At 62.5% G+C, this 57,671-nt stretch carries 50 protein-coding genes and 2 pseudogenes (1 of these 52 running past the window's edge); 18 read left to right on the top strand and 34 right to left on the bottom strand.

All coding sequences use genetic code 11. The features are described 5' to 3' along the window. Positions 1 to 3,440: the 5' portion of a PAS domain-containing hybrid sensor histidine kinase/response regulator gene (locus LB532_RS15210; RefSeq protein WP_140639900.1), read on the bottom strand. 67 nt of this gene lie to the left of the window's left edge; the window shows 3,440 of its 3,507 coding nt (coding positions 1-3,440); it begins with the start codon at positions 3,438 to 3,440; its stop codon lies off the left edge, out of view. Positions 3,441 to 3,680: 240 nt separating this feature from the next. Here LB532_RS15210 and mscL point away from each other — a divergent pair, with 240 nt between their 5' ends. Then, the gene (gene mscL / locus LB532_RS15205) at positions 3,681 to 4,103 is read left to right on the top strand and encodes a large conductance mechanosensitive channel protein MscL (RefSeq protein WP_140639899.1); all 423 of its coding nucleotides are present in this window, start codon (positions 3,681 to 3,683) and stop codon (positions 4,101 to 4,103) included. 110 nt (positions 4,104 to 4,213) lie between these two features. After that, positions 4,214 to 5,380 (top strand): pyridoxal phosphate-dependent aminotransferase, encoded by a 1,167-nt coding sequence (locus tag LB532_RS15200; protein WP_140639898.1) that lies wholly within the window; start codon positions 4,214 to 4,216, stop codon positions 5,378 to 5,380. 71 nt (positions 5,381 to 5,451) lie between these two features. On the opposite strand, the gene hemA is transcribed toward LB532_RS15200, so the two are convergent. Further along, positions 5,452 to 6,729: a 5-aminolevulinate synthase gene (gene hemA, locus LB532_RS15195; RefSeq protein WP_140639897.1), complete on the bottom strand. Its 1,278-nt coding sequence runs from the start codon at positions 6,727 to 6,729 to the stop codon at positions 5,452 to 5,454. Between the two features lie 274 nt (positions 6,730 to 7,003). Between hemA and galE the strand changes: the two genes are divergently transcribed. Together galE and LB532_RS15185 are read left to right on the top strand one after the other, a co-directional pair. Further along, positions 7,004 to 7,999 (top strand): UDP-glucose 4-epimerase GalE, encoded by a 996-nt coding sequence (galE, locus tag LB532_RS15190; RefSeq protein WP_140639896.1) that lies wholly within the window; start codon positions 7,004 to 7,006, stop codon positions 7,997 to 7,999. A 106-nt stretch (positions 8,000 to 8,105) separates the two neighbouring features. Further along, positions 8,106 to 9,356, top strand: coding sequence for a D-amino acid dehydrogenase (locus LB532_RS15185; RefSeq protein WP_140639895.1), 1,251 nt, complete (start codon positions 8,106 to 8,108; stop codon positions 9,354 to 9,356). A 16-nt stretch (positions 9,357 to 9,372) separates the two neighbouring features. Here LB532_RS15185 and LB532_RS15180 read toward each other — a convergent pair whose 3' ends face one another. The 7 genes from LB532_RS15180 to LB532_RS15150 form a co-directional block, all read right to left on the bottom strand. Further along, positions 9,373 to 10,749 carry an FGGY-family carbohydrate kinase gene (locus LB532_RS15180; RefSeq protein ID WP_140639894.1) on the bottom strand — a complete coding sequence of 459 codons (1,377 nt, stop codon included), beginning with the start codon at positions 10,747 to 10,749 and terminating at the stop codon, positions 9,373 to 9,375. After that, positions 10,746 to 11,063 carry an L-rhamnose mutarotase gene (gene rhaM, locus LB532_RS15175; RefSeq protein WP_140639893.1) on the bottom strand — a complete coding sequence of 106 codons (318 nt, stop codon included), beginning with the start codon at positions 11,061 to 11,063 and terminating at the stop codon, positions 10,746 to 10,748. Before rhaM ends, LB532_RS15180 begins: the two co-directional genes overlap by 4 nt. Continuing rightward, a complete protein-coding gene (locus LB532_RS15170; protein ID WP_140639892.1) occupies positions 11,063 to 12,058 on the bottom strand; it encodes an ABC transporter permease in 996 nt (331 codons plus the stop codon). The genes rhaM and LB532_RS15170 overlap by 1 nt, the downstream gene beginning before the upstream one ends. After that, positions 12,055 to 13,032, bottom strand: coding sequence for an ABC transporter permease (locus tag LB532_RS15165; RefSeq protein ID WP_140639891.1), 978 nt, complete (start codon positions 13,030 to 13,032; stop codon positions 12,055 to 12,057). The genes LB532_RS15170 and LB532_RS15165 overlap by 4 nt, the downstream gene beginning before the upstream one ends. After that, positions 13,029 to 14,570 (bottom strand): sugar ABC transporter ATP-binding protein, encoded by a 1,542-nt coding sequence (locus LB532_RS15160; protein ID WP_140639890.1) that lies wholly within the window; start codon positions 14,568 to 14,570, stop codon positions 13,029 to 13,031. The genes LB532_RS15165 and LB532_RS15160 overlap by 4 nt, the downstream gene beginning before the upstream one ends. An 81-nt stretch (positions 14,571 to 14,651) precedes the next feature. Then, positions 14,652 to 15,647 carry a rhamnose ABC transporter substrate-binding protein gene (gene rhaS, locus LB532_RS15155; RefSeq protein ID WP_095775218.1) on the bottom strand — a complete coding sequence of 332 codons (996 nt, stop codon included), beginning with the start codon at positions 15,645 to 15,647 and terminating at the stop codon, positions 14,652 to 14,654. Between the two features lie 57 nt (positions 15,648 to 15,704). Continuing rightward, on the bottom strand, positions 15,705 to 16,508 hold the full coding sequence (locus LB532_RS15150) for a DeoR/GlpR family DNA-binding transcription regulator (protein ID WP_140496559.1): 804 nt from the start codon (positions 16,506 to 16,508) through the stop codon (positions 15,705 to 15,707). A gap of 188 nt (positions 16,509 to 16,696) precedes the next feature. Between LB532_RS15150 and LB532_RS15145 the strand changes: the two genes are divergently transcribed. The 3 genes from LB532_RS15145 to ggt all read left to right on the top strand — a co-directional run bounded on the left by LB532_RS15145 (position 16,697) and on the right by ggt (position 22,093). After that, the gene (locus LB532_RS15145) at positions 16,697 to 18,799 is read left to right on the top strand and encodes a bifunctional rhamnulose-1-phosphate aldolase/short-chain dehydrogenase (protein ID WP_140639889.1); all 2,103 of its coding nucleotides are present in this window, start codon (positions 16,697 to 16,699) and stop codon (positions 18,797 to 18,799) included. 171 nt (positions 18,800 to 18,970) lie between these two features. Then, entirely contained in the window at positions 18,971 to 20,263 is a 1,293-nt protein-coding gene (gene rhaI / locus LB532_RS15140; RefSeq protein WP_140639888.1) for an L-rhamnose catabolism isomerase, read from the top strand. A gap of 90 nt (positions 20,264 to 20,353) precedes the next feature. Then, positions 20,354 to 22,093 (top strand): gamma-glutamyltransferase, encoded by a 1,740-nt coding sequence (ggt, locus tag LB532_RS15135; protein ID WP_140639887.1) that lies wholly within the window; start codon positions 20,354 to 20,356, stop codon positions 22,091 to 22,093. A 115-nt stretch (positions 22,094 to 22,208) separates the two neighbouring features. Here the strand turns inward: ggt and LB532_RS15130 are convergent, their stop codons facing one another. The 8 genes from LB532_RS15130 to LB532_RS15095 form a co-directional block, all read right to left on the bottom strand. After that, complete coding sequence (locus tag LB532_RS15130) at positions 22,209 to 22,553, bottom strand: hypothetical protein (protein WP_140639886.1); 345 nt, start codon at positions 22,551 to 22,553, stop codon at positions 22,209 to 22,211. A 70-nt stretch (positions 22,554 to 22,623) separates the two neighbouring features. Further along, positions 22,624 to 22,917: a hypothetical protein gene (locus LB532_RS15125; RefSeq protein ID WP_140639885.1), complete on the bottom strand. Its 294-nt coding sequence runs from the start codon at positions 22,915 to 22,917 to the stop codon at positions 22,624 to 22,626. 787 nt (positions 22,918 to 23,704) lie between these two features. After that, a complete protein-coding gene (locus tag LB532_RS15120) occupies positions 23,705 to 24,445 on the bottom strand; it encodes a ribonuclease activity regulator RraA (RefSeq protein WP_140496549.1) in 741 nt (246 codons plus the stop codon). A 24-nt stretch (positions 24,446 to 24,469) separates the two neighbouring features. Continuing rightward, positions 24,470 to 25,633, bottom strand: coding sequence for a mandelate racemase/muconate lactonizing enzyme family protein (locus LB532_RS15115; protein WP_140639884.1), 1,164 nt, complete (start codon positions 25,631 to 25,633; stop codon positions 24,470 to 24,472). A gap of 21 nt (positions 25,634 to 25,654) precedes the next feature. Beyond that, positions 25,655 to 26,752, bottom strand: coding sequence for an ABC transporter ATP-binding protein (locus LB532_RS15110; RefSeq protein ID WP_140639883.1), 1,098 nt, complete (start codon positions 26,750 to 26,752; stop codon positions 25,655 to 25,657). 124 nt (positions 26,753 to 26,876) lie between these two features. Further along, positions 26,877 to 27,767: a carbohydrate ABC transporter permease gene (locus LB532_RS15105; protein WP_140639882.1), complete on the bottom strand. Its 891-nt coding sequence runs from the start codon at positions 27,765 to 27,767 to the stop codon at positions 26,877 to 26,879. Next, positions 27,764 to 28,723: a carbohydrate ABC transporter permease gene (locus LB532_RS15100; protein ID WP_140639881.1), complete on the bottom strand. Its 960-nt coding sequence runs from the start codon at positions 28,721 to 28,723 to the stop codon at positions 27,764 to 27,766. Before LB532_RS15100 ends, LB532_RS15105 begins: the two co-directional genes overlap by 4 nt. 77 nt (positions 28,724 to 28,800) lie before the next feature. Then, a complete protein-coding gene (locus tag LB532_RS15095) occupies positions 28,801 to 30,279 on the bottom strand; it encodes an ABC transporter substrate-binding protein (RefSeq protein WP_140639880.1) in 1,479 nt (492 codons plus the stop codon). Positions 30,280 to 30,495: 216 nt separating this feature from the next. Here LB532_RS15095 and LB532_RS15090 point away from each other — a divergent pair, with 216 nt between their 5' ends. From LB532_RS15090 to LB532_RS15065, 6 genes are all read left to right on the top strand, one after another. Continuing rightward, on the top strand, positions 30,496 to 31,206 hold the full coding sequence (locus LB532_RS15090) for a GntR family transcriptional regulator (protein ID WP_140496537.1): 711 nt from the start codon (positions 30,496 to 30,498) through the stop codon (positions 31,204 to 31,206). Positions 31,207 to 31,258: 52 nt separating this feature from the next. Continuing rightward, positions 31,259 to 32,425 (top strand): mandelate racemase/muconate lactonizing enzyme family protein, encoded by a 1,167-nt coding sequence (locus tag LB532_RS15085; protein ID WP_140639879.1) that lies wholly within the window; start codon positions 31,259 to 31,261, stop codon positions 32,423 to 32,425. A gap of 59 nt (positions 32,426 to 32,484) precedes the next feature. Then, on the top strand, positions 32,485 to 33,843 hold the full coding sequence (locus LB532_RS15080) for a mandelate racemase/muconate lactonizing enzyme family protein (protein ID WP_140639878.1): 1,359 nt from the start codon (positions 32,485 to 32,487) through the stop codon (positions 33,841 to 33,843). 100 nt (positions 33,844 to 33,943) lie between these two features. Beyond that, complete coding sequence (locus tag LB532_RS15075) at positions 33,944 to 34,270, top strand: NIPSNAP family protein (RefSeq protein WP_140639877.1); 327 nt, start codon at positions 33,944 to 33,946, stop codon at positions 34,268 to 34,270. 9 nt (positions 34,271 to 34,279) lie between these two features. Then, positions 34,280 to 35,479 carry a mandelate racemase/muconate lactonizing enzyme family protein gene (locus tag LB532_RS15070; RefSeq protein ID WP_140639876.1) on the top strand — a complete coding sequence of 400 codons (1,200 nt, stop codon included), beginning with the start codon at positions 34,280 to 34,282 and terminating at the stop codon, positions 35,477 to 35,479. Positions 35,480 to 35,615: 136 nt separating this feature from the next. Next, positions 35,616 to 36,839 carry a T6SS phospholipase effector Tle1-like catalytic domain-containing protein gene (locus LB532_RS15065; protein ID WP_224556954.1) on the top strand — a complete coding sequence of 408 codons (1,224 nt, stop codon included), beginning with the start codon at positions 35,616 to 35,618 and terminating at the stop codon, positions 36,837 to 36,839. A 116-nt stretch (positions 36,840 to 36,955) separates the two neighbouring features. Here LB532_RS15065 and LB532_RS15060 read toward each other — a convergent pair whose 3' ends face one another. From LB532_RS15060 to LB532_RS15030, 7 genes are all read right to left on the bottom strand, one after another. Beyond that, positions 36,956 to 37,903: an ABC transporter permease gene (locus tag LB532_RS15060; RefSeq protein WP_181169380.1), complete on the bottom strand. Its 948-nt coding sequence runs from the start codon at positions 37,901 to 37,903 to the stop codon at positions 36,956 to 36,958. After that, positions 37,900 to 39,483, bottom strand: a complete 1,584-nt coding sequence (locus tag LB532_RS15055) for a sugar ABC transporter ATP-binding protein (protein ID WP_140639874.1) — start codon at positions 39,481 to 39,483, stop codon at positions 37,900 to 37,902. The genes LB532_RS15060 and LB532_RS15055 overlap by 4 nt, the downstream gene beginning before the upstream one ends. Positions 39,484 to 39,548: 65 nt before the next feature. Beyond that, entirely contained in the window at positions 39,549 to 40,691 is a 1,143-nt protein-coding gene (locus LB532_RS15050; protein ID WP_140639873.1) for a substrate-binding domain-containing protein, read from the bottom strand. 75 nt (positions 40,692 to 40,766) lie between these two features. Continuing rightward, complete coding sequence (gene aldA / locus LB532_RS15045) at positions 40,767 to 42,251, bottom strand: aldehyde dehydrogenase (protein WP_140639872.1); 1,485 nt, start codon at positions 42,249 to 42,251, stop codon at positions 40,767 to 40,769. 41 nt (positions 42,252 to 42,292) lie between these two features. Beyond that, positions 42,293 to 43,324 (bottom strand): 4-hydroxythreonine-4-phosphate dehydrogenase PdxA, encoded by a 1,032-nt coding sequence (gene pdxA, locus LB532_RS15040; RefSeq protein ID WP_181169379.1) that lies wholly within the window; start codon positions 43,322 to 43,324, stop codon positions 42,293 to 42,295. A gap of 223 nt (positions 43,325 to 43,547) precedes the next feature. Beyond that, entirely contained in the window at positions 43,548 to 44,648 is a 1,101-nt protein-coding gene (locus tag LB532_RS15035) for a four-carbon acid sugar kinase family protein (RefSeq protein WP_140639870.1), read from the bottom strand. Then, entirely contained in the window at positions 44,635 to 45,534 is a 900-nt protein-coding gene (locus LB532_RS15030; RefSeq protein WP_318011223.1) for a DeoR/GlpR family DNA-binding transcription regulator, read from the bottom strand. Before LB532_RS15030 ends, LB532_RS15035 begins: the two co-directional genes overlap by 14 nt. A 148-nt stretch (positions 45,535 to 45,682) precedes the next feature. On the opposite strand from LB532_RS15030, the gene LB532_RS15025 reads away from it, so the two are divergent. The 3 genes and pseudogenes from LB532_RS15025 to LB532_RS15015 form a co-directional block, all read left to right on the top strand. Beyond that, entirely contained in the window at positions 45,683 to 46,054 is a 372-nt protein-coding gene (locus LB532_RS15025; protein WP_318011222.1) for a DUF1403 family protein, read from the top strand. 192 nt (positions 46,055 to 46,246) lie between these two features. After that, complete coding sequence (locus LB532_RS15020) at positions 46,247 to 47,173, top strand: LysR family transcriptional regulator (RefSeq protein WP_140639869.1); 927 nt, start codon at positions 46,247 to 46,249, stop codon at positions 47,171 to 47,173. A gap of 134 nt (positions 47,174 to 47,307) precedes the next feature. Next, positions 47,308 to 47,481 (top strand): annotated as a pseudogene (locus tag LB532_RS15015) (iron-containing alcohol dehydrogenase); the annotation flags it as partial. 168 nt (positions 47,482 to 47,649) lie between these two features. Here LB532_RS15015 and LB532_RS15010 read toward each other — a convergent pair. Beyond that, positions 47,650 to 49,386: an FAD-dependent oxidoreductase gene (locus tag LB532_RS15010; protein WP_140640173.1), complete on the bottom strand. Its 1,737-nt coding sequence runs from the start codon at positions 49,384 to 49,386 to the stop codon at positions 47,650 to 47,652. Between the two features lie 178 nt (positions 49,387 to 49,564). On the opposite strand from LB532_RS15010, the gene LB532_RS15005 reads away from it, so the two are divergent. After that, complete coding sequence (locus tag LB532_RS15005) at positions 49,565 to 49,705, top strand: hypothetical protein (RefSeq protein WP_210239884.1); 141 nt, start codon at positions 49,565 to 49,567, stop codon at positions 49,703 to 49,705. Between the two features lie 228 nt (positions 49,706 to 49,933). Here the strand turns inward: LB532_RS15005 and LB532_RS15000 are convergent, their stop codons facing one another. The 9 genes from LB532_RS15000 to LB532_RS14960 form a co-directional block, all read right to left on the bottom strand. Beyond that, positions 49,934 to 50,578, bottom strand: coding sequence for a type II secretion system protein J (locus LB532_RS15000; protein ID WP_140639868.1), 645 nt, complete (start codon positions 50,576 to 50,578; stop codon positions 49,934 to 49,936). Then, a complete protein-coding gene (locus tag LB532_RS14995; protein WP_140639867.1) occupies positions 50,575 to 50,943 on the bottom strand; it encodes a prepilin-type N-terminal cleavage/methylation domain-containing protein in 369 nt (122 codons plus the stop codon). Before LB532_RS14995 ends, LB532_RS15000 begins: the two co-directional genes overlap by 4 nt. Continuing rightward, entirely contained in the window at positions 50,940 to 51,410 is a 471-nt protein-coding gene (locus LB532_RS14990; protein ID WP_140639866.1) for a hypothetical protein, read from the bottom strand. The genes LB532_RS14995 and LB532_RS14990 overlap by 4 nt, the downstream gene beginning before the upstream one ends. Continuing rightward, a complete protein-coding gene (gene gspG, locus LB532_RS14985; RefSeq protein ID WP_140639865.1) occupies positions 51,391 to 51,831 on the bottom strand; it encodes a type II secretion system major pseudopilin GspG in 441 nt (146 codons plus the stop codon). The genes LB532_RS14990 and gspG overlap by 20 nt, the downstream gene beginning before the upstream one ends. 12 nt (positions 51,832 to 51,843) lie before the next feature. Beyond that, entirely contained in the window at positions 51,844 to 53,052 is a 1,209-nt protein-coding gene (locus tag LB532_RS14980) for a type II secretion system F family protein (RefSeq protein ID WP_140639864.1), read from the bottom strand. Between the two features lie 3 nt (positions 53,053 to 53,055). After that, positions 53,056 to 53,547: a hypothetical protein gene (locus LB532_RS14975; RefSeq protein WP_140639863.1), complete on the bottom strand. Its 492-nt coding sequence runs from the start codon at positions 53,545 to 53,547 to the stop codon at positions 53,056 to 53,058. Next, complete coding sequence (gene gspM / locus LB532_RS14970; RefSeq protein ID WP_140639862.1) at positions 53,547 to 54,149, bottom strand: type II secretion system protein GspM; 603 nt, start codon at positions 54,147 to 54,149, stop codon at positions 53,547 to 53,549. The genes LB532_RS14975 and gspM overlap by 1 nt, the downstream gene beginning before the upstream one ends. Next, on the bottom strand, positions 54,146 to 55,213 hold the full coding sequence (locus LB532_RS14965; protein WP_140639861.1) for a PilN domain-containing protein: 1,068 nt from the start codon (positions 55,211 to 55,213) through the stop codon (positions 54,146 to 54,148). Before LB532_RS14965 ends, gspM begins: the two co-directional genes overlap by 4 nt. Before the next feature lie 307 nt (positions 55,214 to 55,520). Next, complete coding sequence (locus tag LB532_RS14960) at positions 55,521 to 57,323, bottom strand: IlvD/Edd family dehydratase (protein ID WP_140639860.1); 1,803 nt, start codon at positions 57,321 to 57,323, stop codon at positions 55,521 to 55,523. A 165-nt stretch (positions 57,324 to 57,488) separates the two neighbouring features. On the opposite strand from LB532_RS14960, the pseudogene LB532_RS14955 reads away from it, so the two are divergent. Then, positions 57,489 to 57,671 (top strand): annotated as a pseudogene (locus LB532_RS14955) (NAD(P)(+) transhydrogenase (Re/Si-specific) subunit alpha); the annotation flags it as partial.

Here is a 57,671-nt window from a genome sequence, read left to right as displayed (position 1 = left end):
GGCTTGTTGATCACCGGGATGTCGAGTCCGGCTGCTGCCGTGCGTACCTCGTTGGAGCGGTCGGCGGTGACCAGCACGGCGGGCAGGTCGTCGCCGTGGATCGCTCGCAGCCTGACGATGGCATCGAGGCCGGTTTCGCCATCGAGGTGATAGTCGGCAAGGACAACGTCCGGGCGGCGGAGCGCGATATCCAGGTTCTTTGTGCCGGACACGGTCTCGACGGCGCAGCCCCAGCCTTCGAGCAGCAGCCGCATGCCCTCAAGGATGCGGGCGTCGTTGTCGATACAGAGCACGCTCAGCCCGGACAGCGACGCCGCCACGCGGGCCGGCGCCCTGGTTTCGACCTCGCGTTTCGGTTCGTCCACGGCTGCCACCGGCAGGATGACGGAAAAGCGCGTGCCCTTGCCCGGATTGGAGAAAATACGGATCTCAAGCCTCAGCACCCGTGCGATGCGGTCGACGATCGAAAGGCCGAGACCGAGACCCTCGGCCTCGCGCGCGCCTTCGTCCAGCCGGGTGAATTCGCGAAACACCGTGTTCAGCTTGTCGCCGGCAATGCCGATGCCAGTGTCGATTACCTGGATTTCCGCCAGTTCGCCACGCCGTCGCACGCCAACCAGGATGCGGCCGCGACGCGTGTATTTGATGGCGTTGGAAACGAGGTTCTGGATCAGGCGGCGCAACAGGTTGCGATCCGTCACCACCGTCAGCGACGAGGGCATGATCGTCAGCTTGAGTTGCTTTTCCGCGGCAAGCGGCCGGAAATCGTTGCCGATCTGGCGCAGCAGCCCGTCGAGGTTGAAGGCCGTGTCGTCCGGTTTCATGGCGCCGGCATCGAGGCGGGAAATGTCGAGCACGGCGCCCAGAATGGTCTCGACCGATTCCAGCGAGGAGTCGATGTTGACCGCGGCCTTGCCGGCCGGGCCCTTGCCGGCCTTTTCGATCAGCGACGAGCAGTAGAGCCTGGCAGCGTTGAGCGGTTGCAGGATGTCGTGGCCGGCCGCGGCGAGGAAGCGCGTCTTGCCCAGATTGGCTTCCTCGGCCAGCATCTGCGCCTGTGCCAGTTCCTCATTGACCCGGGTCAACTCCTCGTTGACCCTGGTCAGTTCGATGGTGCGGGTCTTCACCCGCTGTTCCAGCGACTCGTTCGCCCGCTTCAGCGCCAGGTCCTGCTCGACGCGGCCGGAAATGTCGGCATAGGTGGCGACGATGCCGCCGTCCGGCATCGGGTTGGAGCGCAGCTCCAGGATCCGGCCGCTGGTCTTCAGTTCCATCTGCCAGGGGCTGACGAAGCTGGTCAGCCGGTTGAGCATCGTCACCCGCTGGTCGGTCGGGATATCGCCGCGCTCCGCCAGATGGCGCAGGATCTGGTCGAGCGAGACGCCGACCTGGCCCATGTCGTCGGGCAGGTCGAACAGCTCGCGGTACTGGCGATTCCAGCAGATCAGCCGGAAATCCCGGTCGAAGACGGTGATGCCCTGTTCCATCTGGTCGAGAGCGATCTGCAACAGGTCGCGATTGTGTTGCAACGCTTCCGTGGCGTCGTCGAGCAGCCGGAAGGCATCCCTGGATTCGCGGTCGTGGCGGCGAAACAGCAGCGACAGGATCAGCCGGGCCGACGAAGAGCCGACGGCACTGGCCAGAAGCTGCTCGGAAAAGCGGATGACGTCCATGCTGGCCTGCTCATTGCCATGCAGGATGACGTTGGTGGTCTTTTCGAAGGACTGGAACGACCGCTCGGTCCGCTGCACGCCGAGATAGCGCGCAATCGTGTCCTTCAGGTCGTTGACGGTGACGGCGGTGCGGAAGCGGCGCAGGCTGGGCATCGGCCCGGCCTCGCGCGGCACGAAGATCGACGCCTGGATGCGCTCCAGCGGCACCGCGGCGCGCGACAGCGAGCCCAGCACGAAAAACAGTGCGTTGATCGACAGGCTCCACAGCACGCCGTGGTTCAACGGCTCCGCGACGGTGCCGAACAGCGCCTGCGGCCGCAGCGCCTCGAAGCCGAACAGGCCGTGCACCAATATGCCGGTCTCGGGCGCGACGAGCGATGGCAACAGCAGCGTGTAGCCCCAGATCAGGATGCCGGCGACCATGCCGAGGGCCGCACCCCTGCCATTGGCGCCGCGCCAGATCAGCCCGCCGATCAGCGCCGGCGCGAATTGCGCGATCGCCGCGAACGACATCAGGCCGATCGACGACAGCCGCGCGCTGTCGGTACTCTCGCGGTAGTAGAGGAACGCGATGAAAAGCATGATGAAGATCGATGCCCGCCGCACGTTGAGGATGAGCGTCGACCAGTCCTCGTTTTCGGAAGACGTCGTCCTTAGCAGCCGCCGCACGAACAGCGGGATGATGAGGTCGTTGGAGATCATGATCGACAGCGCCACGCTCTCGACGATGACCATGGCGGTTGCCGCGGACAGGCCGCCGATGAAGGCAGCCATGGCCAGGAAATCGTGACCGCTGAACAAGGGCAGCGACAGCACATATAGGTCGCTGCTCGTCTTCGTGCCGACCAGCGACAGGCCGGCGAAGGCGATCGGCAGCACGAACAGGTTAATCGCCACCAGATAGAGCGGAAACACCCATGTCGCGGTGCGCAGTTCCGCCTCGCTGCGGTTCTCGACGATGGTGACGTAGAATTGCCGGGGCAGAAGGATGATGGCGAAGCCGCTCAGGCAGGTCAGCACCAGCCAGGTGGCGAGCGACGTCGAATAGCCCATCGCCTGCCGCACCTGGCCATTTTCGGCCAGCTTGCCGAACATGTCGCCGGGCCCGCCGAAGACCAGGAAAGTGACCATCAGGCCGATCGCCAGAAAGGCGGCAAGCTTGACCACGGTTTCGACCGCCACCGCAAGCACCAGCCCGTCCTGGTGCTCGGTGGCGTCGGCATGGCGTGTGCCAAACAGCACCGCGAACAGCGCCAGGAGCATGGCGACCACCAGCGAGATGTCGCTGACGAAGGGGTCGAACGAGGGCGGCGAGCCGGTGTAGTGCTCGACCATCAGGCTGACGGAACCGGAGATCGCCTTCAGCTGCAGCGCGATATAGGGCACCGCGCCAATGGTCGCGATCAGCGTGGCGATCGCGGCCACGGTGAAGCTCTTGCCATAGCGCGCGCCGAGGAAGTCGGCGATCGAGGTGATCTTCTCTGTCTTGGCCAGCCGCACGAGGCGGTTGAGCAAGGGAAAGCCGAACACGAACACCAGCACCGGGCCGGTGTAGATGCCGAGGAATTCCAGGCCGCGCTCCGAAGACAGGCCGACAGAACCGAAGAAGGTCCAGGAGGTGCAATAGATGGCCAGGCTGAGCGCGTAGATGAACGGGCGCGCCCGTCCAGGCCCGGAGCTGGCCGAGCGGCGGTCGCCAAGGCTGGCGATGGCGAACAGAAGCGTCACATAAGCGATCGCGATGACAACGATGAACAAGCCCTGCACGGCTCGCGCTTCCTCCCTGGCCGGCTCGACGTCCGCTCACCGCGCACGCAACCACAGCTTGGAAGCTGAGTCCATCGCGGCGTTCGGCGCATGGACGTCTGATGATGCGGGTAAAAACAAACCGGTGCCTTGGCCCTTTTTCCGGTTTTGCAACCGGAGGTTTTTGCTATTGTGGGCTTGGCCGGCGCTGGAGAACGGTGGTGAGGCGGCAGCGCGGCCGGTCATGACAAGGAGGGTCGAATGCTGAAGGAATTCCAGGAATTTATTTCCAAGGGCAATGTGATGGATTTGGCCGTCGGCGTCATCATCGGCGCGGCTTTCGGCAAGATCGTCGATTCCCTTGTCAACGACATCATCATGCCGATCGTGGGCGCGATTTTCGGCGGGCTGGACTTCAACAACTATTTCTTTGGGTTGTCCTCGACCGTCCATTCGGCCGCTCTGGCCGACGCGAAGAAAGAGGGCGCCGTTTTCGCCTATGGCAGCTTCATCACTGTCGTGCTGAACTTCGTCATCCTCGCATTCATAGTATTCCTGATGGTCAAGGCCGTGAACAATCTGCGCAGGCGCCTGGAACGCGAAAAGCCCGCGCCTGCCGCCGCGCCGCCGCCTGCCGATGTGCAGCTTCTGACCGAAATCCGCGATCTGCTCGCCAGGAGATAGAGGCATCAGGTTCTTCTGGACCAAAACCCCGGTCGTTCTCGGCCGGGGTTTTTTGCTTTCGCCCGTAGTAGAACAGCCGGCACGCTATCCCTATTGGAACGGACCTGCCCATGACCCTGATCCAGAACCTGCGCCCCGAGGCCCTGGCTGCGCCTGAAAGCGGCATCGTCGCCGTCGTCAACTATGGTAGGCTGCGCGACGGTTTGATCCCGCTCTGGGCCGGCGAGGGCGATCTGCCGACACCCGCCTTCATCACCGATGCCGCGTCGAAAGCGCTGGCCGGTGGCGAGACGTTCTACACCTGGCAGAGGGGCATCCCCGATCTGAGGCAGGCGCTCGCCCGCTATTACCAGAGGCATTTCGGCAAACACTTCGCCGAGGACGAATTCATCGTCACCGGCTCGGGCATGCATGCGATCCAGCTTGCGCTCGACGCGCTCGCCGGTGCCGGCGACGAGGTGATCTATCTGTCGCCCGCCTGGCCGAATTTCGACGCCGCCGCCGCCATCGCCGGGGCCGTGCCGGTGCCGGTCACGCTCGATCAATCCGGCAATGGCTGGTCGTGCGATGTCGAGAAGATCGCGGCCGCCATCACGCCCAGGACCAGGGCGCTGTTCATCAACACGCCGTCCAACCCGACCGGCTGGACCGCCGACCACGAGACTTTGCGCGCCATTCTCGATCTCGCCCGGGCAAATGGCCTTTGGATCATCGCCGACGAGATCTATTCGCTGTTCCACTATGGCCAAGGCCGCGCGCCGTCCTTCCTCGACATCGCGACCGGAGAGGACCGCATCCTGTTCGTCAACAGCTTCTCCAAGAACTGGGCGATGACCGGCTGGCGCGTCGGATGGATCAAAACCCATCCGAGTTTGCAGCAGGTGTTCGAGAACCTGATCCAGTATTCGAATTCAGGTGTCGCCCAGTTCATGCAGCGCGGCGCGGTCGCGGCGCTCGATGAAGGCGATGTCTTCGTCGCCGAACAGGTGGAGAGGGCTAGGAAGGCGCGCGATCTGGTCTGCGGCATTCTCGGCGCCACCGACCGCGCTCGGTTCACCGTGCCGCAAGGTGCTTTCTACCTGTTCTTCAGGGTCGACGGCATTACCGATTCGCGCAGCGCCGCCTTCGAGATCGTCGACAAGGCCAATGTCGGCCTGGCGCCGGGCACGGCCTTCGGCCCGGGCGGCGAAGCCTTCCTCAGGCTGTGCTTCCACCGCCGCCTCGACCAGCTCGAGGAGGCGGCGCACAGGCTTGCGAAGTGGATGACGGCTGTTTGAGAGTTGACGAAGCCCGAATTGAAAGTCGCTCCGGCGCCCCAGATGGCCGCCGGAGTGGAGTTCAAACGGCTTCAGCCGCCTGACTTGGGCACCAGCAAGGGAATGATCCGGTCGGTCTTGGCCACGGAAGGTCGTCCTGCTGAACCATAGGAAATGCCGAGCGCGTCCCAGGTCTCGACCAGGGCGTCCTGCAGCTCGGCGATCAGCGCATCCGAATGGAACGGCGTCGGCGTGATGCGCAGCCGCTCCGTGCCGCGCGGCACGGTCGGATAGTTGATCGGCTGGATGTAGATGCCGTGCACGCCAAGTAGCCGGTCGCTCGCCATCTTGCAAAGCTCGGGGTCGCCAACCAGCACTGGCACGATGTGGGTCGCCGATTCCATCACCGGCAGGCCGGCGGCGGAGAGGATCTGCTTGGTCCGCGTCGCCTGCTGCTGCTGGGCGTTACGCTCGGCCTGCGAGCGCTTGAGATGACGGATCGAGGTGGTGGCAGCGGCGGCGATGGCCGGCGGCAGCGCGGTGGTGAAGATGAAGCCCGGCGCATAGGAGCGCACGGCGTCGATGACAGCGCTGGTGCCGGTGATGTAGCCGCCCAGCGTGCCGAAAGCCTTGGCCAGCGTGCCCTCGATGATGTCGATGCGGTCGGCGAGGCCTTCCCGCTCGGTGATGCCGCCGCCGCGCGGACCATACATGCCCACGGCGTGGACCTCGTCGATATAGGTCATGGCGTTATAGCGCTCGGCGAGGTCGACGATCTCTCTGATCGGCGCGATATCGCCATCCATCGAATAGACGCTCTCGAACACGATCAGCTTGGCGCGTTCGCGGCCCGCTGCCTGCAGCAGGCTTTCCAGATGCGCGACATCGTTGTGGCGAAAAATCTTCTTTTCCGCGCCCGAGCGCCGCACGCCTTCGATCATCGAGGCATGGTTGAGCTCGTCCGAAATGATCAGGCAGTTGGGCAAAAGCCGCGCGATGGTCGAGATCGAGGCCTCGTTGGAGACAAAACCGGAGGTGAAGACCAGCGCGGATTCCTTGTCGTGCAGGTCGGCGAGCTCATGCTCGAGTTCGACCAGCGGATTGCTGGTACCGGAGATGTTGCGGGTGCCGCCGGCGCCCGAACCCATCCGGCCCGCCGCGTTCTGGAACGCTGCGATGACATCCGGGTGCTGGCCCATGCCGAGATAGTCGTTGGAGCACCAGACGGTGATTTCCTCAGCGCGGCCGTTGGCGCGCCAGATGGCACGCGGAAATTTGCCCGCTATGCGCTCAAGGTCGGCAAAGACGCGATAGCGTCGTTCCGCATGGAGCTGGTCGATCGCGTCCTCGAAGAACCGCTGATAATTCATGTCGGCTTCCCAGTTTTGCGCTGGATCATAATCATTGCCCGATTGGCCGTCCACCGGCCCGTTTTGGTCAAAATGCCACGCCCCGCACCTTCCTAACGAGGGCGGATCATGGCCTATTTCCTGGCAACACCGGGCTGTAGGGCGCTTTTGTTTCGACATGATGCCATATGCCGGCCAAGTCGGTTACGCAGGGTTTTATTGGTCATAGGGCGGGCTTTCCAGTAGAGCGGTTGTTGAGACAGTTTCCGATAGATCTTGAATGCGAGGACGCGGAATGACGGTTTTGGTGACGGGCGGCGCCGGCTATATCGGCAGCCATATGGTCTGGGAATTGCTGGATGCGGGCGAAAGCGTGGTCGTTCTCGACCGGCTTTCGACCGGTTTCGAATGGGCGGTGGCACCGGAGGCAAAGCTGGTCGTCGGCGACGTCGCCGACAAGGAATTGGTCGGCTCCATCATCCGCGACAACAATGTCGATGCGATCATCCATTTCGCCGGCTCGATCGTCGTTCCCGAGTCCGTCGCCGATCCGCTCGGCTACTACGAGAACAACACCTGCAAGACGCGCACGCTGATCGAAACGGCGGTGCGCCAGGGCGTGCCGAACTTCATCTTCTCCTCGACCGCCGCCGTCTATGGCGGCGCTGGGCTGGAACCGGTGCGCGAGGATGCCCGCCTGGCGCCGGAATCGCCCTACGGCCTCTCCAAGCTGATGAGCGAATGGATGCTGCGCGATGCGGCCATCGCGCATGGCCTGCGCTATACGGCGCTGCGCTATTTCAACGTCGCGGGCGCCGATCCCAAGGGGCGCACCGGCCAGTCGACGCCTGGCGCCACGCATCTGATCAAGGTCGCCTGCGAGACGGCGCTCGGCAAGCGGCCGTTCATGCAGGTGTACGGCACCGATTACCCGACGCCGGACGGCACCTGCATGCGCGATTATATCCATGTCAGCGACCTGGCCGCGGCGCATCGCCTGGCCCTTGAGCGGCTGCGCGCCGGGGGCACAAGCCTGGTCGCCAATTGCGGCTACAGCCACGGTTATTCGGTGCTGGAGGTGATCGAGAGCGTGCGCCGCGCCTTCGGCCATGATTTCGAGGTCAGGACGGGCGAGCGCCGCCCCGGTGACGCCGCCGCGGTGGTTGCCAATTCCGATCTCGCGCGGACGGAACTCGGCTGGACACCGCAGCGCGACGACCTCGACCAGATCGTTGCAGACGCGCTCGCCTGGGAGCGTATCCTGACGGGGAAGAATTCCGCACGCGGCTGAGCGGGTTTTCCCAAGGGCTCGCAAGCCATTCCGGGAAGCGTTATGGAAGGCGTTCGCGGAGGCGCGAAAGCGCGCTGCCCGGTTCGACCTTTTTTGGGGGGACGACATGAAGATAACGGTGCTCGGGGCCGGCGTCGTCGGCACGGCGGCGGCCTACTATCTGGCCGGCGACGGCCATGAGGTCACCGTCATCGAGCGTCATCCGGCGCCGGCGCGAGGCACCAGCCAGTCGAATGCCGGGCTGGTGTCGCCGGGCGATGCCACCGCCTGGGCTTCCCCGGCGGCGCTGAAGACTTTCCTGCGCGGGCTCTACAACCACGATCTCGGCATCAAGGTGCGGCTGCGCTTCGATCCCTATTTTCTCGCCTGGAGCCTGCGCTTCCTGCGCCAGTGCACGGTGGCGCGCTTGCGCGCCAACACCGACATCAAGTTGCGGCTCGCGCTCTATTCGCGCGACTGCATCAATGGGCTGTCGGAGGCGATCGGCATCCACTATGACGAGCGCAAGAAGGGCATCCTCTACTTCTTCCGCTCGCAGAAGAGTCTCGACACCGGGACCGACAATTATCGCTATCTTGCCGAGCATGGCTTGCCGATCGAGATCGTCGGACGCGACCGGCTGGTCGAACTGGAGCCGGGACTTGCCGGGGTGAAGGACAAGATAGCCGGCGGGGTTTATTCGCCCACTGACCAGACCGGCGATTCCAAACTGTTTGTCGACAGGCTCGCCGCCTACGCGGCCGAGAAGCTTGGTGTCGAGTTCCGGTTCGGCACCACGGTCGAAGGCTTCGATATCGAAGGCGACAGGGTACGGGCCGTCATCACCTCGTCAGGTCCGGTGGCCGGCGATGCGGTTGTTATCGCAATGGGCCCGGAAAGCGGCCTGCTCGCTCGCCGCTACGGCATCGACCTGCCGGTCTATCCGGTGAAAGGCTATACCGCGACGATTCCCCTGGAGGATGAAAGCAAGGGGCCGACCATGGGCGGCGCCGACGAGGACCGGCTGATTGGCTATTCCAGGCTGGGCAACCGCTTGCGGATGTCCTCGACGGCCGAGTTCACCGGCTTTGACCGAAGCTTCAAGCCCGCTGACTTCAACACCATCATCAGCACCGGCAAGGATCTTTTCCCGGGCGCGTTCGACGAGAAGAAGGCTGTGTTCTGGGCGGGCCTGCGGCCGATGATGCCTAATTCCGTGCCGGTCATCGGCCGGGCCCGCTACAAAAATCTCTATCTCGACACCGGCCACGGCCATGTCGGCTGGACCATGGCCTGCGGTTCGGGCAAATTCCTCGCCGACCTCGTCGCCGGCCGCAAGCCCGAAATCGATCCGCAAGGGCTGGTCTATGAAAATTAGGCGAGCGGATCCGTAGTCAGTCCCGCCTTTCGACTGCCGCGCGCCAGGTGCTTGCATAATCCGTCCAGGCGGGGTCGGCGGGCGGTTCTTGTCTCGAGCCCTTGCCATGCGCCTTTGCCTGGTCCGATGCCAGCAATGCGGCGCCGATGCTGGTGCCGGTCGCGGCTTCGGAGGCGACGACGCTTCTGTCGGTCGCCGCCGCCAGCATGCCGACAAACAGCCGGTTGCGGGCGAAAGGGCCTTCGACAATGGTCGGGCCGCCGGCGCTGATCAGATCGAGGCAGGTCGCCGTCATCAGCGCCAGATAAAAAGAAATGGCGGCAAAGCGCTGGCCGCTGTTCATGCCGTCGGCGTTGAGCCACGCCGCCGCATGATGCGGGAACGGTCCCGACCCCTGCTGCATCGACGGCAGCAGCAGCGTCCTTTTTGCCAGCACGGCACCGACATCGTCTTCGGTCCAGTTCTCCGGCTGATCTTCCGTCAGTATGGAAAATTCCCTGCCCCCCATGAAGCGCGCCGATGGCACGGGATCGCCCAGCGCGTTGACGTTGACCAGCGTATCGCGCGCCGGGTCGAGCGCCACCGATCTACCGCTGACCGCCATCGACACCACCCAGGTGCCGGTCGAGACGACGCTGAAAGGCGGCGCGTCCGCGAGAAGATGTGGCAACAGCGAGGCGTTGGAATCGTGTAGGCCGCAGAACACAGGCGTCCGCGGATCGAGCCCCGTTCGCTCGGCAAGCGCCGGCAGGAGCGGGCCGAGCCGGTCCCTTGCCGGCCGCACCGGCGCCATCAACGCGCGCCAACCGAGGCGGTCGATCATTGCCGAAAAATCCGCTTTCCACGGGTTCCACAGATCGGTGTGGCAGCCGAGCGAGGTCACCTCGTTGGCGGCGATGCCGGTCAGCCGCAGCGCCCAATATTGCGGATACATCAACATCGTCGTTGCCCTGGCGAATTCCGTCGGAAAGCGCTTCTGCTGCCAGAAGAATTGCGCGCCGAGATTGAGGCCGAGCGGCAGCCGCGGCGTGCCGGTTTCAGCGAAGGGCGGGCGGATCGCGTCATACTCGGTCGCGAGTTCCTCGGGGCCGTCGAATTCGTAGTCGAGCACTGGCAACACCAGTTCGCCGGCGGCCTCTACCAGAGCGCCCGTCGCGCCATGCGTGGTGATCGAAACGGCGTCGATGGTCTGTTCGCGGTTGAGATCGGCAAGACTGCCGAGGATGAAGGCCCACAGCGCCTCGACGTCGTGATGCGGGTAGGGAGCTTGCCGCAGCGGCGCGTTCGCCATTCGGCGCAGCGCGACCTCGCGCAGCGTGGCTAGGTCGACCAGCGCCACCTTGGCGTTGGTCTTGCCGATGTCGATGACGGCGATGTGGCGCGGGGCACTCATGCCATGTGGAACATGGTTTCCAGGGGCACGGCCACCGGCTCATTGTCAGGCTTGGTCTCCATGAGGCCGGCCATGTCTGCCCACCAGCGCTGCATCACCGTATGCTTCGGCAGGTCGGCCATGCCATGGTCGTCCTGCCGCCACAGCACGCCGAACAGGATGTTGGTCTCCTCGTCGAGATGGATGGAATAGTCGCAAACCCCGGCCTGCTTCAGCAGCGCCACCAGCGATGGCCATATCTCGTCGTGACGCTTCTTGTATTCCGCCTTCATGCCGGGCTTGAGCATCATCTTGAACGCGTATTTTTCGGCCATCAGCGTCCCCCGCGCAGCCGCCGCCAGACGATCGGCAGCGCGATGACGATGATCAGGAGCAGGCCGATGAAGATCGACATCACGATGCCGGGCACATTGAGCAGGCCGAGCCCGAAGGTCACCAGCCCCATGATGAAGGCGGCGAGCACGACGCCGACAATGCTGCCGGCGCCGCCAAGGATGCTGACGCCGCCAAGCACCACCATGGTGATGACTTCCAGCTCATAGCCCTGTGCGATCGACGGCCGGGTCGAACCGAGCCGGGAGGTGATCAGCACAGAGGCGATGCCGGACATCAGCCCGGTCAGGCAGAACAGGATGAATTTGATGCGGCCGGCACGTACGCCGGAAAACTGTGCCGCGAGCGGATTGTTGCCGATGGCGAAGACGCGCCGGCCGAAACTCGTGCGGTGCAGCGCGAACCAGTAGGCGACGGCGGCGATGAGGAAGAGCACCAGCTCGAACGACACTACCCACCAGACATAACCCTGGCCGAAGAAGGCGAAGCTCTCGGGATAACCCTTGTAGGCCTGGTCGCCGAGGATGATGAAGGCGATGCCGCGAAACAGGCTCATCGTGCCGATGGTGACGACGATCGAAGGCAGGCCAAGCCTCGTGACCAGCAGGCCGTTGAAGGCGCCGCAGCCGAGCCCGACGACGATGCCGATCGCCACCAGCACCGGCGTACCGGCGCCGGCCTGCACCGCCATGCCCATCATGGTCGAGGCCAGCGCGATGATGGCGGCGACCGACAGGTCGATCTCGCCCGAAATGATCAGCAGCGCCATCGCAAAGGCGATCAAACCCTTCTCGGTGAAGTTGAAAGTCAGGTCCGACAGCGAATAGGGGTCGAGGAAATAGGGCGAGGCGAAGCTGTTGATGGCAAAGATGGCGAGTGCCACCACGACCAGCAGCGCTTCCCAGGAAAAGATCGCCGAATGAAACGGCTTGTCGAGCCGGTCCGGAATATGGCGCGGGACTGGGACATCGGTCATGCCGCTTCCGCCTTTCTCAGGATGACGCGGCCCTGCTGGCGTTCGCCGCGCGCGTTGAGCACGACGGCGAGGATTATGGCGCTGCCCGAAATAGCCATCTGCCAGAAGGGCGAGATGTTGATGACCGGCAGCGCGTTGGAGATGATGCCGAGAAACAGCGCCCCCAACACCGCGCCCCCGACCGAACCGATGCCGCCGGCAATCGAGATGCCGCCGATGACGCAGGCGGCGATGATGTTGAGCTCATAGCCATTGGCGACCTCGACCGAGGCGATCACGTAACGTGAGATCCAGAGATAACCGGCAAGGCCGCCGATCATGCCGGAGATGCAGAAGACGATGAATTTCGTCCGCCCGACATCGATACCGGCATAGACCGACGCCGTCGGATTGACGCCGATGGCATAGATCGAGCGGCCGAGCGCGGTGCGTGTCATCAGGATGAAGAACAGCGCGATGACCAGAATGGCGATCCAGGACAGCACCGGAATGCCGAGCAAGGACGCGCGTTGGAAGCCGATGAACTCGGGGCTCATCTTGTCGGCATTGACCCAGGCGCCGCCGGACAGGACGAAGGTGGCGCCGCGATAAATGGTCAGCGTACCCAATGTCACCACGATCGAGGGGATGTTCAGCCGCCACACCAGGAGACCGTTGATGGCGCCGAGCACGAGGCCGACGACCAGCGCGATGACGATCAGCAGCGGGATCGGGATCGCCGGGTGGGCGGCGTTCAGCATCGCCACCACCATGCCGGTGAAACAGAGGTTCGACGCCATCGACAGATCGATCGAACGGGTCAGGATGACCACCATCTGCCCGAGCGCCAGGATCATCAGGATCGAGGTGTCGTTAAACACCTGGCGCAAATTGCCGGGGTCGGCGAAGGCGGGAAAACGCGTCGAGATCAGCCCGATCAGCACGAGAATGGCCGCCAGCAACCAGATTTCGCGATATTTCAGCAAAGCCTTCATGCCGCAATCCCCGCCGCCGTCCGGACCAGCGTCTCGGCGTCCAGTCCCTTGTTGTCGTAGACGGCCACGACGAGGCCCTCGCGCATGACGACGACGCGGTCGGACATGCCGAGGATTTCGGGCAGCTCCGAAGACACCATGATCACCGACAGGCCTTGCGCCACCAGCTCGGCCATGAAGCCATGCACGGCGGCCTTGGAGCCGATGTCGATGCCCTTGGTCGGCTCGTCCAGGATGATGACCTTGGGCGTGGTCGCCAGCCATTTGGCGATGACCACCTTCTGCTGGTTGCCGCCCGACAGCGTGCCGACATCCTGGCTGAGCGAGGAGGCCCTGAGGTCGAGCCGCTCGGTGTAGGAGCGGGCGAGCGAAAACTCCTCCGCCAGCCGCAGCACGCCGGATTTGGACGTGCGTGCCAGCGACGGGAGAGAAACATTCTGGAAGATGGGCAGGCCGATCACCACGCCTTGCTTGCCGCGTTCCTCCGGCACATAGACGATGCCGGCCTCGATCGAATCCGCCGCTGATCTGGGAATGATCGACTTGCCGTCCAGCGTGATCGTGCCGCCCGAAGTGCGGGTGATGCCTGAAATCGCCTGCATCACCTCGCTGCGGCCGGCGCCGACAAGACCGTAGAAGCCGAGAATCTCGCCCTTGTGCAGCTCGAAACCGATGTCGTTGAATTCGGTGGGGTGCGACAGGCCGGAGATCGACAGCACCGGCGCGCCGATCTCGGCCTTGCGCTGCGGAAAGATGTGGTCGACCGCACGGCCCACCATCATGCGCACGATCTGGCTCTGGGCGGCATCCTTGATCAGCCCTTCGCCGACCATCTCGCCGTCGCGGAACACGGTGTAGCGGTCGGCGATGCGGTAAATCTCGTCGAACTTGTGGCTGATGAACAGGATCGCCTTGCCTTCGCTCTTGAGGAACTCGATCAGCAAAAAGAGCTCTTCGATCTCCTTCATCGAAAGGGCGGCCGTCGGTTCGTCCATGATGACGATCCGCGCGTCGATCGACATGGCCCGCGCCACGGCGACAAGATGCTTGTTGGCGATGCCGAGGTCCTTCAGCCTTGCGTCGGCGTCGATATGGCCGGCATGCATCGTGTCGAGCACTTCGCGCGCATTTCTGCGCATGGTGCGCCAGTCGATGGTGCCAAAGCGGGTGCGCGGCGCGTGGCCGAGAAAGATGTTTTCGGCGACCGTCAGATCGTCGAACAGCACGGTTTCCTGATGGATGGCGGTAACGCCATGGCCGAAGGCGGCGTGCGCGCTGGGCAGGGTGACGTCCTGCCCGTCTATGCTGATCGTGCCCGCATCGGGCTGGTAGATGCCGGTCATGATCTTGACCAGCGTCGACTTGCCGGCGCCGTTCTCGCCGATCAGCGCCGTCACCTGGCCCGGATAAAGCGACAGGCTGACATTGTGCAGCGCGCGCACGCCGGGAAAGCTCTTCGAGATGCCGGACAGCGTCAGGCGTGGCGTGGAGGCCAGGGGCCCGTCCTTCACCGTGCCGTGTTGGGCTGTCGTGTCCATGATCGTATCAAGCCCTGAAACAAGGTGCGTTTGAAGTTGCGGCGGGGCGTGAACCCCGCCGCGTCAGCCTGAAGCTCCGGATCAGTAGATCTTGGAGAACTTCTCGATGTTGGTCTTGTCGAACTGGAAGGGCGGAGCCATCGCAGCCGAATTGGTGTCGTCGAGCGTGACCTTGCCGACGCGGCCGATCGACAGCGTCGCGCCGGGCTTGGCCTCTTCCTTCTTCACCGCCAGATCGTGGGCGAGGTAGACGGCGGAGTAACCAAGGTCGATCGGGTTCCAAAGAGCCACGGCCTGTGAAGCGCCGTTGTCGATGAACTTCTTGAACTCCGACGGCAGAGCGAGACCGGTGACGTTGACCTTGCCGATCAGCTTCTCATCGGTGACGACCTGGGCGGCGGCAACGACGCCGACGGTGGTCGGCGCGATGATCGCCTTGAGGTTCGGATAGGACTTCAGCAGGCCCTTGGCTTCGTCGGTGCTCTTGGCCGAGTCGTCATCGCCATAGACGGTGGCGACGAGCTTGATCTTGGGGAATTTCTCCGGCAGCACCTTCTTGGCCGCGTCGATCCAGGCGTTCTGGTTGGTCGCGGTCGAGGAGGCCGACAGGATGGCGACGTCGCCGCCCTCAGGCAAATAGTCGGCGGCGAGCTTGATGATGGTCTCGCCGATCAGGCCGGTGTCGGACGGATTGAGGTGAAGCTGGCGGCCTTCCTTGGCGACGCCCGAATCCCAGGAGATGACGGTGATGCCGCGCTCCATGGCCTTCTTCAGCACCGGCACCAGCGCGTCGGCGTCATTGGCCGAGATGGCGATGGCGTTGACCTTTTGCGCAATCAGCGAATTGACCACTTCGATCTGCGCTTCGGCGGTCGCCTTGGTCGGGCCGGTGTAGATGATGTCGACGTCGCCGAGTTCCTTGGCCGCCTCTTCGGCGCCCTTGTTGGCGGCGTCGAAGAAGCCGTTGCCGAGCGACTTCACCACCAGCGCGATCTTGACGTTCTCGGCATAGGCGGCATTCACGAACATGGCGGCGGAAAAGGCCGCCGTTACCATCAGTTTCTTCAGAAAGCTCATCGAATATTCCTCCCTTGAGCGGTTGCATTCCATCGCCGCTGCGGGCGTGAGGGTATCTCAGGCTTGCAGCGAAGATTCTTCCTTTGCCGACTTGCGGGCGACGATCAGCGTTACCCCTGCTGTCTCCAGCATCTTTGCCTCGCGGTCCTCTATGCCGTCATCGGTGATGACCGTGGCGATGCGCGAGAGGCCGCACAGGATCAGGCTGGAGCGTTTGCGGAATTTCGAGGAATCGACCAGCACCACCAGCTCGTCGGCCTGGTCGATCAGCTTCTGTTCCGCCTGGATCAACAGCGGGTCGCCTTCCATCAGGCCGAGCGGCCCGAGCCCCTGGGCGCCCATGAACATGCGGCGCGCATAGAAATTGCGCGTCACGTCATTGTCGAACGGCGACAGGATGATGTTCTGCTCGCGATAGATGGTGCCGCCGGACAGCATCACCGTGTTCTTGGAGTGCTTGAGCAAGCTTTCGGCGATCGGGAAGGAATTGGTGAAGATCGGCATGCGGCGGCCGGTCAGGAAATGCACCATCTGGAAGGTGGTGGTGCCGCCGTTGATGATGATCGGCTCGCCGTCCTTGCAGAGCTCCACCGCTTCCCGCGCTATCGCCCGCTTCTGCGCCGCATTGAGCGTCTCGTTGACGGAAAAAGGCCGGCCGGCAAGGCCGATGAACTGTGGCGGCGTGATCGCCTCGGCGCCGCCGCGCACCCGGCGCAGTCGCTTTTGCACGTGCAGGGCCGCGATATCGCGCCGGATCGTCGCCTCGGACGACTCCGTCAGGTCGACCATTTCCTGCACCGTCACCACAGGCTTTTCCTGGACGGCGGACAGAATGATCCTGTGGCGCTCTTTTTCGTGCATGGTTCCTCCCTGCATGGCCATCTGGCATTAGAAATCGCGCAGTGTCAATCATTTCCGATCATATAATTTCATTGTGCAGTGCAATATGATTGATGTTGATCGTTTGTGATTGACAAAGCCGGCGTCTTGCGTAGACATTCCCGACGAAAAGAGGAGCGCACCGTCCGCGCTTCAAGGGAGGATTACCCATGCTCGACAAGCGCTCCGGCTCGCGCCTCGCCAATCTTTGGGATGATGCGAAGGCAAGGGGGATGAGTGATCCCGAGCTTCTGGTCTATCGTTCGAACACGCTCGGCTCCGACAAGCGTGTCACCAATTACGGCGGCGGCAACACATCGTCGAAAATCCGGCAAAAGGATCCGCTCACCGGCCAGGACGTGGAAGTGCTGTGGGTGAAGGGTTCGGGCGGCGACAGCGCTTCGATCAAGCTTGATGGTTTTGCCACGCTCTACATGGACAAATTGCAGGCCCTCAAAGGCCTTTATCGCGGCGTCGAGCATGAAGACGAGATGGTGGGTTACCTGCCCCACTGCACCTTCAATCTCAATCCGCGCGCAGCCTCCATCGACACGCCGCTGCATGCCTACGTGCCGAAGCCCTATGTCGATCACATGCATCCCGACGCCATCATCGCCATCGCGGCCGCCAAAGATTCCAAGGCCCTGACGAAAGAGATCTTCGGCGACGCCATCGGCTGGCTGCCGTGGAAGCGGCCGGGTTTCGAACTCGGCCTGTGGCTGGAGAAATTCTGCCTCGAGCATCCCGCCGCCAAGGGCGTCATCCTGGAAAGCCACGGCCTGTTCACCTGGGGCGACAGCCCGAAGGAATGCTACGAAACGACGATCTCGGTGATCAACCAGGCGATCGAGTGGTTCGAGCGGCGTTCGGAGGGCGTCGCCATTTTCGGTGGCGAAGCGGTCAAGTCGCTCGAAGCCGCCGAACGCCGCGCCATCGCCGCGAAGCTGATGCCTAGGATCCGCGGCCTGATCTCGGAAAAGAGCCATAAGCTCGGCCATTTCGACGATTCCGCCGCCGTGCTCGAATTCGTCAATTCCAGGGATCTGCGCCCGCTGGCGGCACTCGGCACCTCATGCCCGGACCATTTCCTGCGCACCAAGATCCGACCACTGGTCATCGAATTCGATCCGGCCAAGCCCGATGTCGATGCCGTCATCGCGCGGCTGGCCAGCGACATTGCCGAATACCGCGTAGGCTACCAGGCCTATTATGACAGCTGCAAGCATGCGGACTCGCCCGCCATCCGCGATCCCAATGCCGTGGTCTATCTGATGCCCGGCGTCGGCATGTTCACCTTCGCCGGCGACAAGGCGACTGCTCGCATTTCGGGGGAGTTCTATGTCAACGCCATCAACGTCATGCGCGGCGCCTCGACCGTCTCCTCCTATGTCGGCCTGCCTGCGCAGGAAGCCTTCGACATCGAATACTGGCTGCTTGAGGATCTGAAGCTGCAGCGCATGCCGAAGCCCAAGGCTCTAGCCGGCCAGATCGCGCTCGTCACTGGCGGCGCGGGCGGCATCGGCCGCGCGACGGCGAGCCGACTGCTGCGCGAAGGCGCCTGCGTGGTGCTCGCCGACATCGACGAGACAGCACTTGCCAGCGCCAACGACGAACTGGCCAAGGCCTATGGCAAGGATTTTGTCCGCCCCGTGGTCATCAACGTCACGTCGGAGGATCAGGTCGTCGCCGGCTTTGCCGAAACCTCGGTCGAGTTCGGTGGCATCGATATTCTGGTCTCCAACGCCGGCCTTGCCTCCTCGGCGCCGATCGAGGACACGACGCTGGCGCTGTGGAACAAGAACATGGACATCCTGTCGACGGGATATTTCCTGGTGTCGCGGGAAGCGTTCCGGCTGTTTAGGGTGCAGAAGATCGGCGGCAACGTCGTTTTCGTCGCTTCCAAGAACGGCCTTGCCGCCTCGCCGAACGCCGCCGCCTATTGCACCGCCAAGGCCGCCGAGATCCATCTCGCCCGCTGCCTGGCGCTGGAGGGCGCGGAGGCGCAGATCAGGGTCAACGTCGTCAATCCGGACGCCGTACTGCGCGGCTCCAAGATCTGGTCCGGCGAGTGGAAGGAACAGCGCGCCGCCGCCTACAAGATGTCGACCGACGACCTCGAGGAACATTACCGCTCGCGCTCGATGCTTAAGCGCTCGGTGTTTCCCGAGGATATCGCCGAAGCGATCTATTTCTTCGCCTCCGACATGTCGGCCAAGTCGACCGGCAACATCGTCAATGTCGACGCCGGCAACGCGCAGAGCTTTACGCGCTAGAGTGTTGAAGGCGGCGCTGCCCCTCGCCAATCCGCTCTCCGGGTGAAGAACGGGGAGAGGGGATTGCCGCCGCCGGAGTGCTTCCCTTCTCCCCGTCATTATATGGGGAGAAGGTGCCGGCAGGCGGATGAGGGGCAGCGCCAGCCGAACGCTTTCTTGGGAGGAACAGCAGTGTCCGAAACCATCATCTCCGCCGACCTCGTCGCCAGCCATAATACCGCGCGCAAGGCCGACCTCGAGCGTGACTACGCCTCGCTCGGCGAACGGCTCGACCGTCGCGGCATCGCCATCGACCCGATCCGAGACAAGGTCGAGAAATTCGCGGTGGCGATCCCCTCCTGGGGGGTCGGCACCGGCGGGACGCGCTTTGCCCGCTTCCCCGGCGCCGGAGAACCGCGCGACATCTTCGACAAGATCGAGGATTGCGCCGTCATCAAGCAATTGACGCAGGCGACACCGACGGTGTCGCTGCACATTCCCTGGGACAAGGCCGACCCGAACCGGCTGAAGCAGGCGGCCTCGCGTTTCGGCCTCGGCTTCGACGCCATGAATTCCAATACCTTCTCGGACGCGAAAGACCAGAAGCTCTCCTACAAATTCGGCTCGCTGTCGCATGCCGACGCCGGAACGCGCCGACAAGCGGTCGAGCACAATCTCGAATGCATCGAGATCGGCAAGACGCTTGGGTCGAAGGCGCTGACGGTGTGGATCGGCGACGGCTCGAACTTCCCCGGCCAGGTCAATTTCGCCAAGGCGTTCGAGCGCTACCTCGACGCCATGAAGGAGGTCTATGCCGGACTGCCCGCCGACTGGAAGCTGTTCACCGAGCACAAGATGTACGAGCCGGCCTTCTATTCCACTGTCGTGCAGGACTGGGGCACAAACTACATCATTGCCAAGGAATTGGGCGACAAGGCCTTCTGCCTGGTCGATCTCGGCCATCACGCGCCCAACGTCAACATCGAGATGATCGTGTCGCGGCTGATCCAGTTCAGGAAACTCGGCGGTTTCCACTTCAACGATTCGAAATATGGCGACGACGACCTCGATGCCGGTTCGATCGACCCCTACCGGCTGTTCCTGGTTTTCAACGAACTGGTCGACGCCGAACTGTCCGGCGCCGACGGCTTCGATCCGGCGCATATGCTCGACCAGAGCCACAACGTCACCGATCCCATCGAAAGCCTGATGCTGTCGGCGGTGGAGGTGCAGCGCGCCTATGCGCAGGCGCTGCTGGTCGACCGCAAGGCGCTTGAAGGTTTTCAGGAGGCCAATGATGCGCTTATGGCGACGCAGACGCTGAAGGCGGCCTACCGCACCGATGTCGAGCCGATCCTGGCCATGGCGCGGCTGAACACCGGCGGCGCCATCGATCCGGTCGCCGCTTACCGGGCGGCAGGCTACCGCGCCAAGGTCGCGGCGGAACGCCCGGCCGTTGCCGGCGGCAGCGGTGGCATTATCTGAGGCCGAGCTCTTTCTCGTGCTCCCTCAATTGTTAGTGGACTCGATCACCCCAACACGGTTTCCTAGGCGTCCCCCGCCAGGAGCCTCGCCATGCATATTACTCGCCGCACGCTGATCGCCGTCAGCCTCTCCTTCACGATCGCTTTCGCGCCATGGGCGGCCGCCATCGCCGCCTCGCCAGCGCCTGCCAAGGGCGAGAACGGCATGGTTGTCACCGCGCAGCATCTGGCGTCGGAGGTGGGCGTCGAAGTCCTGAAGAAGGGCGGCAACGCCGTCGATGCGGCGGTCGCTGTCGGCTATGCGCTCGCCGTCGTCTATCCCAATGCCGGCAATATCGGCGGCGGCGGCTTCATGACCGTCCGCTTCAAGGACGGCAAGTCGACCTTCCTCGATTTCCGCGAACGTGCGCCGCTGGCCGCGACCAAGACCATGTATCTCGACAAGGACGGCAATCCGGTGAAAGGCGCCAGCCTCGACGGCTACCTCGCCGTCGGCGTGCCGGGCTCCGTCGCCGGTTTCGAGATGGCGCGCGAAAAATACGGCACCTTGTCCCGGCAGGACCTCATGGCGCCGGCCATTCGCTATGCCAAGGACGGGTTCATCCTCAATCAGGGTGACGCCGCCTCGTTTGCCGGAGGTGCCGACAGGCTGGCGAAGGACCCCGCTGCGGCGGCCATATTCCTGAAGCCGGATGGCAAGCCCTACGGCATCGGCGAGCGGCTGGTCCAGCCCGACCTCGCCGCGTCGCTCTCGGCGATATCCGAAAAAGGCCCCGACGCCTTCTACAAGGGCGCCATCGCCGACGCCATCGTCAAGGCTAGCGGCGCCAAGGGCGGTATCCTGGCCAAGGACGATTTCGAACAATATGCGGTGCGCGAGCTCAAGCCGGTGACCTGTTCCTATCGCGGCTACGAGATCATTTCCTCGCCGCCGCCGAGCTCCGGCGGCGTCATCATCTGCGAAATCCTCAACGTGCTGGAAGGCTACCCGCTGTCCTATCTCGGCGCCGGTTCGGCAGAGACCGTGCATGTCATGGTCGAAGCCATGCGCCACGCCTATGTCGATCGCAACTCGGCGCTCGGAGATCCCGATTTCGTCGACAATCCGGTCTCGAAACTGCTGGACAAGGCCTACGCCAAGGACATCCGCGACAAGATCGATCCGTTCCGGGCCGGCGTCTCTCAGGACCTGATGCCGAAGGGGTTCGGCGAGAGCAAGGAGACGACGCATTATTCGATCATCGACAAGGATGGCAACGCGGTCGCTGTGACCTACACGCTGAACGGCTCGTTCGGCGCCGGCGTCGTCGCCGACGGCACCGGCATCCTGCTCAACAACGAGATGGACGATTTCACCCAGAAACCGGGCGTGCCCAACCTCTATGGCCTGGTCCAGGGCGAAGCCAACGCCATTCAGCCGAAGAAGACGCCGCTGTCGTCGATGAGCCCGACCGTGGTGGCCAAGGACGGCAAGCCGTTCATGGTCATCGGCAGCCCCGGCGGTTCGCGCATCATCACCATTACGCTGGAAGCCATCGTCAACGTCATCGACCACGGCATGAACATCCAGGAGGCGATCGACGCACCGCGCATCCATCATCAATGGCTGCCCGACACGGTCTATATCGAGCCGTTCGGACTGTCGCCGGACACCGAAAGGCTGCTGGCCGGCATGGGTTATCATCTCGATCTCAGCGACAAGCCCTGGGGCCAGGCGGCGGGCATCCTGGTCGGCGGCAGGAGCCTGGCGGAAATCGGGAAGGGTGGCGGCGCGCGCTACAATGGCGCCATCGACAGCCGCGCCGCTTCCGGCGAGGCGCTCGGCTACTGATCGGACTGGCGCACTCCGCAAGCGCGTGAACCCGCGTCCGCAATCGCGTCGAAAACGAAAAGACAGGGCGGCCTGAGTTTCCGTGAAACGACCGCTCTAATTGACGATCAAGCCGTCACGAAATCAGCGTGACGGTGGATGCAATCAGCATCAGGGCGGCGATGCCGACGAACAGCGCGTAGATGCGCGGCCGGTCGAGCAGCAGCGCATTGCCGGATATCCAGGCCGATGTGGCGCCGCCGAGCGCGAAGAGGAAACCGTTGCGATGACCGAAGGTCATCGACGCGGCCATCAGCCCGCCAATGATCAGGGCGCCGAACACGATGATCACGGCGACAGCGTATCTCTCGAAGTCGTTGCCGCCGCCCATGGCTGGCCCGATCGCATTCAAATTCGGCAGGTCGTCCGGATCGAAGGGGCTGGTCGACCCGTATTCGTCTTGACCGATGGATTCTCGCATCACTCGTTCTCCGCTGACCGGCAACAAACCATCAACACATGCCGAGCGCAACCCGATCGCGTGTTTCTCCCTACGTGTTGACCGCGATATCAAACCCTTCCGGCAGGGCGCGCCAACCGTTTGGCGGGTTCGGATCACCGCCGCAACTCCAGCGATGTCTGCCCGAATGGCAACGGTTCGCCAACCTGTTTTTAATATGGGCGTTTCTTCTGGAGAAAACATGATGGCGGAGTTGATTCGGCTTCGGCAGAAGCATTTTTACGCGGCCGGAGCCGCGGCGCCAGGCGCGGCCGCGTAAATTTTCGGCTCCGGGCGTCCGCTTGATGTTGAGCCAGATGTGTTCCGCACTTGGGGCGGGCGTCATGCTGGCGCTCGCGGGCTCATGATGAACCGAGCTCGACGAAAGCGGTCCGGGCTGATCGCATGGACAAAGCCCGGCCTGGGATCGAATTTCGGGGACGGCCTGCGATACCCTAAGTTGGTATCAGGGCGGCGATACGATGGATGCTGATCTTCTTGCGTGCCTTGGACGCCTCGTTGGTCAGCCCCATGTCGAACCTCTGTACTGGACAGCCTCAATCCAGAGTGCGAGCGCGGTGGCCGGCGACCGTCCCTTTACTTTCAAATCGCGGCCTCGATAGCCGCCGGCCGCGATCCATACCGTTTTTGAACGCTGATAGATTGTTACGCCTCGTGCATTCGCCCAAGCGCATGATTCCGCGAACTTTGGAGCCATTGCCGAGCTCGCTCCCGAGGATGCTGTCTCTATGTGACAAAGCTGCGTGGCCATATCAGGTCCCCTAATTTTGACGGTCCCGGCCGACGATCCCGGCCCTCGCCCAAAATCACCGAATGAATGATAGGACCGCTTCCGTTACGGTAATGTGTCGCCACCAGCCCGGCCAGGTATCTCCCGATGCAAAAGCCGCCAGCTTTCGGCAGGGACAGGTCTGGAGTGGCTAGGGACTAAATCCAGCTTAGGTCAACGAGCGGGCCGAGAGCCGGGATCGGCCGCCACTCAAACCTGATCAGGAGATCGGGCTGGCGGATGATGGTGCGCAAGGCGCACCTGTTCGACGCACAACGCGGCGCCAGGATAAATTAGGGGGAATGGCTGACGCGCGCTGGCGACTGTCAGCTCATCCTGTCTATCAAGGTTTGGCGTTGGCTTTCCGCCAAGCCTCGTACTCGTCGTTCGCGCTTGGGTGCAGTGGATAGTAGCGTTGCAACGGCGCGCCCCCCATGAGCTTCATTCGTGAGAATTCCTCCCAATCGTGATGTTTCTGGGATTCTTCGATGACCTTCGGGGCCATCGCGACGGGAAGCACCACCACCCCGTCGTCATCGGCGACGATGATGTCGCCGGGGATCACCGTGACACCGCCGCAGGCAATCGGAACGTTGACCGCATTGGGATAGATGCTGGTCTGCACATGATAATTTGGCGTCCAGCCGCGCAGCCAGAGAGGCAGGTCGAGCTTTTCGACATTGGGCCGGTCGCGCATGCACCCGTCGATGACGATGCCCGCGCCGCCTCTGCCCTTGAAATAGGTCGACATCATATCGCCGAAGACACCGGAGCTCATGTCGCCGCGCGCGTCGACGACGACCACGTCGCCCTCCTGCGCATGGTAGAGCACATGCCTGTGAAGCTGCGTCTCCGGATCGGCATATTCTCCCTCGGTGAAGAGGTCCGGTCGCTGCGGCATGAACTGCAATGTCAGGGCCGGCCCGACGATCGACTTCCCATGGTTCTGCGGCACCGGGCCGACCATGTGCGGATTGCGAAAACCCATATGGCCAAGTGTGCCCGCGACCGTAGCGGCGCCGATCTCCCTTAGCGCGTCGATCAGGTCCTTGGGCGGCCGCGTGATATCGGGAGTATGCGTCATCTTCGGACTCCGGTTGAAATTGAATTACCAGTTGGTGACAGAACCGTCGCGGCGCTGGAGATGTGGCGCTTCCCAGAAACGGAAACTCTGCGCCTGGACCGCCGCTTCATTGACCTCGACGCCGAGCCCCGGCAGGTCGCTGACCGGATAATCGGTCCCGTCGAGTCTTGGCTGTACGGGGAAAAAGTCGGAATTGTCGAAACCCAGCTTCCTTTCGGGGATCCTGGTCTCTAGCCACGCGAAGTTGGGCACCGCGGCGGCGAGATGCACGGTTGCGGCCGTGCACACCGGGCCAAGGGGATTGTGCGGCATCAGGTCCACATAGTGCGCCTCGCTCCAGCCAGCGACTTTCATCGCCTCGGTGAGCCCGCCGACATTGCAGACATCGAGCCGGTTGAACTGGTGGATGCCGCGCTCGATGTAAGGCAGGAACTGCCACTTGCTGGCAAATTCCTCGCCGATGGCAAAGGGGATGTCGGTCATCGTACGAAGGGACTCGTACGCCTCTGGTGTCTCGGCCCGTATCGGCTCCTCGAGGAAATCAAGCACGCCGCGGCCGAGCTTGTTGCAGAAGCTCGCCGCCTCGGCCACCGACAACCGGTGATGATAATCGACGCCGAGCACCACCTCATCGCCCAGCGCCTCGCGCGCTTTGTTCAGCATGCTCGCCGTAGGGCCGATCGATTCACGCGGCTCGAAGACGTCCTTGCTGCTTTGTCCGGTGGGGAAGAAGCGGATCGCCTGCCAGCCCTGCGCGCGCAGTTCGCGGGCGCGTTCGATCGCAACATCGCCCTCGGCCTCGTCTCCGGTCGAGGCGAAGGTGGGCACGCGGTCGCGCTGCTTGCCGCCAAGCAGCTCGTAGACCGGCACCCCCAGCGCCTTGCCTTTGATGTCATGAAGGGCGATGTCGATGGCGGAAATCGCCGCCTGCAGGACCCGACCCCCTTCGAAGTACTGGCTGCGATAAACCTCCTGCCAGATACGCCCGATCTGCATCGGGTCGCGGCCGATGAGAAACTCGCGATAGTGCTCGACCGCGCCCGCCACGGCTTTCTCGCGACCGCTCAAGCCGCTCTCGCCCCAGCCGAAGATACCCTGGTCGGTCTCGACCTTGACGAGCATCTGGTTGCGCGTTCCCACCCACACCGGGTAGGGCTTGATCGCGGTGATCTTCAGGTTCTTAGTCATCCACGCCTGCGTTCCACTGTCTCAGTCGGCCTTGAGGGCCATTTCAGTTTCGCCGTCGAACAGATGCATCCGCTCCTGGTCGAACTCGAGCCAGATCCGCTCATCAGGTTTGACGGCGACGTTGGGCGACACGCTGATGTTGACGATGGCGCCCGACAGGAATGCTTGCACGAAGGTGACGTCTCCGGTCGGCTCCACCGTATAGGCCTTGGCCGGAATGGCGCCGGGGACCGCGCTTTTGTGCAGCCTGATCGTCGAGTGCCGCGCGCCGAGCACGACCTTCTTGGTGGTCGCTCCCTGAACCTTGCGCGCGTTGAGTTGCGACAGCTCAAGCGTCCAGCCTTCCGCGCTGGTCAATGCGGTGCTGCCGTTTGCCGTCGAAGCCTCCAGCGGAATGAGGCTCATCGCCGGGCTGCCGATGAAGCTGGCGACGAACATGTTGACCGGATGGGCAAAGACCTGCGCCGGTGAATCGTATTGCTGCAGATAGCCGCCATTCATCACCGCCATCTTGTCGGCCATGGTCACGGCTTCGAGCTGGTCGTGCGTCACATAGATGATCGTTGCCTTGAGGTCCTGGTGGAAGCGCTTGATCTCGGATCGCATCTGCACGCGCAGTTTGGCGTCGAGGTTGGAGAGCGGCTCGTCCATAAGGAACACAGCGGGGTCGCGGACGAGGGCACGGCCAAGGGCGACGCGCTGCTGCTGCCCGCCCGAAAGTTCCCGCGGCTTGCGCTCGAGCAGGTGCGTCATGTCGAGAACGCGCGCCGCTTCCCTGACCTTCTTGTCGATCTCGTCCCTGGAGAGTTTGCGCATCTGCAGCGGGAACGCCAGGTTCTTATAGACCGATTTCTGCGGATAGAGCGCGTAGTTCTGGAACACCATTGCGATGTCCCGGTCCTTGGGGTCGAGATCGTTGACCACCCGGTCTCCGATGACGATGTCGCCCGATGTGATCGAGGTCAGCCCCGCGACGAGATTGAGCGTGGTTGTCTTGCCGCAGCCTGAAGGGCCGACCAGCGCCACGAACTCGCCGTCATCGACCGTCAGCGAAACATCGTTGACAGCTTTGAAGCCGCCATAGGTCTTGACGAGATCTTTGAGGACCACGTGGGCCATAGGCAACTCCCTAGAGCATGATGCCGAAACGTATGAAGCGGTTTTCGGGCGGCATCGTGCTCTATCTCCTTGATTTAGAGCCGGATTCAGATTTCAGGCCGGTTCGACCTGAAATCATCCGGCTCTAGTGCTTGACCGCGCCTTCTGTAAGCGCGCGTACGAAGTATCGTTGCAGGACGAGGAACAGCACCACGACGGGCACGCTCATCATGAAGCTGGCCGCCATCAGGCCCGGAAAGTCCGTCGTGTTTTCCGAGAAGAAGCGTTGGATGCCGACCGGCAGCGTCAATTGCTCGTTCTTGGAAAGGAAGGTGTAGGCGTAGATGTATTCGTTCCAGGCGCCGATGAAGGAATAGATCGCTGTAGCGATGATCCCGGGCGTCGAGAGCGGCATCACGATCAGGATGAAGGCCTGGAACCGCGTTGCGCCATCGATGCGCGCCGCCTGCTCGAGCTGCACCGGGATGTTGTCGTAGAAGCCCTTGAGCAGCCAGATCGCCAGCGGCAGCCCGAAGGTGAGATAGGTGAGAATGAGCGAGCCGTGGGTGTTCACCAGGCCGATAGCGCGCATCAGGATGAAGAGCGGCACGAGAAAGATCACCGCCGGGAACATGTTGCGCAGCAAAACGGCGAAGAACAGGAAGTTCCGTCCGGGGAAACTGAAGCGCGAAAAAGCGTAGGCCGCGGGGACAGCCACGATCACGGAAAGGATTGTCGTGAAGGTCGACACGAACAGGCTGTTCCAGAAGAAGCGGAGGAAGTCCTGGCCGACGCTGTTCTGCGGATCGAGCAATTTCTGATAGCTGGCGAGGGTCGGCTCGTCCGGCCACCATTGCGGGGGGAATTGCGTCGCCGCGAACCCGGATTTGATCGAGGTGATCAGCATCCAGATCATCGGCAACGCCGTATAAAGCAGCATGAAAACGAGAAAGATGCGCCCGGCCCAACGCCACCCGCCGACGCGCATACGGCGACGGGCTTGGCCTCGGGAGGCCGTCTCGGCAATCGCGCTCATGCGCCGCTCTCCTTCCGCTCGTTGCCGCTCAGCGCACGGACGTAGAAGTAGCCCAGCGTCATCAGGATGATGAACAGGAGCACCGAATAGGCCGATGCCACACCCCAGCGCTGCCGGCCGAAGGCGAGCTCGTAAATGTGGGTGATCCAGATATGCGATGCGTTCGACGGCCCGCCGCCGGTCATGATCCAGGGGATGATGAAGGAATTGAAGTTGGCCACTGCCAGCAGCAGGATCGTCACCACCGAGACGTTGCGCAGATGCGGGAACGTGACGTGCCAGAAGCGCTGCCAGGCATTGGCTCCGTCAACTTTCGCGGCGAGCAGCAACTGCTCGGGGACTGTCTGCAGGCCCGCCATCATCATGATCATGGCGAACGGAAACTCGCGCCAGATGTTGACGACGATCAGGGAGGGGAGAACCGTGCTGACATTGTCTATGAAATTCGGCGGTCGGTCGGCCAATCCGAGGCCGACCAGCACTGCGCCGATGATGCCGAAATCCGAATGGTAGATCCACTTCCAGATATAGGAGGCGGCGACCGCGCTGATGACCCAGGGAATGATCAGGATAGCGCGCAGCACACCGCGGCCGATAAAGTCGCGGTGGAGCGCCAGCGCTGTGGCAAACCCCAGGACAAAGGAGATGAAGGTGGATCCGAATGTCCAGACCAGCGTGTTCCAGGTGACTTTCCAGAACACCTCGCTGGTGAGGATGGCCGTGTAGTTGTCGAAGCCGATGAAGGTCTTGTCACGGAGCTGCAGGCCGGGCGGCGTCTTATAGAACGACAGCTCGATCGTGTAGTAGATCGGATAGGCGATGACGATGAGCATCACGGCGATCGCGGGCAGCACGTACGCGTAGTCGGCGCGATGCTCCCAGATATTCCGCAGCGCGCCGGACCTGCCGGGTTGCAATTTTCGGCGCGCCTCGGCCTTGCCGGTCACGATCGTCACGATGGTATGCCCTTGTTCTTCGGAACGAACCGGCTGCACTGTCGGCGCAGCCGGTCAGGTCGTAGGTCAGGCGCGGACTAGAGCCCGCCCATCAGGTCCTTCACCTTCTGGGCCGCGTCGTCCGCCGCCTGGTCGACGGTCATCGCTCCGGTCAGGGCATTCTGCAGCATGTCCGGGACGATGATGTTCATGATCTCCGGGGCCTGCGGCAGCGCCGGGAACGGGATGCCGTATGGCAGCATCGAGGTCGTGACATCGAGGAATTTGATGTTGTCCAGACGTTCCTTCATCCATTTGGTCTTGAAGCCGTTCAGGTTGCCGGGATTCGATCCGGCATAGGCCATCTTCAGCGACCATTCAGGGCTCGTCCACATGCAGATGATAGCCTTCGCGGCCGGCTCGTCTACCTTGCCGCCTTCGACATATTCGGGCTTCAGGATGTGGATGTTCGAGCCGCCGAACACGACCGCGCGCTTGCCGTCGGGCCCAGCCGGTATCAGGCCGTAGCGCATATTGTCGATGACGGTCTGCGCCTTGTCCTTGTCGGTGCCCGTCGCCTTCTTCTGCAGGTCGAGCATGACGTTGTAGTCGGACGGGTGCGAGATCATCATGCCCAGTTGGCCGGCGACGAACAGGGGCTGGTTGTCGGCCTGCTGGTTGGTGAGTGCCGAAACCGGAACCGACTTGTCACGAACATACATGTCGTAGGAAGCCTGCAGCGCCGCCTTGCTCTGCGGGCTATCGAGCTCGACCTGCTCATAGGTCGGGTTTGCCGCCGCTTCGTCGAAGACGCCGCCACCATAGGCCCATAGCTGAGGCATGAAGCGATAGGGCGTATTGCCGGCATTCTTGCGAGCCACGAGGCCGTAGCCGGCAATGCCGAGCTTGTCGTGGATCTGCTTGGAATATTTGACGACGTCGTCCCAGGTTGCCGGTGGCTTTTCCGGATCGAGGCCGGCGCGTTTGAAGATGTCGGCGTTCCAGATGAACGCCATCGTTTCGTTGTTGGTTGGAATGCCGTAGGTCACCCCGTCCCAGGTCACGGCCTTCATGGCGCCGGGCCAGAAGTCCTCGGTCGAATAGCCGACATCCTCGGGCTTGAGCGGCTGCAGATAGCCTTTTGAAGCGAATTCGGTCCCACCCAGGATTTGCAGGCGGACCGCCATCGGCGCGGCATTGCCCAAGAGCGCGGTGCGGAACTTGTCGAGAAGGTCGTTATAGGTGAGGGCTTGTTCCTCGAGCTGGATGTTTGGATAGGTCTTCCGGAAGGTTTCGAAGAATTCCTTGTAGTACTGGCGCAGGAGGTCAGGGTCGCCCTCGAACACACCCTGATACCAGAAGGTCAGTCGCCCCTTGTAGTCCAGCGGGGTGACCTTGGCACAATCGGCCGCCGTGTCGAAATCCTGTGTTCCCGCAATGGCGCGGACATATTCCGGCGACCACTTGCTGAGGTCGACCGGCGGCGCGCCCAGCGCCGCTGTGGACATCAGCGATGCCGCCAAGGCGCTGACGACAGTGCCGCGCAGGACCGCACTGCCGAGTATAATCCTCGTCATAGGTATCCTCCCTGGTTCTCCCATGCCGCTTTGCGGCGAGGCAAAAGCGGTTTTTGCTCGTTCGATCGCAGGACGTCTTTGTACCTGTGTACCCGTTCGGGAGCCTTGTACGTTTTCAGATCATGAATTGCCTGTCAACGCGTTAGATCGTACATTGTTTATCCAAACTTTGCGTGTTAATCGGAAAGAGTGTGTATTAATCCAGGGGAGCCGGCCTTGGCCGAACCAAACGATTTCAAAGCCAAGCCACCGGTGGGGATTGACCCCATAGGGGCGTCTAGCGAGGGCGCCTCGCTTTATGAGCTGATCAGGGAAGACATTATCGAGGGACGGCTTGCCGCCAACGAACGGCTTGTGGTCACTGATCTCGCCCGGCGCCACGGCACCTCGACCAACCCCGTTCGCGAGGCCCTGCAGCTCTTGCGCGGCGAAGGCTTTGTTACCTTTCTCCCCAACCGCGGGGCGCGCGTCCGGCCTATCGATCAGGAGTTTGTCCGCGATATTTATGAGATCGGCGTTCTGATCGAGCCGGCCCTGACGCGATGGTTTGTGAATATGGCCACCGGCGAGGACATTGCCGAACTCCAACGTCTCCAGGACCTGATTGAAGAGAACAACTTCGCCGATACATTCAGGCACAGCGAGCTGGATACAGCCTTCCACACAGTGATGTACCAGCGGCATTACAACCGCCATGCCGCCGAGCTTTGGTGGAAGCATCGTGAAGTGCTGCGAGCCGTAAGCCGGCGTTTCAATTTCACGCTTGCCCGGCGTGCCGCGATCATTCGCGAGCACCGCGAGCTCATCGCGTTCGTAAAAGCCGGAGACGCCGACAAGGCGGCCGAACTCGTTGCTCGCCACGTCGAGGGCTCCGGCCGGCACATCCTCGAACATATGCGTGCGCGCAACGCCGCTCGGGCCGGATAGTATGCCCGATCCAGAACATCGTTAGCCCGACGATCAGACAGAGGTAGCTGATATGAAAATTACGAGCATTCGGCCGTGGCTGATCAAGTCCGACGCGTCCTATTGGGGAGAGTACCTGTTCGTCGAAGTGACGACCGACGAGGGGGTGAGCGGCTGGGGAGAGATCACAACCACCACCAGGCTCGCCAACCGCGCTCTCTGCACGATCCTGCGGCAGATCGGTGCTGCCGTGACCGGCGAGGACCCGGCCCGGATCGAGCATCTCTGGCACAAGATTTTCCGCAGCTTCACCTATATGGGCAGCCGCGGCGCCGCGGTCGAATGCGTGAGCGCCATCGACATAGCTCTCTGGGACATCCGGGGCAAAGTTTTGGGCAAGCCGATCTACGAGCTGCTGGGCGGGCCGGTGCGCGATGAAATCGCGCTCTACACCCATCCCAACCAGTCCAAATTTACCAGCAAGGAGGCGGTGGTCCGCGAAATTCGGGACATCGTCGAGTCCGGACACACTGCGCTCAAGTTTGATCCTTTCCCGCATCAGGGACGTGGCGCCGATGGCGTGTCGCGCGAACAGCGGGACGGCTACCTCGATGGCAGCATGACCCGCAAGGACGAGCGCGAAGCGGCCGAACTCACGGCTCTGATCCGCGAAACGGCGGGCCCTGATATCGATATCCTCATCGATGCGCATGGCCGTTTCGACGTTCCGACCGCCATTCGCCTCTGCCGAAGCCTCGAGGAAGCCGGCCAGATCGACTGGTTCGAGGAGCCTTGCCCGCCCGAGAGCCTCAATGCCCTCAAGCAGGTGCGTGAGAAGGTCAGCGCCGCCATCTCGTGGGGCGAGCGCGGCCACACCAAGTGGGACTTCGTGCCGGTGCTCGAAAACAAGCTCGCTGACTACATCATGCCTGACGTCACCTGGACCGGGGGCATTACCGAACTCAAGAAGATCTCTGCCCTGTGCGAGGCCTACTACGTCCCGGTCTCGCCGCATGACGCTGCGGGACCGATCAACGTGGTTGCAGGCGCGCAGGTGATGATGACCGTTCCTAACTTCTACAAACTCGAGACGTCGGAGTGGAACCTGGGCAAATACGACCATCTCATCGACACACCACTCGACGTTTCGAACGGCAGCCTCAAACTGACGTCGAAGCCTGGGCTCGGTGTCGAGATGAACCGCGATTACCTGCAAGCCCATGAGATCGAGCTGAGTTAGCAACGCTCGATGCCGGCCCGCGTCGGGGGCGACAAACCCAACCAGAACGAGGACGAGTGATGCCAAAGACGGGCGGAGCCGGCGAGGCTCTCGATCGGGTCAACACGAACTCCAAACCATCCGACCTTCGCATCACCGACATGCGGGTGGCCGAGATCGTCGGCGCACCGTTCACCACGGCGCTGCTCAAGATCTACACCAACCAGGGCATCGTCGGGCTTGGCGAGGTGCGTGACGGCGCCAGCGCCACCTACGCGCTGATGCTGAAAAGCCGGCTGCTTGGCGAGAACCCTTGCGATATCGATCGTCTGTTTCGCCGCATCAAGCAGTTCGGCGGTCACGGCCGGCAAGGCGGCGGCGTGTCGGCGGTCGAGATCGCGCTGTGGGATCTCGCCGGCAAGGCCTATGGCGTCCCCGTCTACCAGATGCTTGGCGGCAAGTTTCGCGATCGGGTGCGCGTCTACTGCGATACCGATGCCGAGAAACCGAGCGGCACCGAAACCGGAAAACGCCTCAAGGAGCGCATGGACCGCGGCTTCACCTTCCTCAAGATGGACCTTGGCCTGATGCAGATCGCCCATGTCCCGGGCGCGGTGGCCGCTCCCGCCGGCGCGCTCCAAGGGTTTTACGCCAACCCGCGCGGCCGCGGCGGATCCCTCGGGGAGCGCAAGGCGCGCAATCTCGCCTACGATGCGCAGAACGTGCCGCACCCGTTCACGGGCCTGCATTTCACCGAAAAGGGGATCGACCTGCTCGAGCAGTATATCCACGAGGTCCGCGAGGTGATCGGATACGAGATCCCGCTCGCCATCGACCATGTCGGTCACATCTCGCTGCAGGACGGCATACGCCTGTCGCGCCGTATCGAGAAATACGCTCCTGCCTGGCTCGAGGACGTGATTCCCTGGCAATATACCGAGCAGTACCGTCAACTGCAGCAGGCCACCTCGGTGCCGATCTGCACCGGCGAGGACATCTACCTCAAGGAGGCCTTCGAACCCCTGCTCAAGAGCGGCGGTCTCTCCGTCATCCACCCGGACCTGCTCACCAGCGGGGGCATCCTGGAGACCAAGAAGATCGGCGACATGGCGCAGGATCACGGCGTCGCCATGGCCATCCACATGGCCGAAAGTCCAATCGCCGCGATGGCCGCGGCCCATGTCGCGACCGCGACCGAGAACTTCATGGCGCTCGAATACCACTCCGCCGATGTGGACTGGTGGGACGATATCGTCACCGGCCCGCCCAAGCCGCTCGTGAAGGGCGGGTTCATCACTGTTCCGGACAAGCCGGGTCTGGGGATCGACGACGTCGTCGACGAAGTGATCTCGCAGCATCTGCAGCCGGGTGTCGCCGGCATCTGGCAATCCACCGAGCATTGGGACAATGAATATAGCTGGGACCGGACCTGGAGTTAGCCCGGACCCCAGCCCTCATTCCAAGCTCACAGGGGCCAACGACCGACCATTCGTGTCGACCTCTCCGAGGGGAGAGGCGAAGAAAGAAACGGACGAAACCATGATCTACGAACTGCGTATCTATGACTGCCTGCCGGGCAGGCTGCCGGCTTTGCTCAAGCGCTTTTCCGACCAAACGCTGGCCATCTGGGAGAGGCATGGCATCCGCCAAGCCGGGTTTTTCACCACGGCGATCGGCGAAAACAGCAATCGCCTCACCTATTTCCTCGCCTGGGAATCGCTGGCCGAGCGAGAGGCGAAATGGGCGGCTTTCGTCACCGATCCGGCATGGCACAGGGCCCGGGACGAGTCTGAGCGTGACGGCCAGATCGTTGCCAATATCGGCAGCCAGCTGCTCACGCCGACAGCTTTCTCGTCTGTGAAATAGGACTGCGCCATGAAGATCACCGACCTGCGCTGCGCCGTCATCGGCAAGCACCCGATCGTCCGCATCGTGACCGACGAGGGCCTGCATGGCCTTGGCGAGGTCGAGTTCACCAAGACCTACCTCAAGCCCTTTGTGCTGCATTTCCGCGAGGCGCTGATCGGCGAGGATCCGACCGACGTCGAGCGGGTGATGCTGAAGATCCGCCAGCGAGGTTCGTTCAAGCCCTATGGCGCCGCCGTCTCCGCGATCGAGCATGCGCTGTGGGACATTGCCGGCAAGGCCGCTGGCGTGCCGGCCTACAAACTGCTCGGCGGCAAGGTCCGCGACAAGGTGCGCGTCTATAACGGCTCGATCCGCCGGAAACGCGCGGGCGACCGGCCGGAGGATTATGCAGCCGACGTCAAATGGATGATGGAGCAGCCGCAGAATTTCTTCATGGTCAAGCAAGGAATCTCGTTCCACTCGAACATGAAGGACAGCATCGAGGACTTCCATTATGGCGTGACGCAGAAGAAAGCCGGCTATCACGGTGCCATGGATCAGGGCGTGATCAGCGAGCGCGGTTTCAACCACATGCTCGACTGCGTGATCGCCATGAAGGAAGTGCTGGGCGACAAGGTCAGCCTGGCGCTCGACTGCGGCCCGGGCTGGATGCTGCCCGATGCGATCAAGTTCGCTCGCGCGGTGGAGAAGTACAATTTGATGTGGCTAGAGGACATGCTGACCGGCGACTACGTGCCGTGGGTCAATCCGCAGGCCTATCGGGAGCTGACCACCTCCACCTCGACGCCAATCCATACCGGCGAGCAGATTTACTTGCGGCACAATTTCAAGGAGCTGATCGAGACGCAGGCGGTGCGCGTCATCGGCCCCGATCCTGCCGACATCGGCGGCATTGCCGAGCTCAAATGGGTCGCCGAGCACGCCTACATGCACTCGATCCTGATGGCGCCGCATGGCACCGCGAACGGCCTGCTGGGCCTCGGCGCCCTGATCAACGTTTGCGCCACCTTGCCCGCCAACTACATCGCCTTCGAATATCCCAGCGCCTCCGACCCCTGGTGGGAGGATCTCGTGATCGGCCTGCCGTCGCAGATCGTGAAGGACAGCATGGTGGACCTGCTGGAAGCGCCGGGACTGGGCCTCGATATCGACGCCGAAGCAGCCAGGAAGTATCTCAGGGAAGAGGATACGGGCTTCTTTGATTGAAGGCCTCTTCTTTCGCCACCGCACACACGCCGACCGCGCCGCCTACATTCTCATCGGTATCCGTCGTCAGACGCCTGTTGATGTGATCGACAGCTTGGGTCAAAGTCGGTTGGTCTGAACTGGACCTTCAGAGGCCGTGGCGTTGAAGCAGACTGGCAAAAACATCGTTGTCTGCTGCGATGGAACGGGAAACCAGATCGAGCGCAATCTCTCGAATGTCTTGAAGTTGTTCCGCATTCTGAAGAAGAATGAGGAGCAGCGCGTCTATTATGACGCCGGCATAGGAACCATCGGTGCCAGCGATGCCTGGACGCGATGGCGCCAGAACGCGAAATCCGTGTTCGAGCTCGCAACTGGATATGGTCTCGACGCCGAAATCGCCGGCGCCTACGCCTTCATCTGCAGGCACTACGTCGAAGGGGACGCAATCTTCCTCTTTGGCTTCAGCCGGGGAGCCTACACAGCCCGCGCCGTTGCGGGCTTGATCCACATGATCGGCCTGCTGCATCCGGACCAACTCAATATCGTCGAGTATGCCGTAAGCTCTTACAAGCAAGCCAGCGATGAGCACGACCTTAACGTTGCCTGGCACTTTTCCAAGGTTTCAGGAGCCCGGGAAGCGCGCATCAGATTTCTTGGTGTCTGGGACACCGTGGCGTCGATCATCGTGCCGCGAAGCGACCGGCTTCTGCCACAGCTTCTGACACTGCCGCATACGAGGACCAACCCGAGCGTCGAAGTCTTTCGACATGCAATTGCGATCGATGAGCATCGCCGCATGTTCCGGCTGAACCGGTGGATCGAGCCGCAGCCATTCGTCGAAAACCCTTTCGACAAGATTGCGCCGGCAAAAGAGCAGGACATCAGGCAAGTCTGGTTCGCCGGATCTCATTCGGATGTCGGCGGTGGCTATCCTGAAGAGGAAAGCGCCATATCCAAATTTCCGCTCGCCTGGATGATTGATCAGGCCAAAGCATCTGGATTGCAGACCAATTCCCGCATGCTGGAGCGGCTTGTCTTCGGGGAAGGGAAGGGCGAGGGGACGATGACGTTCGTCAGCCCCGACCCGCTGGGGATCGTGCATGATTCAATGACCCTGGGCTGGAAGCCGCTCGAGTGGGTCCCAAAATCGGTCAAATGGCGTGAATGGAAGCGAAGATCGGTCCTCGGCTTCTACCTACCGCAAGCCGAGCCTCGCATGATCGAGCGACAGGAACGGCGGCCGCTGGTCCATCAGTCGGTTCTGGATCGGAAGGCGGCGATCCCGACATATAAGCCTGAGAATTTTCCGACGGCATTCAATGTTGAACCCTATGGTGACCTCATGAAGGACCACCTGGCCAACGAAGTCGGCGGTTAGCGCTGGCACCGAGCGGGCCGTGAAGCCGGGGGAGAAATTCAGGTGGGCGCGGCGCGATTTCATCAGTCAACGCGTGGAAAGCGCGCGTTTCGTCGGGTCATGGAACTCTGCTGCTTTCAACGCCGGTTCAACGAGACGGCAATGATGATGATAGCGCCCTTGATCACCTCCTGGATGCTGGTCGAAAGACCGAGCACGAGAAGACCAAATCCGAGAATCCCTATGAAGATTGCGCCGACGACAGAACCGACGATCGATCCAGAGCCGCCGAAGAGACTTGTCCCGCCTATGATCACGGCCGCGATGACGTCGAGTTCGAGACCCGCTCCCAGGCTGGGATTGCCGGCGGTGGAGCGGGCCGCGAGCATCATGCCTGCAAGGGATGCCATCATGCCGGACAGCACAAAGGCGAAGATCTTGACGCTGTCCGTCCGCACCCCGGAAAAGCGGGCGGCAACAGGATTTCCACCGGTCGCATAGACACGCCTGCCGAAGGGCATTTGATGCAGAAGATAATAGCCGACGGCGGTTAGGACGATTGTCCACCAGATTGGCGCCTGCACGCCCAGAAAACTGCCGTTCCAGAACAGGTTCGAGAAGTCATCATCGACGATAGACACTGGCCGGGTGCCGGTGATCGTCAGCGCCAGTCCGGAGAAGATCGACAGCATGCCAAGGGTCACAAGAAACGATGGAATGCGTATTTTCGTAACAAGGATGCCCGAGGTGGCCCCGATCGCTGCGCCGGCGGCCAGCACCAGAAGAGCTGCCATATAGGTGGGAACATCCTGGCCGAGCAGCAGCGCTCCGATCATCCCTGAAAAACTTGCAACCGATCCTACCGACAGGTCGATTTCGCCGCAGATGATGACGAATGTCATGCCGATCGCCATTGCCGAAACGATGGCTGTGATGCGCAGAACCGCGCTTGCGGTCGAGACAGACGCGAAGTGGGGAGCAAACAGGACGAAATAGAGGGTTATCGCCAGGAAGATCACATAGGTGATGTGATCGCGGAGAAAATTTATCGCATTTGCGTGCGAGGGCATAGGGGACGGTTTCATGCTGCAACTCCCTGGGCGCGCGCACTGACTTGTCTGGCCGCCTCGGCCTGCAGCAACGCGCGAAGTTTTGTCTCGTCGTCCGCGCGATCGATGCTGCGCGTAATCCGCCCCTGCGCCATCACCAGAATGCGATCGGACAAATCCAGGAGTTCTTCGAGTTCCGAAGAAATGAGCAGTACGGCGACGCCTTCGCCGGCCGTGCGGCGCACAAGTTCGCGCATATCGCGCTTGGCATTGATGTCGACTCCGGAGGTTGGTTCGTCGAGGATCAACAGCTTCGGCTTCATGGCTAGCCATTTGGCGAAGACGATCTTCTGCTGATTGCCGCCCGAAAGCTCCTGGGCTTTCTGTAAGGGACCGCGGCACAGAATACTGAGATCGTCCCGGTATTGTCTGAACAGAGCCGTTATCCGGGCCTTCGCCATCGGCCCGAACGGACCCGCCAGCGAGAAATCGGAAAGGCGCGGAAGGGCGAGGTTCTCCTCGATCGAGCGACCACCCACAAGACCTTCGAGCCGACGGTCTTCGGGAACAAGCGCGATACCGGCAGCGATGGCCCTGCTGACACTGCCCGGCTGGACGGGATCGTTCCCGACGGCGATATCGCCGGTTACATCCGGAAGGACGCCGAACAAGGCCTTGCCCAGGGTCGAGCGGCCACTGCCGACAAGCCCGGCAAGGCCGACGATCTCGCCCGGGCCGATCGAGAACGACACGCCGGACAGTTTGCGCGAGGTGGCAAGGTCACGGACCTCAAGAGCCGGCGTCCCGGCGGGCGTTGCCGGTTTACGATTTGCTGGCGCGGCTGCGGCAGGGGAAGGTGTTTCGACCTTGGGCCGGGACATCAACGCCGCGATATCCTCGATGGACGTCTTCTCCGGATCGAGCGGACCGACCAGTCGTCCATCCTTGATGATCGAGATGCGATCCGAAAGCTGCAGCACATCGGCCATGCGATGGCTGATGTAGACGATACCGATTCCGTTCTGCTTGAGCTGACCGATTGTCCGAAAAAGCGTTTCCTCCTCATGGATGGTCAGGGACGAAGTCGGCTCGTCCATTACGAGCAGCTTGGCGCCTCGCGAGATCGCTTTGAGAATCTCGACCATCTGGCGCTGAGCGAACGCCAGGTCGCCCACACGTGCCGAAGCATCGAGCGAGAAGGCATATCGCTCGATCAGAGCCCGGGCCTCGCGCAGCATCTTTCGGGCATCGACACGTCGGCCGAAGGCGAGCGGCTCGCGAAGGATAAACAGATTTTCGGCAACCGAACGGTTCGGCAAGACGCTCAGCTCCTGGAAGATCATTGCGATTCCGCGATCGATCCTCTCTCGAAGCGACAGGGCGGTGACATCCTCGCCGTCGAACAGAATCCGGCCTTCGTCCGTCCGATACGCGCCCATGAGGATCTTCATGAGCGTCGACTTGCCCGCACCGTTCTCGCCGAGCAGTGCATGCGTTTCGCCGGCCTTGACCTCGAACGAAATGTCCGACAGCACGCGGTTCGCGCCAAACGACTTGCCGATGCGTTGCATCGTTACGATAGGGCGCTGGGACGTTGAAGTTTTCGCTTCGGCCATGACGATTTCTCGATCGCTCGGGAAGCGCCGGCGGACTGCTGCGGCCCGCCGGCGAAAGAAGGGAGCTAGAAGCACTCGCCGTTGCAGATTTTCACCACCGAAGCCGGCGCATCTTCCTTGGTGACCTGTTTGAGGGCACTGAGAAGGTCGAGCTTCTTGACGCGCAATGTCGGTACCGAAATGTACGGCGGGACGTCATGTCCAAGCAGAGCAAGCGCGGCCGCCTTGGCCTCCGCGACACCCTGGTCGTAGGGGCGTTGCGCACCCACGGCCAGAAACTCGCCACGTGCAACGTTCAGCGCGCTGTCTGCGGCAATGTCATTCGTGGTGATGATGATGTCGCGGCCGAGTGTCTTGGCCGCGGCCACGACCTGCTGCGCGGGCGTGTCCCAGGCAACGAAAATGCCCTTCATGTCGGGATGCGCCGTCAACATGGCGGTGGCGACCTCGTAGGCCTTCTCAGGCGCGGTGAAGGTACCGACGTCCGCGACCTTGATGTCGGGGTGTTCGCCGAATGCCTTGAGTGCGCCGACCTTGCGGGCCGCGACCGAGTAGTAATAGTCATAGACCAGCGTGATGATGCCGACCTCGCCCTTGCCGCCAATGGCCCCGACAAGTTCCTGTGCGGCGAAATAGGCGTTCTTCTCATTGTCGGAAGCGACAACGGACACATAGTCCTTGCCCGGCGCCATATCGACCGGAACGTTGTCCATGAAAACCAGCTTGATGCCGGCTGCCGCCGCCTTCTTGTAGGCTTCGGATTCGGACTTCGGATCGATCGGGATCGAGAAGATCACATCCGGCTTGCGTGCGATCATCTGCTCGAGATCGCTGATCTGCTGGCCGGGCTGGAACTTGGCGTCGGTGGTTCCGACAACCTCGATGCCAAGGTCCTTGAGCGTGTTCGAGATCCCGGCCACCTGCAATTGGGGCCAGCCGGCATCCATGGTGTGCATCACCAGCCCGGCGGTGAACTTTCCGGCCTTCAGCTTTGCAAGGTCGGCATCGGAGAATTTCAGCACGTCTGGCGACACCGCCGGTGGACCGTCCGGGAAGCCCGGAACGGGTTGGCCTCTCGGCGATAGGGGCAACGGCTCAAGCAACGCCTTTGCTTCCGGTGGAATGGTGTCGTCGGCGATCGCCGAAGATGCGGCCAACCCCGACAGTGCCACGGCCAAAGCCGCCGCCATGAATCCACGATAGTGCATTTTATTCCTCCCGATGAGATGAAACGGCCATTTGGCCGGGTAGCGACCTGGCTGGTCGTACTGGCTGGGCGCTGTTCAGCGCCCGTAAGGCATCAATGCCGCCGTGGCGGCACCCGAGTAATTCACATAGACCGTCTTCTTGCGCATGTAGCTCTCGAGCCCGTGTACGCCGTCATCACCGCCCAATCCGCTCTCGCGGAAGCCGACATGGAAGCCCTGCAGCATTTCTGGCCCGATCCGGTTCACATAGATTTCGCCAAACGAAACCTCGTTGACGGCGTTCATGACGCGACCCAGATCGTTGGTGAAAAGATAGGCCGACAGGCCATAGCGACTGGCATTGGTGATGCTGACTGCCTCCTCGAAGGTATCGAAAGGCATGATCGGCACGACCGGGCCGAAGATTTCCCGCGTCATGATCGGCATGTCGGGCGTCACGTCGGTCAATACGGTCGGATTGAGCCAGTAGCCGCCGTCGATCGGCGCCTTGGCCGGGCGTCCGCCGGCCAGCGCCAGCTTCGCGCCGCCCGCGACGGCCTCCGCCAAGACCACCTCGACCTTTTCCAATTCCTCACGGCTGACTTTGGGGCCGATATCGGTATTCGCCTGCATCGGATCACCGACGACCAGCGACTTCGAGAACTCCACGAAACGCGTGACGAACTGATCGTAAATCGAACGGTGAACGAGCGTGCGTTCGTTGCATATGCAGACCTGCCCGCAATTCATGTAGCGCGAAGTGGCCGCCGACCGCACCGCCAGGTCGAGATCGGCATCGGCCAGGACGATGAAGGGGGCCTTGCCGCCAAGCTCCAGCGAAACGGGCGTCAGGTTGCGCGAGGCATTCGCCATGATGCGCTTGCCGGTCGGCACGCTTCCGGTCATGGTGATGAGGTCGACGCCGGGTTCCGTGCACAGCACCTCGCCTATGGTTTCGCCTCGTCCTGTTATAATGTTGACAACGCCGTCCGGCACGCCCGCCTCCACGAAGATGCGAGCCATTTCGAGCGCCGAAAGCGGCGTGTCTTCATGCGGTTTAAGGACGATGGTGTCGCCGGCGATCATGGCGGGCGCCACCTTTCGGCTGACCAGGGCGCTCGGATAATTCCAGGGAATGATGGCGGCGACGACGCCTACGGGTACGCGCTGGATCCAGACCTGCTCTCCCGCGTAGTCGGATGGCAGGATCTCACCTTGAATGCGGCGGGCAAACTCGGCGTAGTAGTCGAAGAACTCGGCCGCACCGCCGACTTCACCCATGGCCTCATTGATCGGCTTGCCTTGTTCCCTGACGACCACCTCGGCCAGATGTCGGGCGTTCTGCCGGATCAACACCGCGATCCGCTTCATGATCGCCGCACGGGCGAGGGGTGATTTGAGCCCCCAGGCTTTCTGCGCCTTACGGGCTGCCTCTATCGCCTGGCGAGCCTGATCCGGACTTGCCTCGGGCACGTCGACAAAAGCCTTGCCGTTGGCCGGGTTGATCACCGGGCGCGTGCCGGCTTCGCCGGTGACGAATTTGCCGTCGATCAGCATGAGATGGGACTTCTCTACAGCCATGGTTCGATCCGCTTCTGGGTGCGTTGCAGGCGTGCCGGCGCCTAAGGTTTGGATTTTGCCGCGGCCATCTGGACGGCGAATTCGATCGCCTCGACCAGACTGTCCTCGTTGGCGATGCCCTTGCCGGCGATATCGAAGGCCGTGCCGTGGTCGACGGAGGTGCGGATGATCGGAAGGCCGAGCGTGACATTGACACCGGAAAGCGCTTTCCACTCACCGGTCGCGGGGTCGACATTGAAGCCGAGCAGTTTCACCGGGACATGGCCCTGGTCGTGATACATCGCGACCACCGCGTCATACTGACGGGCACGCAGCTTGACGAAGACCGTGTCGCCCGGAACAGGTCCAACCACGGTGAAATCGGGCGATGTGTAAGAGGCGACGACCGGGGTCGTGATGTCGATATCCTCACGACCGAAAATGCCGCCTTCGCCAGCGTGCGGGTTGAGCGCGGCAATCGCAATGCGCGGATGGGCAATGCCGAGCCCTTGCAATGCCTCGACGGTCAACTGGATCACCCGCCGCAATCGGGGTTCGGTCAGTTTCGAGGGAACCTGAGCCAGCGCCACATGGGTCGAGACATGGCTGACGCGAAAATCGCCGTGGGCAAGCATCATCACGGAATCGCGTGCGCCTGTCAGTTCTGCCAGCATGTCGGTATGGCCGGCATAGTGATAGCCGGCCAGGTTGAGCGCTTCCTTGTTGAGAGGAGCCGTAACGATGCCTGCAATCGAGCCGGCCTGGGCCAGGCGAACAGCTTTTTCGATGGCCAGGTAGGCAAGGCGCCCGCCTTCGGCCGACATGACGCCTGTCTCTATGGGGGCCCCTTCTGGTCCGGCCTCAAGAATGGCCACGGGCGGAAAAGGTCTGGCGGCCGAAGCGGACGCTTCTTCCCGCTCGATACGTCCTGAAATGGACTCCATCGCGTGCATCGCGGTGACGCTGCCGATGATGAGAAGCGACAGTGACCCGTCGGCGAGGCGCGGTTTCAGCCGTGCGCATGCCTTCGCGATGATCTCGGGGCCGATGCCCGCGGGATCACCCATTGTGATGCCGAGCCTTGGACCAGACATAAACACCCCATATCGGTCAATTGTGATCATCTTCTAATCCTTCTAGCCACATATGCGCAATAGTTTTCTTTCGCGATCATTCGCAATCAAATTTCACGGCCGATCGGGCTTGCGCCTCTCCTCTGCGGGCTGAAATCTCGGCCACGCTCGGCTTCGCAGTGTTTTTTGACGCTATTTGACAAGCAGGGCGGATGTGGCGCCACTTTGCCGGCGATCCTCCTGATCACGGACGGGCGAGAACGGCAAGCCTGCAGAGCAGGGCGCTGTCGCCGAACGCGCCCGATTTCGAAATCGTGGTCAGTCCTTCGAAAATGCCGCCTTTGATGACGGAAACCGGCAGCCCCGGCTCGATCTCGCTTTCGACCGTGAGTTCGACGGCGCCTAGGCTGTCGCACACCGACCGCAATGTTTCGCCGCCAGTGACGAGCAACGTGCCGGGCCTTGGCAGGCCTTCGAGAAGCGAGGCAAACACCTTGCCGATATGATCCGCCACCGCGTGGCGATCACCCGATGCGGCGACGCTGACAATCGAAGGCGCGCCTTGCATCATCCGTTCCGCCAAGCGCTTTTTCGCTTTGTCGATGTCGCGTTCGATAACGATATGCGCATCCGAATGCCGCGCGGCAAAGAGGGCCACCTGTCCCGCTGTGACCTCGTGATTTGTGCCGACAAGGCCAAGGAACGGCGCGGATAACGCAAGAGCAGGCTCCTGCGGCGCTTTCATGTACCGTGCAAGTGCCGCCGCCAAGCCGCCCGTACCGACCCACAAGGTCCGTGCCTCCGGCACTCTGGCCGTTGCGACGATCTTGTCCAGGTCCGTGTCCGTTTCGGCATCGTAGAGGGTGATGAAATGAACCGGCCGGGCCCCCGGTGTTGAACGCCCGGCCGAAAAGCGCTGGCCGAGGTCGGCGAGGAGGTCGGGACCTACCATTTCGGGCCGATCGAGCCGCCATTGGCGCCCGACGCGCGTAACGCGCCCCTGAAATGGGAAAGCAGGCGCCAGCACAACGCGCTGGTACGTCCCCTTGGCGATGCAGGCTTCTATTTCGGCGATGACGTGACCGCGCAAAAGGCTGTCGATCTTCTTGAAACTCAATTGTCCGGCGGCGAGCCATGGCGCGAGCGCCCGGTGCCTGGCGACGGCCGTCGCCTCGGCGCCCTCTCGTGTGGCGACATCGACAGCCATGCGCTCCGAAAGCGGACCGTCCAGTCGCCAGCTCACCCCAATGCCGTGGCCAGGCGATGCGAAGGAAACCGCGCTGTCCAGGGCGCCGGTCAGGTCGTCGGCTACGACCCGGATATCCACGCCCTCAAGAGCGCTCAACTGAAGAACCTGGGCGGCTGACGCGCACGACGCGGACGTTCACATCGAGCGTCCGAAGATTGGTGAGGTGAGCTTGATCAATGCCCTCGTCGGTAATGATCTGGTGAATATCGGCCAGACGGCAGATGGTGCAGAAATTGGGGGCAGTGAACTTCGAATTGTCGGCAAGCACGACGACACGGCGCGCCGCCGCGATCATCGCCTGCTTCATCGCCGCGACCTCTAGCGAGGTCTCCGTGAGCATGTCCCCGGTGATGGCATGCGTCCCCAGGATGGCCACGTCGGCGTGGATGGTTCGCAGGAAATTCTCGCCGGGTTGGCCGACCAGGGTCAGAGAGCCCGGCTTGCAGGTGCCTCCCAGCATGACGAGGCGCACTTCCGGCACGGTTGCAAGTATCTGAGCGATCGCAAGACTGTTGGTAACGGCCGTAAGCGGAATAGGCGCCGCAGCGATAGCGCGGGCGACTTCCAGCACGGTCGTGCTTGCGTCGAAAATGACACTTTGGCCGGCGCGGAGTTCCGACATCATGGCGGCACCGATGGCCTCTTTCTCGGCCCTGGCGAAATGGGCCGCGGTGGCGAGATCCGGCTCGAAGGTGGCGAGTTGCGTGCGTTGAAGCATCGCCCCGCCATGCGTTCGCTCCAGTGCTCCCTGCCGTTCAAGCGTCTCGAGATCGCGCCGGATGGTCGAAGGCGATGCGCCGATGAGGTCGATGAGTTCCTGAACGCCTACGGCTCCTTGCCGTTTAAGGCATTCGAGAATGAAGGCATGACGCTTGGCCGGAATCAAATCGACCCGTCCGCGCCCGCCATCGTCTTCCCATGATCCGGCGGACGCCGAGGGCGCCATGTCCTCCACCGCTGATTTCCGGACATTCCTTGCCACGTTTGTATCTCCGCACGGTGCCGCAAACGCGCTCGCCTGAATCACGGCGAGCGATGTCCCGCAAATATCACGAATCCATCCAGCGAGCCCAATCGTTTGTCATTCTTGGTCGGCGAATCCCACCGTTTTTGGCTTCATTGGAATTATTTTGACTGACTTTGACGGCATGTGCCAAATCAAATGTGGTCAATGTTGGTCAGGGGGATTGGAAGAACGAGCAGGTTTCGTCAAAAAACTTTCTGCGGCGGTAACGGCGCGGCGGATGGGGCGTGTAGAAGATGAAGCGGCACTTCATGATGCCGTTCTGCCGACGAGACCTGGAGACGACGTCGGTCCCGCCGGTCGAATGCTGTTGGCTTGGCGCTGGCTGGCAACTCGGCCCGCGCAGGATCTTCTGACGGAGGCGAGCGTCGTCGGAGTTCTCGATGCCCTAGGGCTTGCCCGTGATGACGAGACGGCGGCCGACCTGGCAGACGAGCTTACCTATCTTGCTGCGACCCCGGCACTGTCGGAACGATGATCGGCGCCTTCGCGGCCGCCGAGCGCCGAGGCCTTCCACGCACTGTCGGGTCCTGGTTCGCCGACGCGCTGTTGGACAGCGGCTGGGTTGGCCGCACGCGGGTCCCCTGTTCGGTGGCGAAGCCGCCAACGATCTTCATTTGAAATCCTTGCGGGCGATGTGATCTCGGCATAACGTTTACCCAACCCAAGCATGACCCCACCGCTCCACTCGATCATTTCCAGGCTCCACCTGAAACAGCTGCGGCTCCTAGTCGCGCTGGGCGAGCACGGCTCCCTCCTGAAGGCCTCGCAGCAGGTCGCGTTGACGCAACCGGGCGCGAGCAAGGCATTGCAGGAAATCGAGACGACCTTCGGCACGCCGCTGTTCGTTCGCACCAACCGGGGCCTGGAGCCCAATGCCGTCGGCCATTGCGTCATCCGCTATGCGCGCCTGATCCAGACGGATCTCGCGCACTTGCGCGACGAGATCGTCGGAATCATGCGTGGCCAGGGCGGGCGGGTGGCGGCCGGCGTCATCATGGGCGCGGTGCCGCTGCTCACCGATGCCATCTCCGCGCTCGTTGCGCGGCAGGCCGACTTGTCCGTCGAGATCGTCGAAGACACCAGCGCCGCCCTGCTGGCCCAGCTCGACGCCGGCCGGCTCGACCTGGCGATCTGCCGCACGACCATCAGCCAGGCGCCCCAGGTCTACGACAGCGTGAAGCTTCAGGATGAAACGCTCGCGGTGATCGCGAACGTCGACCATCCGCTGCGGCACGCGAAGAAGCTCACCCTGCATGAGCTGGCGCCATACCGATGGGTGGTATACCGCACGAACATGCCGATGCGGCTCTTGCTCGAACGCGAATACCGCGATTGCGGGATCCAGTTCCCGCAGCACCTGCTCGAGACGACCTCCGCTTTTGCGACGCTGGCGCTGCTGCAGGCCAACCCGTCCTTCGTGGCCCTGGTGTCGATCGAAGTCGCGCAGTTCTTCGCGCACCGGCAGATGACGCGCATCCTGCCGCTGGCCCTGGCGTCGCGAAGCGAGGCCTATGAGCTCGTCACCCGCAAGGGGGCGTGGGTCCCGCCCGCCGCCAAACTGCTGATCGACGAATTGCTCCATCGCCAGTCCTGAGCATCAGGTCGGCGCGACCGCGCCGGTCAGCACTGTATCCGCCCAGGCGTCGCCGTCGCCCTGAAAAAGTATCGGAAGCGGCCCTCTGGCGGTGATCTCGGCCGGCTCGTGTGCTATAACCCGCGCTCATTGCCATGGCTCTGATCAACTGCATCGCCGGCACCGGCAGCGAAGCGGGCCCGGGCGCGATCCCCATCCTCGACGATGGCCGCAAGGTCGGCGTGATCTCGCCCTTCATCGTGCCCAAGGTCGCGACCTGCGACCCGGCACTGACCTTGGGCCTGTCGCCGGCGCTGACGGCGGTCACGGGGATGCATTGCACACCGCATTCGAGACCTTCCTGGCGCCGGCCCTTGCGCGCATGGCCAAGTTCCCCATGCCGCCGGTGCTGGAATCACAGGCCTCGGGTCCGAGGAACAGAAAGTCCCGCCAGACCGGGAGGCCTGGCGGGACTATTGTTGAGAGCTGTAGTCCTGTTAATACGAACTGGAGGCTGCGTGTCTTCCTGCGATGATGCCCTGAGAGAGAGCTCGACCGTTCCCGTGCTGACTGAATCCGCCAGCAGCTTCGCCGGCGGCGTAGAGGCCGGGAATTACCTGACCGGCAAAGTCGAGGACCTGGCTGGAGCGGTTGATGCGCAGGCCGGACCGGGCGTCGTGGATGACAGGCGTAGACCAGGCGGCATAGAAGGGCGCCTTCTGGATCTTGTATCGCGGTGTCGGTTTGCCGAAGTCGGTGTCGACACCCCCAACAAAGCTGTTGTACCGCTCCACCGTGGCAACCAGATTTTCTGGCGGCATGGGAACCCGCTGATGCTGCATGACGATCTTCTGTGCGAGTTCCTCCAGCGTGTTTGCCTGGAAGAAGAATCCATCAGGATCAACGTAGGGTGGCGCGACAGTCCATCTCTGCCGGGCCACGGCGTCTGCATCGAAGATGGCCCAGATCGGGCCACCGCCATTTTTGCCGTCGTCGATTCCGGCCAAAGCGGCGTTGATCCAGTTTTGCGGGTTCCATGTGATGTTCTTGGCGTTCAGGTAGCTGCCCTGAGTGTAAGGGTTGACCGAGCGAGCGCTGTTCGTCCCGAATTGACCTCCCGTTTCGTCAAAGAACCGCTTCCCAAGCATGTTTACATGGATAACGTTCTGATTGTCGACGTTGGTTAGTCCCGAAGCCTTCGCAAGGTTGAAGACAGGGCTCTGGGGGCCCCACTGCAGGAACGAGTAGTTGTACCGTGTTCCGATGGCGGTTGGCTTAATGATGTTAGTGCCGATTTCTGCAGTCTGGTTGTACGTGCCCGCGAGGGACGCGCCGACATTCAGCCCTGCGAGTATGCCGCTGGCGTCCTGGAAGGAATAGGGCTCGCCAGCGACGCCGCAGTACTCCGCGGTGAGCCGCGGGTCGAACTGTCGGCGGTATTCCACATTCCCGTTTCCGCCGCCGGTCGCGATCACTACGCCCTTGCGTGCCTGAATGTTAACGAGGCGGCCTTGATTAGAGGCTACGACCCCGACCACGCCCGCTCGCGTCCGGTGCAGCGACTCCAAACGGTGATTCAGCAGGATCTTCACGCCACGCGCCTTTGCTGCGGCCTCCAGCGGATATATGAAGCCGGGCCCTTGAGACGTCGTCCGCTGTTGGCTCGCGGCTACCGGCAAGCCGGTCCGGACCGAGACGTAGTTCATGATCGCCGCATGCATCATGCGGTTCACCGAGTTGCCGACCTCATTGCCGCCGACGTTGTCGGGCGTGGGTCTCGTCCACACGACGCCATGGCGGACCAGAAAGTTGTAAAGGTCGACGTTGATGTCGGCAAATGCCCGGATAAGCTCGCGATCGTTATAGCGGTAGCTCGGAAAGCCGTTCGTCTGGACGATGGACCAGTCGGTAAGGTCGCGAAACAGGAGATCTGGCGAGTCCACGATGCCAGCCGCTATCTGGGCAGCGGTTCCGCCTCCGAGGGGAATGTTGCCTGAGCTGACAATGCCACGTCCCCCAATGTGCGGCTGCGCCTCGAGGACAATAACCGACGCGCCTGCCTCGGCGGCGGCGACTGCGGCGCCGAGGCCCGCCGAGCCGCAACCCAGAACGACGATATCGGCTACACGCGGGTCCGCGGCATTGGCAATGCTCGGCTGCAACATGCTGCTGGCCACCCCTGCGGCGGCGATTCCGGCACCGGCCTTCAACAATGAGCGTCGGCTGACTGGCATTACGTTCTCCTCCTGAAATTTCAGCCCAGCGCATTCGGGCTTTTGTGGATCTGGGCCTGAACAGCAAACGCATTAATCGTGATCGCCGTAGAGACTTGGCCGACCGCACTATTGCAGCATTCGCTTGCGCGACAACTGAGAAGATGTGATCTCGGTATAACATTTACGCAACCCAGGCATGACCCCACCGCTCCGCTCGATCATTTCCAGGCTCCACCTGAAACAGCTGCGCGGCTCCTGGTTCGCGCTGGGCGAGCACGGCTCGCTCCTGAAGGCCTCGCAGCAGGTCGCGTTGACGCGATCGGACGCGCAGCGCTAGGACGGCATGATCGATCTTGTCCGTAATGACCGCCATCCGCCCTCTAGCAAAGATCGTGCGTCTGCCGCAGCCCACGGCGGATGGTTACGGTATTCCCCATGTCCGCCTGGCAGCGATAGCCAAATATACGCTGTGGAGATCACGAACGCCGGTCTCGCTAAACATCTGCTTCACGCCCCGGACGAGGAGGGTCTTGCCGACCTCCTCCGTGGTACAGCCCTGCGGAGTTCAGGAGCCGTAGCGCTGCAGACACGGCGCGAGCGCGTCAGCCGCGCCGCAACGGGCGGGGAGTTCGACGCGCAACCGCGCATAAGCCCATTGCCGCCAGGGACGTGGGGAACGGCCGGAGATCTCGATGCGGACGATCGAGGGCATGCGGTTGGTGCTCGTCCATTCGGGATTGAGCGCGCCGTCCGGACCGGCATAGCTGAACGAAAGCGTCAGATCGCCGCGCACCAGCGGAAGATCCTCCCCGCCCCTGCCCGTCACCGAATCGCGGCGGGCTCGAATGAGGGCCTTGTCGTCCCCGGCCCGACCCATCGAATAGGTGATGTAATCAAGTCCCGCACGCGGCTCGTAGCCGAGCGCCGGGCGCACGAAGGTGACTTTGTCGGCATGGCCGGTGAAACGGACCGCCGCGGCCCCTTCAGTGTTGGAATATTCGGGCTGCGCCGCTTCTAGATCCTCGACCATCCGGTCGAGAATCACCGCCACCGTGTCCTCCTGCCCGCCTCTGGCGATCATCCCCTGCCAGTGGCGCAGCCAGGTTCCGGTGTAGAGTGCCAGCCCACCGAACAGCATCGTCGCAAGCACCAGCGAAGCCAATGCCTCGATCAGCGTGAAGCCTGCCCGAGCGCTGCGTTTCCTCGTCATTGCAGCTTGCCGAGGCGTACGGTCTGCATCACGTCGTCATCCGATCCTTCGGTGCTGCGAACGGTGATGGAATAAAGCTGCCAACCGGTCGTCGCCAACGCGGCGCCGCGTTCGAACCGGTACGGTTCCACGATGATAGTGAAATCTCCAATAACGCGCCGGCCGCCTCGCAACGGGTCAAGGGTCATCGCGGCCGCCATGGCAGCCTGCATGCCGACACGGCGTTCGGTCGATCGTTCCAGACCTGCGAACGCACCCCCGGTGCCGGCGATCATGCGCGCGATCGGAACGATCAACAACACGGCGACGGCAAGCGCGGCCAGAACCTCGATCAGCGTGAAGCCGCGTCTGCGCCGCGCTGTCATTTCAGGCTCATTTCCACGCGGCCGGTCAACCAGTCGACGCGCAGTTCGATCTGTCGGCCGCTGGCGGACAGTGTCATGACGCCCCCGCAGGACCGTCCGTCGGCAAGGAAGCGCAAAGCCCTTGTACCGCCTCGTACCGGACACCGGTCCGACGTGACCCAGTTCACGGCCACCCCATCCCTGATCGAAATCGGATCGGCGCCATCTACCTGGATATGTCCGCTTCCCGGATCGACCGTCACGTCTGCGACGCTACCAGTGGTCAGCGCCTTCGCCCTGCCTTTGCGGAATTCGCCGCTGACGCGAACCGCCTCCGCAGAAAGCTCGGCAGCCCCGATGCTGGAACGCGGGCGCGGCATCAGCACGAAGGCCGCGAGGGCGACGATCGCAAGCGCCGCGACCACGTCGATGAGCACGACACCGCGCCGCGCCCGTTTGCGGTTGCCCTCAGGGCTGACCGGACACATCGGTGCCGCGCCCGGCAGGCCCGTCGGAAGTGATGTTGAACGTCTTTCCGTTGCTGGCGTATTTGTATTCATGGCCCCACGGATCGAGCGGAACATTGCCGCTGCGCAGGTACGGCCCGTTCCAGACCTGGATGGTCGACGGCTTGCTGACCAGGGCTCCCAGGCCCTCGGCCTGCGCCGGATAACGGCCGACATCGATGTAGAAGATGTCTAGCGCGCTGGAGAACGCCTCGATCTGAAGCTTCGCTGCGCGCTCACGCGAATCGGACAACTGCGCCAGGACACGAGGACCGACGAGCGCCGAGATCAGGCCGATGATGGCCAGCACGACCAGCATCTCGATCAGCGTAAAGCCCGCCCTGCGGCGCCGGGCACGCTTGCGCTGGATGAGATGGGGACTAACCGAGAGATGTATGTTCATGCGAACAGGCTCCTATCGCACCATGTCGTTGAAGGACATAAGGGTGGACATGATCGACACGATCATGCCACCGATCAAGATACTGATGGTTGCCACCGCCGCAGGGCCGACAAGCCCGACGATACGGGATAGCGAACGCTCCAGCCTCACTTCATAGAAGTCGGCTACACGATAAGCCAGCACCGCGAGCTCGCCACTTTGCTCGCCGAGCCTCAACATGCGCACCGCCAGCGGGGGAAGCCGAAGAATCTCAAGCGCATGGCCGAGCCTATTTCCCTGCCTCAGCGCGTCGGATGCCTGCTGCGCGCGTGCCCGCGCGGCCTCGCCGTGATCGATGGTATCGCTGATGAGCTTGAAAGCCACAGGAACCGCCACGCCCGTTTCCACCATGATGCCCAGGAGACGGGCGAAGCGCCCTGTCCGATAGTTCCCCGGTATCTCCGACAAGAGCGGAAGTCTTTTGGCGAAGCTCCAGAGCCATGCCGAGAGAAGCCCCCGCCGCGCCGCCACGAAGCCTAGCAGGACGAGTATCGAAGCCGCAAGCAACAGGACCAGACCGTAAGCGCGCAGGAAATTCGAGACCGCGAACATCACCACCATCAGCGTGTCCTTCTTGTCGCTCTGCATGAGCATCGGTTCGAACTGAGGAATGACCCCCACCAGGAAGAAGACCAGGACGCAGATCGTGCCGGCAAACAGGACTGCCGGATACCGCAGCGCCTCGGTGACCTTGGCCTGCAATGCCTCGAAATTCTGGCGCTCCTGCACGATGCGCGACAGGAGGGTGGCCAATTTGCCGGAGGTCTCCGCGACACGAACCATGGCGACTTGGAACGCCGGGAACAGAGCAGGCCAGGCTTCCAGCGCGCTGGAGAATGACTTGCCCGACGCCAGGTCGATGCGAATGCCGGCAACAATGGGCTGAAGCCTGCCGCTGTCGAATTCCTTTTCCATGATCGCCAGCGCTTCGTCGATCCGGATCCCCGCATTCAGCATGATCGAAAGGTCGGAGAGCAGCCGCGTAATCTGCGCCGCCGGTATCCGGGTCGAAAACAGCGGTGCGCGCGATGCAGGCCGCCGGCTCTGTTCGACACTGACTGGGATCAGCCCGCGCGCCCCGAGCTTCTGGACGGCATCGTCGGAATCGGACGCATCGATCCGTCCGAGTTCGATACGACCCTGCCCATTCAAAGCCTTGTATGCGAATGCCGTCGAGCCCACGGATCAACCCCCGGACAGCATGGGCTGTGGCTCCTCCGACGGAAACATTTGTTCACCGCTCGGCTCATCCGAAAAGCGCAGCGAGGCGCGTCCGCCCGCTCCGTCGAGCTTGACTTCAAACTGGCCGACTACCTTCAGGGTCCAGCCTTCGCGGCTTTCCCCCGTCTGCAGAGTGAAGGCCGCCGCTTCGGTCGGGGCGGTGAAGGTCGCGCTGTTGAGCCTTGCCGATCGCACGACGCCGACCAACTGCCAATCGGGCGCCGCGGCGGGCGGCGGCGGTTCGGGTTCCGGCTCGGGCTGCACGACGACAGGTTCAGGCTCGGCGGCGACGAACGCAACAGGGGGAGTCCGGTCCGGCGAGAACAGGGGCCGATTCCGAAGCGCCGAATAGTCGCTCAACGGTCGCTCCCTGACGGATAGCTGTTCCGCGCCGAAGGACAGGCACGATGAGGCCGCGAGAGCGGCGAGCATCAGCGTCGCGCGCAGCCGGGTCATCACGGCTTCTCCCGGAAGCCCGACAGCGTGATGCTCAACGACAGCGGTCGATCCACAGAACTCGAAGTCACCTCTCCCTCCAGCATATCGACCTTCCGGTTCAACCGGAGCCTGAAGCCGTCGACGACCATGACGGGGGAACCGGCTTCGATGGCATACATGAGATCGGGCAGCGATTGCTCCATGACCTCGATGTCGGCAGTCAAACGAATGCGTTCCAAAGACTCCAATTGGGGATCGCCTGTATCGGCGGCCTGGCCGTCCGCGGGGACATCGACGCGCCGGATGACGGCGCCCACGCGTTCCACGCGGTCGGAGAGCAGGCGCTGGAACTCGGCCGAGACGAGTCCGCTGGTCTGAGCATCGAGAAGGATCTTGCCCTCGCCGGGATCCAGGGCCTGGTTCGCGCCTTGCTGGACCGGGGACGTGGACGCCTTACTTTCGAGCAAGGCGGTACGTTCCTCATAGAGCGCCAGCGTGCCTGCCTCCGCGCGCCAGGACAGCAGCATATCGGCGACGAGTACAAGAGCTCCGACGACCAGCAGGGCAATGACGGCCAGGGATTGAAGCCGTGTGTCGCGCCACAGGGGTGTCGTCCTCATCGCAGTGCGCCTCCCGTGCGGATGAGCGGGCGGGTGTCGACCTCGAATTCCGAGGTAAGGCCATCTTCGCCGCGCAGGGCTGATCCGACCAGCTTGCTGTCTTCGAAGCGGCCCGACGATTCCAGCGCGGTCAACACTTCGGGGACGTCCCTGGTGCGGCCCGACAGCCGCATGCTGCCATTGGCGAAGGACACCTCAAGGGCATAGGAATGCGTCGGCAGGGCCTCAGCCAGGTCATCCAATGCTCCCAGCGCGCTTATCGCGTCGTCCTTGATATTCAGCGCCTCCTGCTCCGGCGCTGTATCAGCCTTGTCCGGAGTCGCCGCCAGCGCGATTGCCCGTCGCGCCTTCTCGGCCCGAATCTCGACGGCGGCGCGACGCTCGGCATAGCTGTTCTGGATCATCGGCCGTACCGCCGAAGCCGTGACGGCAGCGACCAGGCTTACGCCCAGAACTCCGGCAAGGACAAACTTTATCCGGCCGCGCGTGCCGGCGACCCTTTGACGCTGTGTCAATACTTCCACGGCATCGCCTTCCGGAAACGGCGCCGAGATCACGACCTGGCGGGCCTCGGCCGCATTTAGGCAGGCCAAGGCGGCAGCGACACGCGACCTCGCAACGATTGCGACGGCGACGGTGATCTGCCGTGACTCATGGCTGATCCCCAGGACCCTGTGGCCGAAATAGATATCGGAAGCAGGCAATGGAGAAAGCGCGCCCATCCGCGACGTAACGATGCCTTCCACGTGGCTGGCAGCCTCCATCGGCAGTTCGATCCGGCGCGCAATCACCCAGCTTGCCGGGATGTCGAGATGGACCGCCTTTCCATTCACCGCGGTGGGAACGGCGGCTGGCGCCTGCCCGTCTCGAGAAATTGGTATCAACAGGGGTGCTGCCGGCTTTCGGCTGGTCGCCGGCTCGATTTCAAGCGCGCTCCCGTCGTCCGCGACCCGCGCGACCACGCGGCTGCCGGATTTCACGCGCACAAGTTCATCCAGCAGGGAGGCCGGTCCCGCGATCCAGTCATCCATGCTGCGGATCGCCGCAGTGAAAGGAGAGGCCATTCCGGTTAACCTTAGAGCTGAAAGCCGGCACAGGATCCGGAGTTCCGTTGCCGCTTGAACAAATCATAGCACATCTTCAGACCTTTATTCCAGATCAATCACAGTTCTTCGCCCATCTGGCCGATCTTGAAAGCAGACTGGGGCGACCAAACTGGCGGCGGAATTGCAGAAGCTGTCGGTAATTGACCTCGACTTCGATTTTACAGACATCAGCTTCTCGAGGCGAATGCCCGGCAAGGCGGACGAGGCCGTGATACGGGATTGTATTTCGATGGCGATAACCCGGCATATCGAGCAATTCGGGCCCCTAATGATTGTCGCGCGGCACGCCGCTGGTGACGGCGATGTTCTGGTACTTTACCGCCGGCTTCAGAACCATTCCCTCGGACAACTGGTCAACCATTGACCGCTGGATCTCCTGCCAGGGTGTCTGATGCTTCGGATATGCATAGCCGCCCTCGTTTTGCAGGTCGACGCGACGGCGCTTGATCTCGTCGTCAGACACGAGAATGTCGGCGATCCCCTTGCGCAGGTCGATGCGCACCCGGTCACCCGTACGCAGCAGCGCAAGGCCACCCCCGACGGCGGCCTCGGGCGAGGCGTTGAGGATCGATGGAGAGCCGGAAGTGCCGGACTGCCTGCCATCGCCAATGCAGGGCAGCGAATGAATGCCCCGTTTGATCAGGTAAGCGGGCGGCTGCATGTTGACCACCTCGGCGCCGCCCGGATAACCGACCGGGCCGGCTCCGCGCATGAACAGGATGGTATTCTCGTTCAGGCCGAGTGACGGATCCTCAATGCGACGGTGGTAGTCTTCCGGACCGTCGAACACGATGGCGACGCCCTCAAAGGCATCGGGGTCTTGCGGATTTGACAGATAGCGGTCACGAAACTCCGGCGAGATGACCGACGTCTTCATGATTGCGGAATCGAACAGATTGCCTTTCAGGTTGATGAAGCCGGCATCCGTCTTGAGCGGATTGGCCACGGCACGGATAACCTTGCCGTCGAGATTCTCCGCCGTGGCGCAATTGTCGCCGATCGTGCGGCCGTTGGCGGTCATAGCTCCAGGGTGCGGCAACAAGCCGGCCTTCATCAACTCGGACACGACCGCAGGCACGCCGCCCGCATGATGATAGTCCTCGCCGAGATATTCACCGGCCGGCTGGAGATTTACGATCAGCGGAACGTGGTGACCGACCTTCTGCCAGTCATCGACAGTCAGCGACACACCGAGATGTCGGGCGATGGCGTTGAGGTGGATCGGCGCATTGGTCGAGCCGCCGATGGCAGAATTGACGACGATGGCGTTCTCGAAGGCTTCCCGCGTCATGATGTCGGAGGGTTTCAAGTCCTCGCGAACCATGTCGACGATGCGCTTGCCGGTTTGGTGGGCGATCTGGCCGCGCTCGCGATAAGGTGCCGGAATGGCGGCGGAGCCCGGCAGTTGCATGCCGAGCGCTTCGGCCAGGCTGTTCATGGTGGTCGCCGTGCCCATCGTGTTGCAGTAGCCGACGGACGGCGCCGATGAGGCGACGATGTCCATGAACTGGTCGTAGTCGATCTCTCCTGCCGCCAGCCTTTCGCGCGACTTCCACACGACTGTGCCGGAGCCGGTGCGTTCGCCCTTGTGCCAGCCGTTCAGCATCGGGCCGACGGACAGCGCTATGGCTGGAATGTTGACGGTAGCCGCGGCCATCAACAGCGCCGGGGTGGTCTTGTCGCAGCCGATGGTCAGCACGACGCCATCCAGCGGATAGCCATAAAGCAACTCGACAAGAGCGAGATAGGCGAGGTTGCGGTCGAGCGCGGCTGTGGGCCGCTTGCCTGTCTCCTGGATCGGGTGGACCGGGAATTCCAGCGGTACACCGCCGGCGGCCACAATGCCGTCGCGCACGCGCTTGGCGAGCTCGATATGATGCCGGTTGCAAGGTGACAGGTCCGAGCCCGTCTGGGCGATGCCGATAATCGGCTTGCCGGACTGCAGTTCTTCGCGGGTCAGCCCATAGTTCAGATAGCGTTCGAGGTAGAGCGCGGTCATGCCGGGATTGTCCGGATTGTCGAACCACTCGCGCGAGCGCAGCCGCCTCGCACCATTGATCTTGGACATTTACACCTCCCATAAACGCAGCTTGGCCATCGATATGGCATCGGCAATGTCAGACAAGTACCATCACTTAAATATGTGGACAAGTTGTCCATTCTGTGGATTTTAGAAAATCTGAACGATATGGCAGGCGCATAGATGCGCCGCGTGCCGGGGGGTTAGCCAAGCGTGAGCCAGATCATCTTCATTCCCGCCGAAATCGACTCCGGCGAAAGCCGCGTCGCGGCGTCGCCCGATACGGTGAAACGGCTGGCCGGCCTGGGTCTTGAGGTGGTCGTGGAGGCCGGTGCCGGCACGCGGTCGCGCATTCCCGATGAGGAGTTCGCCAAGGCGGGCGCTTCGATCGGCAAG

Origin of the sequence: Mesorhizobium sp. ESP-6-2 (genome assembly GCF_020164675.1) — a bacterium.
In the GTDB taxonomy this organism is placed as follows: domain Bacteria; phylum Pseudomonadota; class Alphaproteobacteria; order Rhizobiales; family Rhizobiaceae; genus Mesorhizobium.
This window is presented reverse-complemented; position numbering and strand designations above follow the sequence as displayed.

What these genes read in the sequence shown, in the direction of transcription:
- mscL (WP_140639899.1), top strand. Translation starts at nt 3,681, where the DNA reads ATGCTGAAGGAATTCCAGGAATTTATTTCCAAGGGCAATGTGATGGAT.
- LB532_RS15200 (WP_140639898.1), top strand. Translation starts at nt 4,214, where the DNA reads ATGACCCTGATCCAGAACCTGCGCCCCGAGGCCCTGGCTGCGCCTGAA.
- hemA (WP_140639897.1), bottom strand. Translation starts at nt 6,729, where the DNA reads ATGAATTATCAGCGGTTCTTCGAGGACGCGATCGACCAGCTCCATGCG.
- galE (WP_140639896.1), top strand. Translation starts at nt 7,004, where the DNA reads ATGACGGTTTTGGTGACGGGCGGCGCCGGCTATATCGGCAGCCATATG.
- LB532_RS15185 (WP_140639895.1), top strand. Translation starts at nt 8,106, where the DNA reads ATGAAGATAACGGTGCTCGGGGCCGGCGTCGTCGGCACGGCGGCGGCC.
- LB532_RS15180 (WP_140639894.1), bottom strand. Translation starts at nt 10,749, where the DNA reads ATGAGTGCCCCGCGCCACATCGCCGTCATCGACATCGGCAAGACCAAC.
- rhaM (WP_140639893.1), bottom strand. Translation starts at nt 11,063, where the DNA reads ATGGCCGAAAAATACGCGTTCAAGATGATGCTCAAGCCCGGCATGAAG.
- LB532_RS15170 (WP_140639892.1), bottom strand. Translation starts at nt 12,058, where the DNA reads ATGACCGATGTCCCAGTCCCGCGCCATATTCCGGACCGGCTCGACAAG.
- LB532_RS15165 (WP_140639891.1), bottom strand. Translation starts at nt 13,032, where the DNA reads ATGAAGGCTTTGCTGAAATATCGCGAAATCTGGTTGCTGGCGGCCATT.
- LB532_RS15160 (WP_140639890.1), bottom strand. Translation starts at nt 14,570, where the DNA reads ATGGACACGACAGCCCAACACGGCACGGTGAAGGACGGGCCCCTGGCC.
- rhaS (WP_095775218.1), bottom strand. Translation starts at nt 15,647, where the DNA reads ATGAGCTTTCTGAAGAAACTGATGGTAACGGCGGCCTTTTCCGCCGCC.
- LB532_RS15150 (WP_140496559.1), bottom strand. Translation starts at nt 16,508, where the DNA reads ATGCACGAAAAAGAGCGCCACAGGATCATTCTGTCCGCCGTCCAGGAA.
- LB532_RS15145 (WP_140639889.1), top strand. Translation starts at nt 16,697, where the DNA reads ATGCTCGACAAGCGCTCCGGCTCGCGCCTCGCCAATCTTTGGGATGAT.
- ggt (WP_140639887.1), top strand. Translation starts at nt 20,354, where the DNA reads ATGCATATTACTCGCCGCACGCTGATCGCCGTCAGCCTCTCCTTCACG.
- LB532_RS15130 (WP_140639886.1), bottom strand. Translation starts at nt 22,553, where the DNA reads ATGCGAGAATCCATCGGTCAAGACGAATACGGGTCGACCAGCCCCTTC.
- LB532_RS15125 (WP_140639885.1), bottom strand. Translation starts at nt 22,917, where the DNA reads ATGACGCCCGCCCCAAGTGCGGAACACATCTGGCTCAACATCAAGCGG.
- LB532_RS15120 (WP_140496549.1), bottom strand. Translation starts at nt 24,445, where the DNA reads ATGACGCATACTCCCGATATCACGCGGCCGCCCAAGGACCTGATCGAC.
- LB532_RS15115 (WP_140639884.1), bottom strand. Translation starts at nt 25,633, where the DNA reads ATGACTAAGAACCTGAAGATCACCGCGATCAAGCCCTACCCGGTGTGG.
- LB532_RS15110 (WP_140639883.1), bottom strand. Translation starts at nt 26,752, where the DNA reads ATGGCCCACGTGGTCCTCAAAGATCTCGTCAAGACCTATGGCGGCTTC.
- LB532_RS15105 (WP_140639882.1), bottom strand. Translation starts at nt 27,767, where the DNA reads ATGAGCGCGATTGCCGAGACGGCCTCCCGAGGCCAAGCCCGTCGCCGT.
- LB532_RS15095 (WP_140639880.1), bottom strand. Translation starts at nt 30,279, where the DNA reads ATGACGAGGATTATACTCGGCAGTGCGGTCCTGCGCGGCACTGTCGTC.
- LB532_RS15085 (WP_140639879.1), top strand. Translation starts at nt 31,259, where the DNA reads ATGAAAATTACGAGCATTCGGCCGTGGCTGATCAAGTCCGACGCGTCC.
- LB532_RS15080 (WP_140639878.1), top strand. Translation starts at nt 32,485, where the DNA reads ATGCCAAAGACGGGCGGAGCCGGCGAGGCTCTCGATCGGGTCAACACG.
- LB532_RS15075 (WP_140639877.1), top strand. Translation starts at nt 33,944, where the DNA reads ATGATCTACGAACTGCGTATCTATGACTGCCTGCCGGGCAGGCTGCCG.
- LB532_RS15070 (WP_140639876.1), top strand. Translation starts at nt 34,280, where the DNA reads ATGAAGATCACCGACCTGCGCTGCGCCGTCATCGGCAAGCACCCGATC.
- LB532_RS15060 (WP_181169380.1), bottom strand. Translation starts at nt 37,903, where the DNA reads ATGAAACCGTCCCCTATGCCCTCGCACGCAAATGCGATAAATTTTCTC.
- LB532_RS15055 (WP_140639874.1), bottom strand. Translation starts at nt 39,483, where the DNA reads ATGGCCGAAGCGAAAACTTCAACGTCCCAGCGCCCTATCGTAACGATG.
- LB532_RS15050 (WP_140639873.1), bottom strand. Translation starts at nt 40,691, where the DNA reads ATGCACTATCGTGGATTCATGGCGGCGGCTTTGGCCGTGGCACTGTCG.
- aldA (WP_140639872.1), bottom strand. Translation starts at nt 42,251, where the DNA reads ATGGCTGTAGAGAAGTCCCATCTCATGCTGATCGACGGCAAATTCGTC.
- pdxA (WP_181169379.1), bottom strand. Translation starts at nt 43,324, where the DNA reads ATGTCTGGTCCAAGGCTCGGCATCACAATGGGTGATCCCGCGGGCATC.
- LB532_RS15020 (WP_140639869.1), top strand. Translation starts at nt 46,247, where the DNA reads ATGACCCCACCGCTCCACTCGATCATTTCCAGGCTCCACCTGAAACAG.
- LB532_RS15010 (WP_140640173.1), bottom strand. Translation starts at nt 49,386, where the DNA reads ATGCCAGTCAGCCGACGCTCATTGTTGAAGGCCGGTGCCGGAATCGCC.
- LB532_RS15005 (WP_210239884.1), top strand. Translation starts at nt 49,565, where the DNA reads ATGACCCCACCGCTCCGCTCGATCATTTCCAGGCTCCACCTGAAACAG.
- LB532_RS15000 (WP_140639868.1), bottom strand. Translation starts at nt 50,578, where the DNA reads ATGACGAGGAAACGCAGCGCTCGGGCAGGCTTCACGCTGATCGAGGCA.
- LB532_RS14995 (WP_140639867.1), bottom strand. Translation starts at nt 50,943, where the DNA reads ATGACAGCGCGGCGCAGACGCGGCTTCACGCTGATCGAGGTTCTGGCC.
- LB532_RS14990 (WP_140639866.1), bottom strand. Translation starts at nt 51,410, where the DNA reads ATGTGTCCGGTCAGCCCTGAGGGCAACCGCAAACGGGCGCGGCGCGGT.
- gspG (WP_140639865.1), bottom strand. Translation starts at nt 51,831, where the DNA reads ATGAACATACATCTCTCGGTTAGTCCCCATCTCATCCAGCGCAAGCGT.
- LB532_RS14975 (WP_140639863.1), bottom strand. Translation starts at nt 53,547, where the DNA reads ATGACCCGGCTGCGCGCGACGCTGATGCTCGCCGCTCTCGCGGCCTCA.
- gspM (WP_140639862.1), bottom strand. Translation starts at nt 54,149, where the DNA reads ATGAGGACGACACCCCTGTGGCGCGACACACGGCTTCAATCCCTGGCC.
- LB532_RS14965 (WP_140639861.1), bottom strand. Translation starts at nt 55,213, where the DNA reads ATGGCCTCTCCTTTCACTGCGGCGATCCGCAGCATGGATGACTGGATC.
- LB532_RS14960 (WP_140639860.1), bottom strand. Translation starts at nt 57,323, where the DNA reads ATGTCCAAGATCAATGGTGCGAGGCGGCTGCGCTCGCGCGAGTGGTTC.